This is a genomic window from Vibrio sp. 2134-1, assembly GCF_033339495.1.
In genome coordinates this window covers 1-57,671 of sequence record NZ_JAWOUS010000021.1, presented here as the reverse complement: position 1 = coordinate 57,671, position 57,671 = coordinate 1, and the positions used below count along the sequence as shown (strand labels likewise).

Here is a 57,671-nt window from a genome sequence, read left to right as displayed (position 1 = left end):
TACTTCCCACCGACTAGTTTCCAGATCCCGAATGTATCGGCTGGCACTGGTGCGTCTAACGTTATTCCTGGCGAGTTCCATGTTCAGTTCAACCTACGTTTTAGTACTGAGCTTAACAATGACGCAATTGTTCAGCGTGTTACCGAAACATTGGACAAGCATGAGCTGGACTACGACCTAAAATGGACATTCAACGGAGACCCATTCCTGACCGATACGGGCGCACTGCTAGACGCGGTTGTAGCTGCTGTGGCCGAAGTCAATGATACGAAGCCAGCGCTACTTACAACTGGCGGTACGTCTGATGGTCGTTTTATTGCTCGAATGGGAGGTCAAGTCGTAGAGTTAGGCCCTGTTAACGCTACGATTCATAAAGTGAACGAGTGTGTGAAAGTCGACGATCTTGAAAAGTTGACGGACATGTACGAAAACACGTTGAAACACCTATTGGCGAAGTAATCAGCGAGAACACAATGACACCAGAGCAACTCACCGGAATCACTGATTCCCATCTTCAATCCACACTAGTGGGGCAAAAGGCATTTATGCTTCACCCTAAAGTAGTCAATGACTTATTGAAGATGATTAATGCCGCAACCGAAGCAGGTTTCAAAATGGAAATCGCCAGTGGTTTTCGTGACTTTAATCGCCAAAAAGCCATCTGGAACGGGAAGTTTTCTGGTGAGTTGCCAATTCTCGATATCAACTCCCGCCCTTTGAATAAAGCAGAGTTAAATGACGAAGAGAAATTGATGGCCATTTTGCGCTGGTCGGCATTGCCCGGAGGAAGTCGTCATCATTGGGGTTGTGATTTTGATGTCTATGCGCGCAATTTATTGCCTGCTGACACCAAACTCAAGTTGGAACCTTGGGAGTATCTTGAAGGCCACCAGCAGGCGTTCTACCAATGGTTAAAAGCCAACCTTGGTCGGTTCGGTTTCTTCTTCCCTTATCAGCATGATTTAGGTGGCGTTTCGATTGAGCCTTGGCACATTAGTCACCGCGCTGTCGGGCAGCAATGCCTCGAGCAGTTGACGCTTGATGTACTCAGAAGCCAGTTGATTAAACAAAATCAGACCGACAACATTGCAGGGATTGACGTCATACTGAATAATTTGGATAACGTCGTTGCCAAATTTATTCACAATATCACGCCGCCGGAGGCTCTATGATAGAAATACTAACCAATCCTTGGGTCATTATTATTGTAGTGTTGAGCGTGGTCATTGGTAATATTGCCGCACTCAAATATACCGCAAAAATGAAGTTTGGTCAGATGGATAAAAGCCGTAAGAACGATTTAGATAAGCTGAACACATTGGATAAACAGCGCTACGCTGAAGAAGATAAAAACAAAAACGAGCCTCGTTAGTTACTCACCAGCTTCATCTCGACACATTTAATCTAAACATCAAAAAAGGGACCACTAGGTCCCTTTTCTATCATTAAGTAAACACGCCGCGTTAAGCTCGCTTTGTTTACTGCTTCACTGTTGCAGCCAATACAGGCGCTAGTGATTTCAAAAACTCTTCTTCTACTGGCTTGCCAGAGGAGTCGGTGATATTGATAGACGTACGGTTGCCTAAATCACCAAGTAAGAATGTGTACTTCCCAGCGGCTAACTCCACTGGTTTAACGCCGATATCGTTCCAGAATTCATCATCCGGAGACGCATATTTCGCAGTGATTGTACCCTGAGACTGGCTACGCTCTTCAATCTTAAAGCCCATCTTAGGTAGAATATTAGGCAAACGTTGCCAAAGCATGTTGTATTGCGCACGCGCGATAATCACAGGAAGTCCGCTGCGGTCTTTACCCATTGTGATTGGGATCTGTTTAACCAACTCTTGCGCTTTACGCTGTGCTTCTTCACGCACTTCTTGGTCGTAGCGAGCGGTGACCAAGTTCGTCATGAATACATTGTAGCGCTCACGGTTGGTCGCCGTTACTTCTTTCACTTGATTGCCTTCACGCCAGTCAATAAGGCTCACCTTAAAGCCGTGTCGACCATTTGCTTCAGCGCGTACGATTTCATATCGGCTGCCAATTTCTAGCTCTTCATCTGGCGAATCCCAAGTCACCCATCCTGTCTCGATGCGAGAGTCTGTTTGGCTTTCAACTGGAATCTCGTTAGCCGCGACCATGTTTTGCACCGTTTGCCAAACTTTATCTAGTTCATCTTTACGAAGTAGCCAAAGTGTCACTTCACCATCACTACTGCGGTCCAAACGTGCACCGGGAATAAGCTCTAGGACTTGTTGAGGTGGACGAATGTCGACATCTTTACCTACACCACCAGCGTAGTTACCCTGAGGGATCTCGTAGTTAGGGTAAAACTGAGGCTGTGCACCCTGTGGGACATTCCACTCACCCAAATTTGGGGAGTTCAAATACTCGAAGTCATCTTTTGCTTGACGACGTTGATTGGCACCACCTGAACAGGCAGTCAATACGAATACAGCTAATGAACTTAACACTAACTGGCTTGAAAGCTTCATCTATACTCCTAAAACACCGAGGGCGCTTTGGCCCCCAGTATGAACTTCAATCCTAGTAACTCAATCTTAATAAATATGGGCGTCTGTTAGCGCCTGCTCGACGATCGGCTGCGATTTTTCAGAAAGCGTAGTTAAAGGAAGACGCAAACCACCTTCTTCAATCAAACCAAGCTTTTGCGCTGCCCATTTTACTGGGATAGGGCTTGCTTCGATGAAAAGGTTTTTGTGTAGAGTCATCAAGCGTTGGTTAATCGCTTCTGCTTCTTCGTACTTACCTTCACTTGCCAAATGGAACATGTCTGCCATGTCTTTAGCTGCAATATTGTTCGTTACCGAGATAACACCATTGCCGCCAAGTTTCACAAAATCCAGCCCTGTCGCATCATCGCCACTTAGTAAGATAAAATCTTCGCCACAAAGTTCACGATGAATTGCAATTCGTTCCAAATCGCCCGTTGCATCTTTTAGAGCCACGATATTATCAAGCTTTGACAAGCGTGCCACTGTTTCTGGCTGCATATCAACAGCAGTACGGCCTGGTACGTTGTACAAAATTAGAGGCACATCACTCGCTTCGGCAATTGCCTTGTAATGTAAAAACAAACCCTCTTGAGTTGGTTTGTTGTAATACGGTGTCACACTCAGGAAGCCAGCAATACCAGAATCAGCCAGTAATTTGCTAAATGTTACTGCCTCATGGGTTGCATTTGCACCCGTGCCAGCAATCACAGGGATGCGACCGTCGGCAAACTCAACAGTTTTATTAACGACCTTTACATGCTCTTCAATGGTCAGTGTCGCTGACTCACCTGTTGTGCCTACTGCCACAATACCGTCTGTACCCGCTTCAACGTGGTACTCTACTAGCTTTTGCAGACCGTCAAAGTCTACTTCGCCATCTGCTTTGAATGGCGTAATCAGCGCTACGATACTTCCTGAAAACATGTTTATCTCCCTCATTTAACTCTTTCTGCATGGTACTGTAATGCGATTGAAAAACACAAGAGCGTAAACTCGCTTACAAAGTACAAATGAATGAATAATTACCAGTTGTTAGAGGTCTAGCAACTTAATTGCTCTATTTGGTTTGATTAACGGCAATATTGATAATCGTGTTGGGCTTTCGAGTGACTTTAGAATCTATCAGTGATTTGGAAAATACTGAAGAGCACAAGCAAGGAAAATATACTCTTTGGTCTTGTTAGCCAAGTCAGATCTAAGTGAATAAAACGGCCAGACAATAGGCAAGCACATCATGCAAACGTTTTGTTTATCCTACAGCCTGCATTTACTGTTTATTTCCCACCGCTCCCCTCAACATCCTCCTGCTTTTTATAGACTAAAAAAGAACTGGCTCGATATTTCTTCGCAATATCTGTGCTAACATCTCTCTATTGAAGAAAGGACAAGAAGCTCATTTATGAAGCAACATCTGGTACTTACAGCAGTTGGAACGGACCGTCCAGGCATTTGTAACCAAGTCGTACAGCTCGTTACTCAAGCTGGTTGTAACATAGTCGATAGCCGTATCGCTATCTTTGGCAGCGAATTTACGCTGATCATGCTCCTGACTGGGAACGCCAGCAGCGTGACTCGAGTTGAAACACAATTGCCCCTGCTTGGCCAAGAACATGACCTTATTACGATCATGAAACGCACAGCGGCGCACGAACTGCTCGATAACAGCTACACCATGGAAGTGTTTATTGAGTCTGAAGACCGCCCTGGGTTAACTGAAAAATTTACTAAGTTCTTCGCTGATCAGCAGATTGGTTTAGACTCTCTTAGCGCGCAAACCATCAGCAAGTCGAAAATTCAACTCGATTCTGACCAGTTTCACATTGCGATTACTGCATCTGTAAGCGCGGATTTTAATTTGATGCAGTTACAAGAAGACTTCGATGAACTTTGTAAGTCGCTCAACGTACAAGGTTCTCTGAATTTCATTAAAAACACACTATAAAGTAAAGGAAATCAAAATGAATACGCTGACAGCAGGCTCGCCAGCGCCAGCCTTCTCTTTGCTCGACCAAGACGGAAATACCGTTTCTCTTGAAGACTTTAAAGGCAAGAAAGTACTTTTCTACTTTTACCCTAAGGCGATGACGCCGGGTTGTACTACACAAGCAAAAGGCCTTCGTGACATCAAAGCTGAACTCGATGCACATAACGTGGTGGTACTCGGCGTAAGCATCGACCCTGTAAAGCGCCTAGGCAAGTTCATCGAGCGCGATGATTTAAACTTCACTCTGCTTTCTGATGAAGACCATGCCGTTGCTGACCAGTTCGGCGTTTGGGGCGAAAAGAAATTCATGGGCAAAGTATACGACGGTCTTCACCGCATTAGCTTTCTGATCAATGAAGAAGGCGTGATCGAACACGTGTTTAACAAGTTCAAAACCAAAGATCACCACGAAGCCGTATTAAACTACTTAAACGAAAACGCTTAAACGCTATTGTTTTTCTACAAACAAAAAGCCCAGCAAACTGCTGGGCTTTCTTTTAACCATCGTACCTTTGGTAACAACTACTCTTGTTCGACAGGTTCGTTTTCTTCCGTGCTTGGTAATGCATGCCATACGGCTTTGACTAATGTCGCTAAAGGAATGGCGAAGAACACCCCCCAAAAACCCCACAGCCCACCAAAGACTAATACAGCCACAATGATAGCAACTGGGTGTAAGTTTACTGCCTCGGAAAACAGAACAGGAACCAAGACATTACCATCAAGCGCCTGGATAATACCGTAAGCAAGCAACAACCAATAAAACGGAGGCGTTAAACCCCATTGGAACAAACCAACGATGGCAACAGGTACAGTAACAGCCGCCGCACCGATATAAGGAATCAAAACCGACAGACCAACGGCTACGGCAAGCAACGCCGAGTAACGAAGATCTAAAAGGGCAAAAGTCACGTAGCTCACACCGCCCACGATTAAAATCTCTAACACTTTACCGCGAATGTAATTTGATATCTGCTCGTTCATTTCATGCCAAACTTTATTCGCCAATTTACGGTTTTTCGGCAGAATACCGCTTGCGATTCGCAGCATTTCTTCTTTGTCTTTAAGCAAAAAGAAGATCAGAAGTGGCACTAAGATCAAATATACCGCTAGCGTTGCAATGCTAACTAATGAAGCAAGCGACCCTTTGACGACACTTTCACCCAGCCCCAATGCTTGGTTTTTGGCGTTCGTCACCACGGTTTCTACTATTTCTAAATTGGCTAGTTCAGGGTGGCGCTCTGGCAATGTGACAATAAACTTTTGTAGCCCGTTGTACATGTTCGGAATATCGTTAATTAGATTACCGACCTGAGTCCAAATCGTCGGAACCAAGCCAAACAACGCAATTAACATTAACCCGACAAAGACCAAGATCACGATAATAACCGACAAAGTGCGCGGCACGCCCATACGACACATTTTGACAACTGGCCATTCAAGTAGATAAGCCAAAACGATCGCGACAAGTAATGGCGCAATCAAGTGTCCAAAGAAGTAAATGGTGATAAAGCCAAACAGCAAGATCGCGACGAGACTTACTGCGTGAGGGTCAGAGAAACGTCGTTTATACCAACGACTAACCATTTCAAACATCTTATGCGGATTCCTTATTGAAGACAGTCAATGTGTAGTGCTCTGATGTAGATTGGCAATCAACCGAGTACCCTTGGGCACTAAGATAGTTCACAATGTCTCGTTTAGAGCTGTTGTCCACCACTTGAATGACAAGTTGATGATACTGCTTTGCTTCTCCTTGAAAGACCTCAGCAGCATGACGCTTTGCAAGTAACAGTGCCATAGGACAACGTTGCTCACGCAAATCAAGTAACATGGATTCCATTGTATTGCTCTGCACTTATGATAGGGTTGTATTGTAACGGCTTTTTGAGCTGGTGCTAGCACTTCTGACATGATTTAACCACATGCTGAAATAGCTCGGATGTAAAATAATTTACGAAACCAATTCATTTATTTCCGGTCTTACTGTTAGCTTATATCCTCACGGATAACCAAAACGTATGTGGCGCTGTTAATAGGCTCTCGACCTGTAACCACATGCTTATGTATTTTGGAGAACCTTTTAAACGTATGTTAAAACGCACTCGCTCGCTAGTTTGCTTATGTCTTGCTGCTGCCATCAGTTCGCCGACAACTTATGCCAATAGCATTGACTTGCCAGACATTGGCACAGCTGCTGGTGGCACGCTTTCAATAGACCAAGAGTTGATTTATGGCGACGCCTATATGCGTATGCTCAGAGCCAGTAAACCTATCGTTAATGACCCTGTCATCAATGAATATATTGACTCTCTTGGGCACAAATTAGTGGCCAATGCGAATGATGTAAAAACGCCGTTCCACTTCTTTATGATTCGCGACCGTAATATCAACGCGTTCGCGTTTTTTGGTGGCTATGTAGCGCTGCATTCTGGGTTGTTTCTTCATGCTCGTTCAGAAAGTGAGCTGGCCTCTGTTGTCGCTCACGAGATAGCGCACGTCACACAACGTCATCTTGCTCGGAGTATGGAAGAACAAGCACGCCGCTCTCCGGCCACATTAGCCGCACTTGCGGGGGCACTACTGCTTTCAATTGCCTCACCCGAAGCGGGGATGGCTGCAATTACAGCAGCAACCGCGGGCAACATGCAAAGTCAAATCAACTACACTCGTGCAAACGAAAAAGAAGCGGATCGCTTTGGTATTTCGACACTAGCAAAAGCCGGTTTTGATGTTCAAGCAATGCCAAGGTTTTTTGGCCGTCTTGCTGATGAGTATCGTTATGCGAGTAAACCGCCACCAATGCTCCTGACTCACCCTCTGCCTGAAGATCGAATTACCGATAGCCGTGCGCGAGCAAGAACCTATCCTCCAATGCGTGTTGTGCCTTCAATAGACTATCATCTAGCTCGCGCGCGCATTGTGGCTCGTTACGCTGGCATTGATGGACAAGCCGCCCTGAGCTGGTTTGAGAGAACCCAAAAGAAAGCCTCTGCGGACATTACACCTGCTTTTGATTATGGTCGAGCACTCGTGCATTTAGACAATAAACGCTTATCTCAAGCGGAACCAATTTTGAAAAAGTTACTGGAACAAGACCCAAGTAACCCGTTTTACTTGGACGCTATGACGGATTTATACATCGAGAAGAAGCAGCCAGAAAAAGCAACCGAGATGCTCCGCAAAGCGTTATCTCGTAACCCTCAAAATAAAGTATTGACCATTAACTACGCCAATGCGCTACTTGAGGACAATAAAAACGATCAAGCCACGCGAGTTCTTCAAAGATACACTCATGACTATCCTGAAGATACAAATGGCTGGCACCTAATATCGAAGAGCTACCACGCGCTGGGGCGTAGCGATGAAGAGTTGGCTGCTCGAGCAGAAATTTTGGCATTGCGAGCAAATTGGAATAAAGCGATTCAATATTATAGTGAAGCAAGTAAAATGGCCAAGTTGGGCAGCTTAGAGCAAGCACGATACGATGCCCGTATCGACCAACTCATGATCCAAAGAGATCGATTCATGGCATTACAATAACGAAATGGAGAAAACCATGTCAGTCGTGATTTATCACAACCCTCGTTGCTCAAAGAGCCGTCAAACACTTGAACTGCTTGAGCAAAATGGTGTTACACCGGAAGTCGTCAAATACCTAGACACACCACTTAACGTGGATGAACTAAAAGCGCTGTACGCCCAGCTTGGCTTTTCATCTGTACGTGAAATGATGCGCACTAAAGAAAGTGAATATAAAGAGCTTGGCTTAGGCGAAGACTCCGTCAGCGATGAGCAATTATTCGAAGCAATGGCGAAAAATCCAAAGTTGTTTGAGCGTCCGGTAGTCGTTGCTAACGGCAAAGCAAAAATTGGTCGCCCACCAGAGCAAGTGTTGGATATTTTATAAATGGATTGCCAGATCCTTATTTTGTATTTCAGCCGTCATGGCTCGACAAAACAACTGGCAAGACAAATAGCAAGAGGAGTCGAATCGACTCCTCAATGCCAAGCAGTTTTGCGTACAGTTGAAGAATTGTCACCTCACTCACACTCCCCTTCTGATCCAATTGTTACTCTAGAGGAACTGAAAACGTGCGACGGTCTAGCGTTTGGCAGTCCCGTCTGGTTTGGCAACATGGCTGCGCCTTTAAAGCACTTCTGGGATCAGACTACATCTTTATGGGTCAGTGGTGACTTAATCGATAAGCCTGCTTGTGTCTTTACCTCTTCGTCCTCGATGCATGGTGGTCAAGAAACAACGTTACAAAGCATGATGACCCCTTTATTGCATCACGGGATGATGGTTTTGGGCATTCCTTATTCCGAGCCAGAGTTACACACTACGCAGTCCGGAGGCACTCCGTATGGCGCCAGCAGTGTAGGCCATGAGGCAACCCTAAGCAGTGAAGAGATTCGCCTGGCACAACAATTAGGCAAAAGGCTGGCAACTGCAGCGTTAAAACTAAAAGTCTGTTAGTAAAATCAAGGATAGTTAATCGATGTCTGACTCTTTAGACCAAACACCACTCGGTACACAGGCTAAAACCTATCGTTACCTGGCTTTATTTGGCAACTTAGCCTTATTAGCCTGGGTCGCTATTTGGCAGCTTGCGTTATCCCCTCACCCTCACCTCAGCAGCACAACACTTGCTATTGCTTGGTGTATTCCGCTACTACTTCCGTTACCTGGTATTTTAGCTGGTAAGCCTTACACTCATGCTTGGGCTAACTTTGTTCTTATGCTGTATTTCTTGCATGCGCTGACCATCCTTTATGTGGATGGGGGTGAACGCTGGCTTGCGGCAGTGGAACTGATACTGACTTCACTCGGTTTCGCTGGCAATATTTTGTTTGCTAGAGCGAGAGGCAAAGAGCTAGGTCTTAAGTTGAAACGCCTCTCTCAAGTAGAAAAAGAAGAAAAAGCGAAATTCAATAAATAACGCCAATTGCAGTCAATCACTGATCATTGGTTCGAATACGAATTTAGAAAACAAAAAGAGTCGCTATTGCGACTCTTTTTTATGCTTACCACATTGGTGTTTGACCCTTGCGTTTCACGCCTGGAACGCTACCAAGGCGATTACGATGCCGAGCGCCACTCGTAGATCAAGTCATACTGTTCTCGGACAGGCTCCACAATCATCGGCTGAGTTGGTTGTGTTTCGTCACTTGCTTCTGCCACAACATTTACTGGTACTTCAGGCTGCGCTTCTTTTGGCGTCACGGCGTCTTTTGCTTCATTACTCTGAACCAATGGCTCTTCTTCTTGAGTTGAAGCTGGGGCATCAACTTCACCTAAAGGATCTTCAAAAACCATTAATTGAGAAATAGAAGAAGCTTCTTTCTCAAAAGCTTGTTGTGATGCCAAAAGGTGGATGTTGAGCGTTAACTCGTCCCCTTGAACACGCTTAATCTCTGTACCCGCAACCGAATTAAGTTGTTTTAACGCATTCTCTAAACGGAAGAAGTCCGTGGCAGAGGTTACATTAAGGACTTTCACTGCTAGCGCTTTTGAAGACTTTCCTGAAACCACAACTGCACTCTTACTTGCATAGTAGTCTGCGATGCCATCCACCATTTCTGCAATAGCATTAGCACCTGATGCAGACCCGCTACGCGGAGAACGTTGCGCTTCTACAATTCTCGTTGGCGACTGGTCGTAGAGTGTCCAACGAATTTGTTCACCTTGAGCTCGTACAACCAAAACGGCGTCAGCTGGGTAGCGCTGGCTGGCTTGACCAATTGGCTCAATAAAGCCGCCCCAAAGATCAGAGACATTAACACCGGTCACATCATCAAAATCCCCAACCGGGATAGTGATTGGTAGGCCTCTTAATTTCGCTGCGCTACGAAGTGCTGCAACATTTGAAGATTCAGAATGCTCCCACGCAATGTTACGATCGTAACCCTGTTCTTCAACCATCCAAACTAAAATATTGGCACGATTTGGCGACCAAGATGGCAATTGTGCTTGTGTTAAAAGAGAGCTGATTTGGTCGTTGTTAAACAACATTTTTAGGCTCGCTTTTCCATCAACCTGCCCATAGCTCAGTTGAGAAATGTAACGCGCACTTGAGCTAAGTGCCTTTTTAATCACTGGATTGCTTAAAGAGGATTGAGAACCGGTCGCTCGAACAATCACATCCTGCATACCTTGTTGACGAGCCAAAGACTCACCGTCGTTCTGCTCACTGTCGATAACCACTTCGGCACGATAGATATCCACCTGAGTTAATGCATATACTGGTAGGGACAACCAACCTATCAGTAAGAGAGCTAAATAGCGCATAGTTTTTATAATCCTCTGAACAAGAACCCGAATAATAAGCAACTATCAAATCTTGAGCAAGGTAAGTACTGAGTAAATTGTCTGTATTATGACCAGCTTTGTTAACTCGGGCCTCAACCAGCGCTTCAGTGCTATTTTTTATAATAAACTCATTGCTTATTAAGCTATCTCAACAAGTTAGGCTGTCCATTTTTCATCTTCACGCAAGACACGTAAAAGAGGACAATTTGCAAGCAAGCAACTCTCAAAAGTGCTATTTGTGAGAAAAATTCAATCGAAAGTTTGATCTATGCAACATTGCAAACGATTGCAGGATGATAGTATTCGCCGGATTTGTCTGCGTATCTTGAAAATAGGGAATTATTATGAAAAACGCGTTACAAGGCGCTCAAATGCTCTTTGTCGCTTTTGGTGCTTTGGTGCTTGTGCCGCTCCTAACTGGCCTTGATCCAAACGTAGCCCTCTTTGGTGCCGGTGTCGGTACTCTCCTCTTCCAATTAATGACTAAACGTTCTGTTCCCATCTTCCTTGCCTCTTCTTTTGCGTTTATTGCTCCTATTATGTTCGGTATCCAAACTTGGGGTATCGGTGCAACGATGGGCGGCTTGATGGCAGCGGGCTTAGTTTATGTGGCTCTAGGGGCGATGATCAAAGTGCGCGGTGTTGGATTTATCCATAAAATTCTCCCGCCTGTTGTCGTTGGCCCTGTGATCATGGTTATCGGCCTTGGCCTTGCCCCAACAGCAGTGAACATGGCAGTAGGTAAAACTGGTGATGGAGCAGCACAGCTAGTTAATGGTGATGCTGCGATCATTATCTCGGCGGTCTCACTGCTCACAACCATTGTACTTAGCGTTTTTGCAAAAGGCTTTTTGAAGCTTGTTCCTATTGTTGGTGGTATTCTTGCTGGTTACTCTGTTTCTCTATTCTACGGTGTGGTTGATTTCACTCCCGTAGAACAAGCGGCTTGGCTAGCCATGCCAAACTTCACCGCGCCAGAGTTCAATATCAACGCAATTTTGTTCATGATTCCTGTCGCTATCGCACCTGCGGTTGAGCACGTAGGTGACATGCTTGCTATCTCAAACGTTACAGGTAAAAACTACCTGAAAAAACCAGGCCTTCACCGCACAATCGCAGGTGACGGGGTGGCAACTATCGCGGCTTCGATGGTGGGTGCTCCACCAAACACCACTTACAGTGAAGTAACAGGAGCGGTAATGCTAACCAAAGCATTTAACCCTGTGATCATGACTTGGGCAGCAATCACCGCAATCGTACTTGCATTGGTAGGTAAGCTAGGTGCGGTTCTTCAAACGATTCCAGTTCCTGTCATGGGCGGCATCATGATTCTGCTGTTCGGCTCTATCGCCACAGTAGGCCTCAACACACTGATCAAGAATAACGTTGATTTACATAAGTCTCGTAACCTAGTGATTGTTGCCGTAACACTTGTGTTTGGCATTGGTGGTATGGCTTTCGGTATTGGTGAGTTCAGTCTACAAGGTGTGAGCCTATGCGGTATCGTGGCAATTATTCTTAACCTTGTGCTACCAAACGATTTAGGTGAAAACCACGTTGTGGATAACGCACAAATGGAAGAAGAAAGCGTGAAATAGTTCGTTTGCGCCGCTTTATTAGTTGGCGTGTCTTACTCTTCTCCTCTTGTAGATACAAAAAAGGCTTGGTTTTCACCAAGCCTTTTTCTGTTCAGTCATAGTAATACATCAAAGAATTACTTAGTACCGAAGATCTTATCACCTGCATCGCCTAGACCCGGAACGATGTAGCCTTTGTCATTAAGCTTCTCATCGATTGCCGCAGTGTATAGCTCAACATCTGGGTGTGCTTTTTCTAGCGCTTCAATACCTTCTGGTGCAGCAACAAGTACCAGCACTTTGATTTGGTTACAACCTTTCTCTTTTAGGAGATCGATCGTAGCAATCATAGAACCACCTGTTGCAAGCATTGGGTCAACAACAAGCGCAATACGCTCCTCGATGTTTGAAGCAAGCTTGTTGAAGTAAGGAACTGGCTCAAGCGTTTCTTCATCACGGTAAATACCCACAACACTGATACGTGCGCTTGGCATGTGCTCAAGAACTCCATCCATCATGCCTAGACCTGCACGTAGGATTGGCACTACGGTTACTTTTTTACCTTTAATCTGGTCTACTTCTACCGGACCGTTCCAACCATCAATGGTCACTTTTTCTGTTTCAAAGTCTGACGTTGCTTCGTAAGTAAGTAGGCTACCGACCTCAGTCGCTAACTCACGAAAACGTTTTGTGCTGATGTCACCTTCTCTCATTAGACCAATTTTATGTTTTACTAGAGGGTGCTTTACTTCAACAACTTTCATGTCCATCTCCGGCTATAGTTGGCAATATTTAAACAAACCTTCAGATTATACATGATTTTCACAGGGATATCAGGATAAATCACTAAAGAAAAAAACAGACGCAAACGTTTGCTATCTATGTTTAAGCACTGTTAGAATAGCGCCGTTTTCATATCCAACTTAATACCGAGGACTTCCCTGTGAGTGGTAACAACTCTTCTCTTAGCTATAAAGACGCTGGTGTAGATATTGATGCAGGCAACGCGCTTGTGGATCGTATTAAGGGTGCGGTAAAACGTACTCGTCGCCCTGAAGTTATGGGTGGTATCGGTGGTTTTGGCGCGCTATGCGAATTGCCAACTAAATACAAACAACCTGTACTGGTTTCTGGTACTGATGGCGTTGGCACCAAACTTCGCCTAGCACTGGATATGAACAAGCACGACACGATCGGCATCGACCTAGTGGCAATGTGTGTAAATGATCTTATCGTGCAAGGCGCAGAGCCACTGTTTTTCCTAGATTACTATGCAACAGGCAAACTAGACGTTGATACCGCAGCGGATGTTGTTTCAGGTATCGCTGAAGGGTGTGTTCAAGCAGGTTGTGCCCTAATTGGTGGCGAAACTGCGGAGATGCCGGGCATGTATGAAGGCGAAGACTACGACGTAGCTGGTTTCTGTGTTGGCGTAGTAGAAAAAGAAGACGTGATTGACGGCACGAGAGTCGCTGCTGGTGATGCACTTATCGCTGTTGGCTCAAGCGGCCCACACTCAAACGGTTACTCCCTTATCCGTAAGATCCTAGAAGTATCTGGTGCAGATAAGAGCGAAGAGCTAGCAGGCCGCACTATTGGTGAGCACCTACTAGAACCAACAAAAATTTACATCAAGTCAGCACTTAAGATGATTGAGAAACACGACATCCATGCGATTTCTCATATCACTGGTGGTGGTTTCTGGGAAAACATCCCACGCGTACTGCCTGAAGGCACGAAAGCAGTTATCGATGGTAACAGTTGGGAATGGCCAGTTATCTTCAAGTGGCTACAAGAGAAAGGCAACGTCGACACACACGAAATGTACCGCACATTCAACTGTGGTGTAGGTCTAATCGTCGCACTACCGAAAGACCAGGCAGATGCAGCAGTTGCTCTTCTTAAAGAAGAAGGCGAAAACGCGTGGGTGATTGGTCAAATCGCACAAGCAAACGCGAACGAAGAGCAAGTTGAAATCCAATAATTTGCAAATCGAGCTCAAAAGATAAGAAGAATGAGGACACTAGATGACTAGGTCCTCATTTTGCTATCTATAACACTAAAAACCATTCTATTAGTAGGTAGTTTAGAAGCTACATAACTCCAACCTACAATACCAAGGCGCTCTCGACATCATGAAAAACCATACCCTAAAAAACATTGTGGTCCTCATCTCGGGTAACGGAAGTAACCTGCAAGCTATCTTGGAAGCTTGCGAAGACAGCATGCCAAACGCACGAGTGGCAGCCGTGTTCTCTAACAAAGCAGATGCTTTTGGTTTAGAACGTGCAAAAAAGTTTGATGTGGACGGTCACTTTGTCGACCCTAAAGCATTCAGATCGCGTGAAAGCTTTGATGCAGAGCTAATGAGTCAAATAGATGAATACCAACCAGACGTGATTATTCTTGCTGGTTACATGCGCATTCTGAGCAGCGCATTTGTTTCTCATTACATGGGTAAGATGATCAATATCCACCCTTCTCTTCTACCAAAATATCCTGGGCTACACACACACCAGAGAGCAATTGATGCTAGCGACAAAGAACATGGTACGAGTGTGCACTTTGTAACGGAAGAGCTTGATGGTGGCCCTGTCATACTGCAAGCAAAAGTTCCTGTGTTCGAAGACGATGATGCTAGTGTACTTGCGGCACGTGTTCAGGCGCAGGAGCACCGAATCTACCCTATGGTGGCTAAGTGGCTGGTAGACGAGCGGTTGATCATGAAGGATGGTAAAGCCTATTTAGATGGCGCAGAGCTTGGCGTACATGGGTACGCCTCAGATGAGTAGCCCTGAATAATAAACTCCAAGCACAAAAGAGCAGCCTGAGGGCTGCTCTTGGTTGTTTTAATACTTATAAACTTGATTCAAAAAAGCCGTAGTGAGACTAGAAACCTAAAACCCAACATTCTAAAAAATCCCATAACCACTTGAGTAACATAACACTCGGAAAGTAGATTCTGAATCTGGTTCGTTCTTCACCGTTCAGACTGACGAGGTGTTTTATGAGAAATTTCTATCAGTTACGTCTTTACAGCAAGCCTTAGCGAGACTAGGACTCTACTACCAGCACTCTAGAAAGTAAGAATGCTCATCCGTATCCGCCCTCGGTTTAAAACGCATAAAAATAAAGCTCGCGATTGAGCGAGCTTTATTTTTATATTCAGAGTAAGAGACCATCACTCTAACGGTTCGGTTGGCGCTTGATTGCCTGGCTTAGCCGCCGCAAACGGCACATTTACCAGTTCAGAGGCATTATTTTTGACTAGTTCACCTAGGTGAAACAAGCCGTATTCGCCAGGTTTCATACGCTGCCAAGCTTCGTTGCCCGTCAAAGGTTGAGTTGCGATCACAGAAACGATGTCGTGTGGCGTTGTTTCTTCTTGGAAGTTAATTTCCACATCTTCATCAAGCAACGCGGCTTTTCCAAACGGTGCGCGTCTTGTGATCCAATACAAATGATTGGTGCAATACGTCATTACATACTCACCATCACTCAGAAGCATGTTAAATACACCCTTCTCTTTTAGCTCATCACAACATTTAGCAACATATAAGAATACCGACTCCATATCCTTTGGTGGCTCAGGATATCGATCTTCCATTTGCTTCAACAACCAGCAAAATGCCAGTTCACTATCTGTCTCACCGACAGGTCTATGTCGACCTGTATGCAAGTCTTGGTAGCCAGAGAGCTGACCGTTATGCGCAAACGTCCAATACTTACCCCACAGCTCACGTGTAAAGGGATGAGTATTTTCTAAATTAACACCACCACGATTCGCCTGTCGGATATGACTAACGACCGCACGACTTTTGATGGGATAATTTTGTACCAACTCTGCTATTTTAGACTCACAACTTGGCTTGGGATCTTTGAAGGTTCGAAAGCCCTTCCCTTCGTAGAAGGTGATCCCCCATCCGTCACGGTGTGGGCCGGTTCGACCTCCACGCTGCATGAGCCCAGTAAAACTGAAACAAATATCCGTTGGAACATTAGCGCTCATACCGAGCAATTCACACATGGCTTAAAAAACTCCCTAACAACACAGCTCGAAACGGTGGCCGTAAAACGGTTATTCCATCTCTTTTTCAATCAACTGGATGATGATATGAATAATCTTAATATGAACTTCCTGAATGCGGTCTGCATAACCAAAGTGTGGCACGCGGATTTCAATATCTGCAAGGCCTGCCATTTTGCCGCCATCTTTGCCTGTTAGCGCAATCGTCTTCATGCCTTTAGCTTGCGCTGCCTCAATCGCTTTCAGGATGTTACCTGAGTTACCTGACGTCGACAGACCAAACAGTACGTCACCTTTTCGACCAACCGCTTCTACATAACGTGAAAACACGAAGTCATAACCAAAGTCATTACTCACACAAGAAAGGTGGCTTGGATCTGAAATAGCAATACCAGCATAGCCAGGACGATTTTCTCGGTAACGGCCTGTTAGCTCTTCGGCAAAGTGCATTGAATCACAGTGAGAACCACCGTTACCACATGACAATACTTTACCATCTTGCTTGAATGAGTCAGCAATCATTTTCGCCGCTGCTTCGATTTGCGCAATGTTATGGTCATCGCTTAAAAATTTGTTGAGCACTTCAGCAGCTTCGTTTAATTCACTTCTAATCAGATCATGGTACATAAGACGTTCTCTTTATTATTTCGGCTTCAGTCAGCTCTAGACTCACTGAGCAAATTGTTCTGATACCAATTTGGTATCGGACATTTCATAAACCTGAACTCGGGTTTGATTACTCTGAGTTTACCCACAAACGAGAATTAGTGTCGATAGTGAACCAACAGATTTAGATTAGTGATGGTAATAAACTTGTCAACTTGCTCATGAAACCATCACTCAAATCTCAACTTTAGAATTTTAACTCTACTTAGATCACTTTTTATCCAATCTTATGTTTTACATTTCCTTAATATTTTGATTACACTTAAATCAACTGGTTAGACCTCTTACCTAACATACAGACGTACAAAACTTATAAAGTCTGAAAAGGAAAATATATATGGACATCTTGCTCTCAATCATCACGATGGCGATCGTGCTAGGCATTACGCTCTACCACCGCATGTCTCTCGTGAAATCTATTAGCTTACTCACCGCGGCCATGCTGGCTCTTACAGTAGCAGGTACTGTCGGCGTTATTGGTTGGGCTATTTACGTTCTCGCCGCAGCTGTGCTCGCGGTTCCTGGCGTACGTCAGTCTTTAATTAGCCGTAAAGCGTTAGTGCTTTTCAAGAAAGTGCTGCCAGCTATGTCTCAAACCGAAAAAGAAGCGTTAGACGCAGGTACCGTCTGGTGGGAAGCCGAACTATTTAAAGGCAAACCAGAGTGGCAAAAGCTACACGCGATTCAAGCACCTAAGTTAAGTGCGGAAGAACAAGCCTTTTTAGACGGCCCCGTGAATGAAGTGTGCGCCATGGTGAGTGATTTCCAAGTGACCCATGAACTCGCGGACTTACCGCCAGAAGTTTGGCAATACCTGAAAGATCATAAGTTCTTCGCCATGATCATTAAGAAAAAGTACGGTGGTCTGGAATTCTCAGCATACGCGCAATCTTTGGTGCTACAAAAATTAACGGGTGTTTCTGGCGTTCTATCGTCTACCGTTGGTGTTCCTAACTCTTTAGGCCCTGGTGAACTACTGCAACACTACGGTACTGAAGATCAAAAAAATCATTACTTACCGCGTTTAGCTGAAGGTAAGGAAATCCCTTGTTTCGCCTTAACGAGCCCAGAAGCGGGTTCTGACGCAGGCTCTATTCCAGATTACGGTGTGGTCTGCAAAGGCGAATGGGAAGGAAAAGAAGTACTGGGTATGCGCCTGACTTGGAACAAGCGCTACATCACCCTAGCGCCAGTCGCAACCGTACTAGGCTTAGCATTTAAACTTCGCGACCCTGAAGGTTTACTTGGTGACAAAGAAGATCTTGGCATCACTTGTGCGCTTATTCCAACTGATGTCAAAGGTGTTGAGATTGGTAACCGACACTTCCCACTCAATGTGCCATTCCAAAATGGTCCAACGCGCGGTAAAGACATCTTTGTTCCTATCGATTTCATTATCGGTGGCGAAAAAATGGCGGGCCAAGGTTGGCGTATGCTGGTTGAGTGTCTGTCGGTTGGACGTGGTATCACACTACCTTCAAACTCAACAGGTGGCATCAAAACTGCGGCAATGGCAACCGGTGCTTACTCACGTATTCGCCGTCAGTTCAAACAGCCGATCGGTCATATGGAAGGAGTTGAAGAACCATTAGCACGCTTGGGTGGTAATGCTTACGTGATGGATGCAGCAAGCAACTTAACCGTTGCGGGTATCGACTTAGGTGAAAAGCCTTCAGTAATCTCAGCTATCGTGAAGTATCACTGTACGCACCGCGGCCAGCAAAGCATCATCGATGCAATGGACATCGTAGGCGGTAAAGGTATCTGTATGGGACCTTCTAACTTCCTAGCTCGTGGTTACCAAGGTGCGCCAATCGCGGTAACGGTTGAGGGTGCTAACATTCTAACACGCTCAATGATCATCTTTGGCCAAGGCGCAATCCGTTGCCATCCGTACGTTCTTGAAGAAATGAACGCGGCGTATTCTGAAGCAAGTAATGCTGTCGAGAAATTTGATAAAGCGCTTGCTGGTCACGTGAGCTTTACAATGAGTAACCTAGTGCGCAGTATCTGGTTTGGTTTGAGCGACGGTCTGGGCTCTTCATCACCAACCAAAGATGCAACCAAGCGTTACTACCAACAATTGAACCGTTACAGTGCAAACCTTGCTCTGCTATCGGATATCTCAATGGCAGTGCTAGGTGGCTCTTTGAAGCGTAAAGAGCGTCTATCAGCGCGTCTTGGTGACATTCTAAGCCAGCTATATTTGAGCTCTGCGACGTTGAAACGCTTTGAGCAAGATGGCCGCCCAGTCGAAGATTTACCATTAGTACACTGGGGTCTACAAGACAGTTTGAAACAAGCTGAAGTGGCAGTAGATGAATTCTTAGCAAACTTCCCGAACAAAGTAATTGGCCGTGCGCTACGCGTATTAATCATGCCATTTGGTCGCGTACGCAAAGCACCAAGCGATAAACTAGACAGTAAAGTGGCACGCATTCTACAAACGCCAAGTGCAACGCGCTCACGCATTGGTCGCGGTCAATACCTTGAACCAACCGAGCACAACGCAGCAGGTAAGATTGAGCTTGCACTATCAGTCATTCTTCAAGCCGAGCCTGTGTTTGACAAAGTATGTAAAGCGCAGGGTAAGCGTCGCCCATTCTTACGTTTGGATATGATTGCTCAGGAAGGGCTAGAGCAAGGCTTTATCACGCAAGAAGAAGCCGATCTACTCAGAGAAGCGGAACAGCATCGTCTAGATACAATCAACGTTGACGATTTTGAGCCGGAACTGCTTGCCGCAAAGCCGCTATACCCTCAGATGGATAGTGTCGCGTAACTCTAGAATCTGAGACCACAAACGGGAGTATCAGCTCCCGTTTTTTATTGCTTCCAGAATCGGATTCATAACACCTCACACTACAAAGCCCCCCTGCGCAATAAAATCCTCGCACTCCAATCTTTTCCCCGATTTCCAGTGATAACTAACTCACAGACGTTCCAACTAAGCGGTGTATACTTTAAGTAACTCACTCACATATATGGTAAATCCGTTGGCTAAAATATTACTCGCACAGTGGTTCCCAGGGCTTGTTCAGCTTAAGCATTATCAAAAAGAATGGTTTGTTAACGACTTTAGAGCCGCCTTTTCTGTTGTCGCGGTTGCACTGCCAGTTGCCATAGCTTATGCACAGTTAACTGGTGTATCCGCAATTGTCGGTCTGTATTCGTGCGTACTGCCAATGTTGGTTTACGCCATGATGGGCACATCTCGACAACTCATTGTCGGACCCGATGCAGCAACCTGTGCAGTGATCGCTGCTGTTGTGACACCACTTGCCGCAGGTGACCCCACAAAACATTGGCAGTTGGTTATGACCATGACAGCGATGACGGGGATTTGGTGTGTACTGGCAAGTCGTTTCAAGCTAGGAGTATTTGCAGATTTCCTTTCTCGCCCGATTCTTTTGGGTCTACTCAACGGTGTTGCTCTCACAATTATCGTTGGTCAGTTTGCGAAAGTAGTCGGTTTGAAATACGAGCAACGTTATTTACTGGAACGTTTATGGGAAGCTCCACAACGATTAACCGATCTTCATTGGCCTACTGTAACTCTGAGTATCGTGACAGTTGTCGTTTATTTGCTCACCAAACGCTACCGACCAACTTGGCCTGCTGCCATGCTGGCGATCCTCGTAACTACTGCGTCAGTTTGGTTTTTCCATTTACAAGAGATGGGCGTATCGGTTGTCGGACTCACTCAAGGTGGCTTCCCTCAGTTTCAAACACCGGAATTTGAGCTAGGTGAAGTTCGTGAACTAGTAGTCCCGGCGCTCAACCTTGCGATTGTCAGTTTTGTTAGCATGATGCTCACCGCCCGCAGTTTCGCGGCTAAAAACGGTTATGATATTGATGCAAATAAAGAGTTTCAGGCGTTGGGTTTTGCCAACATTGCCTCAGCGTTTTCACAAGGTTTCGCAATAAGCGGCGCTGACTCACGCACAGCCGTCAATGATGCAAATGGCGGTAAATCTCAATTAGTTTCGATTGTCGCCGCAATCACCATTGCCATTATTGCGGTATTTATTTACGAGCCTTTACAGTTCATCCCTATCGCTTCACTTGGTGTTGTATTGATCATTGCGTCCCTATCGCTGCTCGATCTTAAAGCAATTTGGAAATTAAAATCTCGTGACAAAGATGCATTTTATCTGGCCATCATTACTTTTATTTCTGTGTTGATCGTGGGTGTAATACCGGGGATCACTTTGGCGGTACTGTTAGGGCTGTTTCAATTTTTACGGATTGTCATGCGACCGAGTGATCAGCTACTTGGCTTGGATGAAAAAGGTACCATTCGGACAATCGACGACTCAGGAAAAGCTTCGCCTATTCCTGGAATGGTGATTTACCGCTTTAACTCACCGCTAACTTACTTCAATGCTCCTTACTTTAAACGTAGAGTGTTAGAGCAGGCAGAGCATCACAAAGACGCAAGTTGCGTTGTCATCGACGCCGTGTCGAGCTTTACTCACTTGGATCTCAGTGTGATGGCAACACTGGCAGATATTCACAATACTTTGAAAAAGAGAGGCGTACGCTTAATCCTAGCAGGAAGGAAACGATGTCTTCGTCAATGGTGTGAGCTTACTGGTATCAGCACCAGTGAAGGAGGCATCTTACTGCGAGCTGATATGTACCTTGCCATTAAACTTAGTGGCTGTTACATCAGTGCTGTGGGTGAGGGACAAATTCCTACTGTTCAAAAAGAGCCTGATTTAGAGCAGCCACCCAAACCAATTCCAGAAGTGGCTTAAATAGAAATTTAATATAGAAAACAGGAAATTAAACTCCTGTTTTCTAGTGCTTATCTTCACAGCTGAATACGTGTTATGCCTTTGGCTTAAACTTTTTTGTCATCCCTTGGCTTTTAGGAGCCACCAGCCTATAACCAAGCTTTTCGTAAAAGACCGGTTCATCAGCAATCATAGAAACGTAAGAGCCTTCAAGTGCAACAGAAGAAAGATAACCGTCGATGTATTCCATGACTTTTCTACCTAAACCGTTACCTTGATAATCAGAATCAACGGCAACGTCGACAATTTCGAAGTTACACGCCCCGTCACCAACAACCCGACCCATTGCAATGAGCTTTCCTTCATCCCGAACAGATACGCCATATAACGAATTGGGTAGACCAATTTCAGCAGCTTTCAACGATTTGGGTGATAGCCCGGCTTTGACACGCATATCACAGTATTCTTTCGGGCTTGGCACATGCTCTTCATATCTTATTGTCATTATGTACTACTCCTTTGTATCACCTTGGAGCTTACATAACTAAACTGTATAAATAAACAGTTAGACGTTGGAAAGATGTTCCCATTAAGCACACAAAGTATCAGGTCTAGAAAAGAAGCCACCGACAACTCTGACGCCATAATAGATATAAGTTGCTCTGAAGCTAGACATTCCTTTTTCTAAACATGTTTCTCTCAACAACGTATCCGCATGCTTTCGAGCACTTTGTGGCAACACCTCTTCCCTCATGAGTTGGTAAAGAGCATCATGCACTAAAGAAGCTTTCATAATGTTTTTTGTGTCTAACGCTGGCCCACTCGCTCCATCCCATGCATAGCCCTTTTTAATCGTTAACACGCCTTGTTTGGACAAACTAAGAAAAGGGCTGTCATACGCGTTACTCACTGAAATGTGAGTCTCAATCTTTTCTTCAGAATGGAGAGTGTATTTATACTTCTGACGCTTTTTGTATTTCATAACCTAACCGCCTAGCTAACTTCAGTGGGAGGAACGGAGATGACTCTCAAATTAGAGTTTCTCAGAGAGTTTTTTCAAATAGGACTTAGCAAGCTCATGGTTATCTCTGCTCAACCACTTAATACAATCAAAGAGTTCCCAGATCAGTCCTTGATCACCACTGGTATAAACTGGGAAATCTTCATGCTTTGGCGCAGGTTCATCAGTAACCATGCCCCCAATCACATCAGCTTTATCAAATAAAGTCTTAAATGGCTTAGAAAGTTTGAAGGGCTCACAGAGATCTAAACAATGAATCTCTGCACTGGTTAGGTCATTAAAAATGTATTTTTTGAAACACGCATTTTCGTTGTGCTCTCCCTCAAGGCGATAAAAAATGTCTTTATTAGCTTCAAACTGGGTAAAGCAAGGCTCTGAGGCTTTATGGAAGTTGTTTTGAGTAAATACAACAACATCAGCGTCCGAAATACGGTCACCTTGTCCTGATGACAATGAACCAAGCAATACCGCGGCAACAACGTCTTTTTCAGAACAAAAGGCATCATAAGCTGACTCAACCAAGGCCTTTTGTCGTGGTAAATGTTCTAGTCCTAACTCTCCAATTGTCATAATTCACTCCGTCGATACGCACTAAAATAAAGTCGAAACGTAAACAGTATCATGCGAGCTTTATTATGATTAATCAACGTTAAATCATGGTGTTACTTTAAAATAAAATGATTAATGACCATGAGAAATATCAAATTCTGTCTCAAACTTAAACTGAAAAAAACGGAGCCGATTGGCTCCGTTTCTCGCTTTATGTGTTACTACTATTTCTTTGGCACTTCTAACTGCATCTCTGGCATGGCATCGCGCTTCGCTTTAATTTTGCGCCAGACTATCCATGCAATGATCACAATCAGCAGCATTATCACATTACCCACCGCGATAATAATCATGCTGCGCTTACGCTCAGCCTCCCGCTCAGCGATAATTTGCTTTTCCATTTCAATACGACGCTGCTCGGCTAATTCAGCTTCTTTTGCAATTCGAGCAGCTTCTAGATCAACTTCATCAACAACACTGAAGGTTTGCTCTGGGATAGGAAACGCCAACGAGCGCTGGGTTGCAAAATCAGTGGCAAAGATCTCGCCGCGCCAGGCGTACTTACCAAGTTCAGAATCGTTATTGAGGTTCAACGTAACTCTCATTCCATCTTTAGAGACCTGTCCTTGGCTGTAACTAATGAAACCATCGGGAGCGTCCTTTTTCACTGTGACTGCTATAGAGCCTGGTGCAATCATACCTTGCTCGCCACTCACCACTAATTGGTGTGGCTTATCGGAATTACGAGCCTGAATAAAAGTACGAGAGATTGGGTTCGGATAAACCAAGATGACTTGTTCTTGCGCTCGTAAGAATACGCCATTGCCAGACGTGATGCGCGCGCGGTACTTACCAGGCTCAACGTCTATTGGGAGCTGAACCGTAAACACACCATCCCCTGCTTTTTCATCCAAGCCTCGGCCGTCATCAGAAAACTCACCCACAACCATCGGCACTGGACGTGCTTCTTTGATCAGCTCATCTTCATTTTCGACAAACTTGGTAAATGTCACGCGCAGATTCACGCGATCAAGGAAGTCGCGCAGTACAAGAGGTTTGCCGTCGGAGGTCAGGCGAGCTGTAAACTTAAGCGCTTCCCCATTATATAATCGGTTTGGGAACAGATCCGTACTGAGCTTTAGGTGAGAAATTAAGCGGATGTTATTTTTAGGCGTAACTTTCCCCACAGCCTGCCATGGACCTGGCATAGGGTTATCAACGGAAATAATATCGAGTGAGGCTTCTTGATACCAACGTACATTGTCGTAAGAGCCCCAAGCATAGTATTTTTTACCGTCAGGACGGACTAAAACAACTGGCTGAGAACTTTGCTCACGATAAACCAAAAACGTGATCTGCTCGATGGTTGGATCAACTCGAAAGCGATTGTCTAACAAAGACATTGTAGATTCACTCGCAGCACTCGAGAGACTACTCCATATCGCTAAAAACGCGACCAACAAAGCCCTCAACATAGCTTCTCCTATTGATGCCAAATACAGTCGTTCACCAACTCTAATCTTTTTTGGTGAGCTTCTAGTTCATCGGCACTTGCGCGCAAAACCTTTAGCGCTTTTCTTCCTTCAATACGACGAATGGTTTCTACTCCACCCTCTTGTTTATTCGCGTTAAATTCTAGACTCGTTTGACCACCCGTCATAAAGAGGTAAACGTCGGCTAGAATCTCCGCATCGAGCAAAGCTCCGTGGAGTGTACGGTGCGAGTTATCAATACCGTAACGTTCACATAAGATATCAAGGTTGTTTCGCTTACCAGGGAAGATTTTCTTCGCCATTGCAAGGGTGTCGGTCACCTTGCAGTAGTCGTCCGTTTTGCCGATGTTAGGATCGAGCATGCCAAACTCGTAATCCATAAAGCCGGTATCGAAGGGCGCGTTGTGGGCAACAAGTTCTGCGCCTTTAATAAACTCAAGAAACTCTTGGTGCACGCTCGCGTATTCCGGTTTATCAACCAAGAATTCATCCGTAATACCGTGAACTTCAACCGCTTCTGGTTGGATTTCACGATCGGGTTTTAAATAAACGTGGAAGTGACGACCAGTCAGCTTACGGTTGATGATCTCCACGGCACCGATTTCAATAATGCGGTGTCCCATGTAGTGAGGACCACCCTCGCGGTTCATACCTGTGGTTTCGGTATCGAGAACGACAATGCGGTTATATTCAGAATTGCTGCTGGTATTCATAAGGTTATGTATGTCAGACTATGCTTTATTAAATGTTTCGGCTAATAGTACCAAAAAATATGACCAAACACGTTGAGATTTTCACTGACGGTTCTTGTTTAGGTAACCCAGGACCAGGTGGTTACGGCATAGTATTGCGTTACAAAGACGTAGAAAAGACACTTTCCAAAGGCTATACGTTAACTACCAACAACCGCATGGAAATGTTGGCGGCTGTCGTCGCGCTGCAGACGCTAAAACAACCTTGCAAAGTCACTTTAACGACTGACAGCCAATATGTGCGCCAAGGTATTACTCAGTGGATCCATAACTGGAAGAAGCGTGGTTGGAAAACAGCGGATAAAAAACCCGTGAAGAATGCCGATTTATGGCAAGCTCTAGACAAAGAAACCGCACGCCATCAAGTTGAATGGCATTGGGTAAAAGGCCACGCGGGCCATCGTGAGAACGAAATGTGTGATGAGCTAGCCCGGACTGCTGCAGAAAACCCAACTGAGGAAGATACAGGTTACCAACCCTCTTAGCGAGATTCTTTCCTCATAGTGTTACCCTCTCGATTCATCACCCCAAGTGGTGTGAGCTTTTTCTTCAAGCGCCAATGCGGTTTGATAGGCTTGAGAGGGTATGTCCGTTTCCGCGCGACTATGTAATACAAACTCCCAGCGGGTGATGCCCAATCACCAAGACTATTTTCCAACCATGTCCACATCGTACGGTAACGTTTCATCGGAAACAGCGCATAACGATCACAATGAATCACTTGATAATTAAGTAACCCTAACCAATCTTTGATGCGGTTCGACGTAAACATTCGTCCACTCCAAGGCAAATTATGTTTACGCCATGGAAGCAAACTCGCTAATCCAGTCAAGCTTAATGGGTTGAATCCAGTAATAATTACATAGCCATCATCCATCATCACTCTATCGACTTCACGCAACAAACGGTGTGGATCGCTTGCATAGTCGAGCTGATGAGCGAGTATCACAACATCAAAGCTTTTTTCCAAAAAGGGTAATTCGTAACCATCCGCAATCACATTATGCAACGGGTTCTGGATATCTACGTTGACTTGGTGTTGAATGTTACAATTACAGCTGGTTAGCTCACAGCTCAACCCGCCCAGTTTGAGCATATGGTAGCCGAAGAGTTTCGGGCACCATTCATCAAGTCGGGTCTGGATTGACTCAAGCACCCACGGACCGTTGTTCATTGCTGACCAAGTCGACGGGTGTGGTATAGTTTTGTTGCTGAGTGCTGGTTTCATTAACCACCTGACTAAAATGGGTGACGGAGAACGAATCGTGTTAGAGATCAAAAGCATACCCGCATTTAATGATAATTACATCTGGCTGATACAAAATAGCGATAAGCGCTGCGCAGTCGTTGATCCGGGCGATGCGAAGCCAGTATTAGAATTTCTGCAGGCTAACGAATTAACTTTAGAAGCGATTTTAATTACGCACCACCACAACGATCACATTGGTGGCGTTCCAGACTTAGTGCGTGCATTTCCTAACGTCGCCGTTGTGGGCCCAAAATCAGAACCAATTCCAACCCTAACGACACCAACGGAAGAAGGCGACAAGCTAGAGTTGTTTGGTGAGATTTTCTTAGTACTTGGGTTACCCGGTCATACTTTGGGCCATATCGGTTACGTTGGGGACGGAAAACTGTTTTGCGGTGATGTGCTCTTTTCTGCTGGCTGCGGTCGTGTTTTTGAAGGTACGCCTGAGCAAATGTTTGAATCACTGAGCAAACTAACGTCTCTACCAGAAGAAACTCAAGTCTTCTGCGCGCATGAATACACCGCGAGTAACGTGGCGTTTGCTCTAGCGGTTGAACCTGACAATGAGCAACTTCGCCAATATCGCGACGATGTAAACCGACTGCGAGCACTCAACATTCCGACACTTCCAACAACAATACGCAAAGAAAAGTGGATTAATCCGTTCTTGCGAACCTCGAACCCTGACGTGGTTCAATCTGTTGCTAGTCGCATTAAAAATAGCGATCCATGCTCGGTTTTTACTGCTTTACGCGAGTGGAAGAACGAATTTTAACCATTTTCTGCTTGTAAGTTTGCAAGACCCCAGTATTATCAGGGACTGATTTTTCGAGAAGCGCCACTGGCGCTTCTCTTACGTTTGGGGTTGATATAAATCTATTTGAATTTCTCCCCATTGCATAATTAGAAGCTCTTTGCCTCTATAAATTAGTTAGTGTTTAAAAGATGTCTATTATCTTGCGACTGCCACGCACATTACGTTGCGCGACAGGCAGGTGAAGATAAACAGGCCCTAAATAGGCTGAATCCATGCGTTTGAAGTATACTTGGGCGTTGGCGTTGTTATTATCTGGCTGTCAATTGACTCAGTCAGATTCAACGTCTTCTACACCAGAAACCAATAAATCTGAGCAGACTGCAAAGCAAAATGCAGTAAAAGCTCAACCGGGCAATAAATCGTCACTAGCAAAAAAATCCGCTAACGACGCGCCTAAAGTTCTCTCCCCCCAAGAACAAGAAGATGTGTGGCAACGTATCGCCATGCAGCTGGACATGGATATCCCAAACCACAAGAAAGTGGACTACTACCGTACGTGGTATTTAAAGCACCCAAATCACCTTTACACGGTATCTAAGCGTGCTACCCCTTTTCTATACATGATCACAAAACGTATCGAAGAGCGCGGACTCCCAATGGAGCTTGCTTTACTTCCTGTAGTGGAAAGTTCATTCGATGCCTTTGCCTACTCACACGGTAGTGCAGCTGGGTTGTGGCAATTTGTCCCAGGCACCGGAAAAATGATGGGATTAGAGCAAAACTACTGGTATGACGGTCGCAGAGATGTGGCAGCAGCAACGGATGCAGCGCTGGACTACCTAGTACAACTAAACGAGCGTTTTGATGGTAACTGGGAACATGCAATCGCCGCTTATAACAGCGGTGGTGGCCGTGTTTCTAGCGCAATTCGTAAGAATAAAAAGCTCGGTAAACCTATCGATTTCTTCTCATTAGACTTACCAAAAGAGACCAGTAGTTACGTTCCTAAGCTGTTGGCCTTGGCTGACGTTATCGCAAACCAAGACAAGTACGGACTTAATATTCCTGCAATTCCAAACAAGCCTGTTCTAACGCTTGTTGATCCAGAAGAGCAGTTAGATCTGGCTATTGCCGCAGATTATGCCGGCATTAGCGTAAAAGAGTTGCAGAGTTACAACCCTGCATACAACCAGTGGTCGACAGCACCTGAGGGGCCGCACCAACTTTTGATTCCCGTAGAGAAAAAAGAGACTTTTCTCACCAAGGTGGAGAAAAATCGCGGTAAAGGGATGAAGGTCGCTCGCTACAAGGTGAAATCTGGTGACTCTTTAAGCGTGCTAGCTAATAAATACGGCACAACCACGAAAGTCATTCGACGTGCCAACGGCCTATCGAATAACAACATTCGTATTGGTCAATACCTATTGATTCCGACATCAACAAAAGACGATGCAAAATATGCATTAACGGCACAAAACCGATTAAACAAGACTCAATCTCGTGCTCGTGGTCAACTCAAGCTCACCCATGTCGTTCAGTCTGGAGAAAGTTTGTGGTCAATCGCACGTAACAATAAAGTGTCGTATAAATCGTTAGCTAAATGGAATGGTATGGGCCCTAAAGATCCATTGCGTGTGGGTCAAAAGCTAGTGATTTGGAAGGACTCAGACAAAGGTTCTGTGATCCGTACCGTTTTCTACAACGTTCGCTCTGGCGACACCATTAGCGGCATTGCAAGCAAGTTCAAAGTAAAAACGAACGACATCGTGAAATGGAACTCGCTACACAAGAAAAAATACTTACAACCAGGTCAAAAGCTTAAGTTGTACGTTGACGTAACGAAGGTAAGTGTATGAACCCATCAAGCAATCCACTTGTGATGCTGTTGGACATTTTTCGTTCTCCAACATCTTGTTTTCTTGCGCTTTATCAACGCGGTGGATGGGGATGGCAACCGTTCATCTTCCTGATGCTTAGTCCGTTTTTATTCTGGGGTGCTTACTTTTCGAATGTCGATTTCACGTGGCTCAGTGACCAACTTGCTGCGCAATTTCAGCAAATCGACCCGAAGCAGATTGAGCTATTAGAACCAAACACGCTAATGGCAAGCGCGATCATCAATGATGTATTCAACCGCTTTGCCACCTTACTATTGCTCGCGCTTTGGTTCTTTCTTGCAACAAAGGCAAGCAAACAACAATACGGTTACTGGAAATGGTTTGCCGCATCGTGTGCTATCTTATTCCCAGCAGTATTGGGCGATGTAGCAAGCTACGCGAGCTTGCTACTCAAGCATGGTCAGGTAATGACTTACGCTGCCGATTTAAATAGCCTCAATGGTCTATTAAAGCTGCCTCTTACTAACGAATGGTCTCATTTCGCTAGCTCGTTACCTTTGCTTCTGCCTTGGTACATTGTGCTCGGCTACGGCGTTGTACTGACGTGGACGGAGTTTGAACGTGGCCAAGCTTTGGTGATAGCAAGCCTGCCATGGGTATTCTTCTACGTTATTTGGGCACTTTATATTGTGGTAACCTAAGCTAGTTATTTAACGTAAATGACAATAACAATGGGTTATGATCGGAAGCGTCGCTCTGCGGCGCTTTTGCGTACTTAAGCGTCAGACCTCGGTAAAACACATGGTCCAGTGGTAACCCTGTTATAAATTGGACTCGATGATCCGGCAAGAACGTCACCTCTTGTAAGTCCGCAGCCTTTAAGGCCTGCCTCATCGCATTAACGCGAAATTCACTCCAGCTATTGAAGTCTCCAGCAAATAGAATTGGCCCCACATGATGCTTTAAAAGCATTTCAAGCGCCGTTAACTGCGATACATACTCTTTTGTACCTACGGTGAAGTTAATCGCATGTACATTCACCACTGCGAGTTTCTCGCCATTACTCAAGTGATACTGGCTATATAATGCAGACTTAGGTAAGCGAAGCCACGGCTCTTTAGAGGTGTAAGCGCAGGCTTTTTCTGGTTGCCCTTGAGCAATACTAATTACACCGGCACCGCTACCCAGCGCCTTAAAAGCACTCACTTGATTACTAACCCAGCGACCATCCACCAACCACTGTTTAAATGATGGTGTCATGCTGGCTTCTTGCAATAACAGTAACTGCTTATCAGCAGAAAACTCATCGAGTGCACGTTGCCAATTAGCCCGGTTCTGTTTGTAGATATTCCAGACAAGCACATTGATTTTGCCGTCATGATCGAGAGCTTTTGAATCGCTAAATTCGATGCACCTGATATCTTGTGTCAGCTCGGTACCTGTTTGAGTAATAATTTGCGGCTGATCTGGTACGGTGAAAATAACCTGGAAGCCAACCAATACCGCCATTACGAGAAAAGCTAACGCCAGAAAAAAACGCTTAAACATACGACAAACCTGAATGTAGGCACCCGAAATCTAGAACAACAAATCTCGGGTTAAATGATTTCACTAATAAGCAAACAACAAAAAAGGAGCCACTTGGCTCCCTTTTAGCATAATAAATACGAAACAGGTGACAAGAAACCTTAGATCGCGTCTTCGTCTTCTTCACCAGTACGAATACGAACCACACGCTCAATATCAGTGACGAATATTTTACCATCACCAATCTTACCAGTTTGCGCGGTTTCAATGATTGTCTCTACACATTTATCAGCCACATCTTCCGTTACAACGATTTCGAGCTTCACTTTAGGTAGAAAGTCCACCATGTACTCTGCACCACGGTAAAGCTCGGTGTGACCTTTTTGGCGACCAAAGCCTTTCACTTCAGAGACGGTCATCCCTGTAATGCCAACTTCAGCTAGCGCTTCTCGAACATCATCCAGTTTAAATGGCTTGATAATCGCTTCAATTTTTTTCATGTTCATCCCTTAAGCTTCAATCGATTGCGCTTATTATCGTTTAGCGTTTCGCAACATTCAATGTTTGTCTCTGATCCACCAGCGAAAATCCAGATTGAGCAAATTAACATAGCGAATATCGTGAGTTGATAAAACCCCAGTGAGGACTGCTCAATGCCCAATCGTCCAAGCTTTTTCAGACTCACGTTTACTTCAAACTTGCGTAGTAAGCCGCTAGGTTAGCGATATCTTCATCAGACAACAATGAAGCTTGAGCTTGCATCACAGCAGCAAGCCCACCTGTTCGCTCTTTATTTTTATAAGCTTTAATTGAACTGATAATATATTGCTCATTTTGCCCTTTCAGATTTGGGTAACCCGAATGACAGCAATACCATCAGCGCCATGACACGCCGCGCATACTCCCGACTTTGCTTGACCTGCTGCAGCATCTCCCGCAGCTAGAGCTTGCCCACTGAACATGGTTAACGCCACCATTGCACCCATGATTGTTTTCTTCATTGCTTCACCTAATCAATTATTATTTAAGGATTTTTATATTTTATAATCGACATTGTGGCATGAATTTTCATTACCTGCGCCAAATAAGTTCACAATCTTGACCATTAAACGCCTGATCAACGAACAGATCTGCCACAGCAACGACTCGGTCTTGATACATCAAAATCGGAATTTGACGACGCAGCCAGCTTGGCACATTGTATTCTTGGAACAACTTCTTCAGTTTTCGACTGTGATTACGCGTGGTTGGATGCGCTGATAAGCCTTCCGGATTAAAGGTCACGCGAAGCAATTCTGGCTGACTCGGAAGCGCAATCGTTGCGTTGCTAGAACTCGTCGTTAAGGTCAGCTCCCCTAGCCGCTCTGGAAGCGATAAAACGGTATCGACTTGAATCGTACTTTGCCACTCAGTGACTTCAGCGATTTCCGTTACCCAATAGAGACGATTTCGAAAACGGCGCACTTCACCTTGTTTAAGTTGTAGTTTGGGGTTGGCATCTTGCTGAGCTAATGCGACTTCATTCCAGATAAGATTGAGTTGTACCTGAGTCGGCATACTAGTATTAAGCTTAGCCAGCCACATACGAATCAAGCGCGCACGCGCTAATCCACTGTGCTTAGCCAGTTCTTCAATACTCAAACTTAGATCCGTTTGTAAAGCGCGTTCAAACACCGCGCTCAATAGTTCATCCAATAGCGCTTCTTGTTGAGCACATAAACTTGCACTGCGCTGAACCGCTTGATGGATACTCGGCCAGCGACCAGACAATTCAGGAATAACACAATGACGAAGAAAGTTACGATCATAACGGGTATCTTGATTGCTTTCGTCTTCCACCCACTCCAAGCCTAATTTAGTAGCGGCTTCTTCGATGGTCTTCCGCTTGATAGTAAGCAATGGTCGAACTAGAGATCCGCAAGAAAACGGCATACTCTCCGCCATCGAAGATAACCCTTTAGGCCCGCTGCCGCGCTTAAGCGCAAGGAGAAAAGTCTCTATTTGATCGTCGGCATGTTGACCAGTCAACAGTATATCACCTTCTTGAATGTACTTAGTTAAGGCTTGGTAGCGAGCTTCACGAGCAAGAAGTTCAATACTTTCACCATTGCTGATGTCTAAGCTCACTCGCTCGATCGAGCACGATATCCCCACTTGTTGTGCCCAAAGTAAGCATTTATCGGCCCAATTATCGGCATTCGAGCTTAAACCATGGTGCACATACACAGCGTGACACTCTACAGAGTGCGCTTGTTGGTAGCGACTGAGTAATTCGAGTAAAAGACGTGAATCCACTCCTCCGCTAAACGCCAAGACAACCTTAGTGCCTAATTGATAGTAGCGGCCGAGAACTTGAGCAAAATGCGGGTAAAGCGATTCCATAAGCGATCCGATAGGTACAAAAAAAGGGCTGGACTCTCATCCAACCCTTTCTATTTTAACTGTTATCACTTGAGATATCAGCTAACGCTTAATAGCAATCACCGAAATTAACAGTAACCGTAGCTCATTAGACGCTGGTAACGACGCTCACGTAGCGTCTCTTCATCCAATTGTTCTAGATCTTCTAGCTGACGAAGTAGTGTCGCTTTCATATTCGCTGCCATTTGAACATGATCGCGATGAGCGCCGCCTAGTGGCTCTTCAATGATTTCGTCGATCAGTTCAAGCTCTTTAAGACGCGGAGCAGTTAGACCCATTGCCTCTGCCGCTTGTGGCGCTTTGTCTGAATCACGCCATAAGATTGAAGCACAACCCTCAGGAGAAATTACTGAGTACGTAGAGTACTGAAGCATGTTCACGTAGTCGCCTACACCGATTGCTAGTGCACCACCAGAACCGCCTTCACCAACAACGTTACAGATTACTGGCACTTTAAGACCAGACATCACTTTTAGGTTTTTCGCGATAGCTTCAGATTGACCACGCTCTTCTGCGCCCACACCTGGATACGCGCCAGCCGTGTCAATAAATGTGATGATCGGCATGTTGAAACGCTCTGCCATTTCCATCAAGCGTAGAGCCTTACGGTAGCCTTCTGGTTTCGGCATACCAAAGTTACGTTTCACCTTTTCTTTGGTCTCACGACCTTTTTGGTGACCAATGATCATCACAGGGCGGCCTTCAAGGCGAGCCATGCCACCCACAATCGCTTTGTCGTCTGCAAACGCGCGGTCACCCGCTAATTCATCAAACTCCTCAAAAGCGTGTTGGATGTAATCCAGCGTGTAAGGACGTAGTGGGTGACGAGCCAGTTGAGCTGTTTCCCATGCACCTAGGTCACTGAAGGTTTTTTTCTTCAGCTCTAAGCTTTTCTTCTCAAGCTGTTCGATTTCTTTATCCAGGTCAATCGCAGAATCACCACCGTGACGAGAGACATCACGTAGTGCTTCAATTTTCGCTTCTAGTTCTGCAATTGGCTTTTCAAATTCAAGAAAGTTTAGGCTCATCTATGAATCCTTGTTTACTCAGCGTCTAACATATTGCGCTGAATTTTTAGTTAAATTCGAGTTCTACCTGGCTTTTGCCAAGCAACTGTTTTAAATCGTCGAGTAATGTATCACTTGGCGTAACTCGCCACTCGGTGCCCAATGTTAACCGCGCTCTGGCGTCGGCACGCTGGTAGTATACATTGACGGGTACGGTTCCGGCTTTGTGCGGTTCTAAAATACGGCTGAACTGCTCAAAAAACTGATCGTTGATCTGATTTGCATCTATCGATACCGACAAACCACGAGCGTATTTCTCGCGCGCACTGCCGAGATCCATAACTTCACGCGCCGACATTTTAAGGCCACCGTTGAAGTCATCAAAGCTGACCTGTCCAGAAACGACCAAAATTCTGTCTTTTTCGAGAAGTTCAGCGTATCGATCCAGCGCATCTGAGAACAACATCACTTCCATGCGACCACTTCGGTCATCCAGTGTCATAATACCAATTCGTGTACCACGCTTGGTCGTCATTACACGAGCGGCAATAACCAGGCCGGCTACCGTGACAGATTGATCGCGGCGAGTGGGCGTTGCGTCTTTTAGTCGACAACTGGTGTATTTGTTTAGTTCCTTTACGTAGGCGTTAATTGGGTGCCCTGTCAAATATAGACCTAGGGTATCACGCTCGCCCTCTAACCACACTTTTTCTGGCCAAGGCGGAACCTGCGTATACTTATGCTCTACTTCTTCAGGTGCATCCGTTAGCACACCAAACATATCCGTTTGACCAAACGCTTCAGCTTGGTGATGTTGACTTGCTGCTTTTACCGCATCATTGAGTGACGCCATCATCGCCGCGCGGTGTGGGCCTAGTCGATCCAACGCGCCCGCGTAAATCAGCTTCTCTATCACTCGTTTATTGACGCGTTTTAGATCAACTCGTGCACAGAAATCAAACAGGTCTTTAAAGTGACCACCTTTATTTCTCGCCTCAAGAATCGCATCGATAGGGCCCTCACCAACCCCTTTTATCGCACCAATACCGTAAACAATTGCGCCATTTTCATCAACATTAAAGCGATATAGGCCAGAGTTGATGTCTGGTGGCAGCACGGTAAGCTTCATACGGAAACACTCATCGACCAAGCCAACGACTTTTTCCGTGTTATCCATATCGGCTGTCATTACCGCAGCCATAAATTCGGCAGGATAATGTGTTTTCAGCCAAAGAGTTTGATAAGAAACCAATGCATAAGCAGCAGAGTGCGATTTGTTAAAACCATAACCGGCGAACTTTTCTACCAAGTCGAAGATTTTCATCGCCAACTCGCCATCGATACCGTTCTTTATCGCACCTTCTTCAAAGATAGCACGTTGTTTTGCCATCTCTTCTGGCTTTTTCTTACCCATTGCACGACGAAGCATGTCCGCACCACCTAGCGTGTAACCTGCTAAGATCTGCGCAATCTGCATTACCTGCTCTTGGTACAGGATGATGCCGTAGGTTGGATCAAGCGTCTCTTTTAGCGACTCGTGTTGCCACTTTTCATCTGGATAAGAGATCGCTTCTCGACCATGTTTACGGTCGATAAAGTTATCTACCATGCCCGATTGCAAAGGACCCGGACGGAAGAGTGCTACCAATGCGATAATGTCTTCGAAACAGTCTGGCTGAAGTCGCTTGATCAGCTCTTTCATGCCTCGAGATTCAAGCTGGAATACTGCTGTCGTTTCAGAGTTTTGCAACAAACGGAAGGAGGCAGGGTCTTCTAACGGTATGGATTCAATTTGAACCGGTTCTTTACCTTCTCGCTCTAGACGTGGATTAATCAGCCCTAACGCCCAGTCAATAATGGTTAAGGTACGTAAACCCAAGAAGTCAAACTTAACTAGGCCAGCGGTCTCAACATCGTTTTTATCAAATTGAGTAACCGGGAAGTGACCTTCAGCGTCTGCATAAATTGGCGCAAAATCGGTAATTGTTGTAGGTGAAATTACAACACCACCAGCGTGTTTACCGGCGTTTCGCGTACAGCCTTCCAAAATATGACACATGTCGATGAGTTCTTTAACTTCCTCATCGGCCTCATACAATTCAGGTAGTGCAGGTTCAGCTTTAAACGCTTTATCTAGCGTCATACCTGGATCGGGCGGGATCAGCTTTGAAATACGATCAACAAAACCAAATGGGTGGCCCAATACGCGGCCAACGTCACGGATTACCGCTTTTGCCGCCATGGTACCAAACGTGATGATCTGAGACACCGCGTCACGACCGTACATTTCCGCAACGTGGTCAATAACCTGGTCACGTTTATCCATACAGAAATCGACGTCGAAATCGGGCATCGAAACACGTTCTGGGTTCAAGAAACGTTCGAACAGCAAGTCGTATTCTAGTGGATCCAGATCGGTGATTTTTAGTGCGTAAGCCACCAAAGAACCAGCACCGGAACCACGTCCAGGACCGACAGGAATTCCATTATCTTTTGACCACTGGATGAACTCCATTACGATCAAGAAGTAACCAGGAAATCCCATTTGGTTGATAACATCTAGCTCTATCTGAAGACGTTCATCATATTCAGGGCGGCGACGTTTTCTCTCTTCCTCATCTGGAAATAGGAACTCTAAACGCTCTTCCAACCCCTCTCGGGATTTCATGACTAGGAACTCAGTCTCTTTCATCCCTTCGGTTGGGAAAGCTGGTAGGAAGTACTCCCCTAAGCGCACAGTCACGTTACAACGCTTCGCTATCTCGACACTGTTTTCTAACGCTTCAGGAATATCAGCAAACAGCTCGCACATTTCTTCTTCTGTACGAAGATATTGCTGCGGACTGTAGTTTTTTGGCCTGCGCGGATCTTCTAATGTGTAACCATCGTGAATCGCTACGCGTATTTCATGAGCATCAAATAGGTCTGGACTCAGGAATACAACTTCATTGGTCGCCACTACTGGCAAGTCTTGCTGCTCTGCCAATTCAACCGCAAAGTGAAGATAAGTTTCTTCATCTGGACGACCGGTACGAAGTAGCTCAAGATAAAAGCGATCTGGAAAATGCTGTTTATAGAAATCAACACACCCTTGCACTATTTGACGGTTGCCTTTCAAAAGGCCGCGACCAATTTCCCCGCTTTTACCACCGGATAATACAATCAGGCCTTCAGACATTTCAGCCAACCAGGCTTTGTCAATCACTGGGTGGTGTTGAACATGTCCACGTAAGTACGCTTTTGATATCAATAACGTCAGGTTCTTATAACCCACATTATCCGCCGCAAGCAAAGTCACTTGTGTCAGCTCTTCACCAAACTCGTCCGACTGCATTTTAAAGTCAGCACCAATGATCGGTTTAACACCACTGCCATGCGCCGTACCGTAAAACTTCACCAAACCACATAGGTTGGTAAAGTCGGTCAACGCCATTGCGGGCATACCGAGCTCAGCAACTTTCTTTACAATTGGCGGAACTTTGTTGAGGCCATCCACCATCGAGAAGTCACTATGAACACGCAGGTGGATGAATTTGGGATCTGACATTAACAGGTACCGTGTAACTCTATTTTGTTGGGGATTCTAACCTAAAGAGGTTGGGTTTATAACACCAATTAGATCGTTTGATTATTCTATGCCTAACGCTTTTTTTACTGGCTTGAAACTCTTGCGGTGTTCACTGATCACTCCGTGTTGCTCAATCGCTTCAAAGTGCGCTTTAGTTGGGTAACCTTTGTGCTTCGCGAAGCCAAATTGTGGATGAAGTTTATCCAACTCTTCCATCTCTTGGTCACGCACGACTTTGGCAATAATTGAAGCCGCACTGATTTCGGCAACACGTAGATCGCCTTTTATTACAGCTTGAGCATCCATTGGCAGCTCCGGACAACGGTTACCATCAATCAACACCAAATCAGGTTGAACCTGTAACCCCGCCACTGCACGCTGCATCGCAACCATAGTCGCCTGCAAAATATTCAGTTGATCGATTTCTTCAGGAGAACAACGCCCGACCGCCCACGCCAATGCTTTTTCTTTGATTTCAGGAAGCAGCGCCATGCGTTTCTTTTCGGTCAATTTTTTCGAATCGTTCAACCCTTCAATAGGATTGTTAGGATCAAGGATAACCGCAGCGGTGACGACGTCTCCTACCAAAGGGCCACGTCCGACCTCGTCGACTCCGGCCACAAGCTGATAACCTTGCGGATATTCAAACGGAGGGAGTTCAACTTTGGTTTTGGTCGCTTTTGGTTTAACAGCCATGATAAATCTCTATTTCTCAATCAGTTTTAGAACCGCGTTTGCGGCTTGTTGGTCCGCATCTTTACGAATCCAATGATGCATTTCCGTAAACTTATCTAACATCGGTTTATTGTCGCTTTCCAATAAGCGAGAAACCTCAGTAAACAAATTGTCTGGTGTGCACTCATCTTGTAGATATTCTTTGACGAGCTCATCATCCGCCAAGATATTCGGCAATGACACATACTTCGTTTTCAATAGACGTTTAGCTAAAAAAGCAGTAAATGCATTCACACGATAACCCACCACCATTGGACGCTTGAGAAGCATACACTCCAACGCTACGGTACCGGAGGCCAACATCACGGCATCGGATGCGGTGATGACGTTGCGTGCGGTGTCATCAACTAACTTGAAGTCCAACTCTGGCGCTAGCTCTTTCCATGCTTGTTCAAACTGCGCACGGCGTTTTTGATTAACAAGCGCGACAACAAACCCCAGTTCTGGAAATTTTTTATGGAGTAACTTGCAGGTTTCAATAAATGGCTCTGAGAGCATTTTTAACTCGCTACCACGACTGCCTGGCAGGACAGCAAGCCACTTTTTATCTTGTTCTAAACCAAGCAACTCACGTGCAGGCGCTTGTTCTGATTCTAGTGGGATGGCATCAGCCAAGGTATGACCAATGAACTCGCAAGGTACATTAAATTTGTCGTAGAACGCTTTCTCAAACGGAAGAAATGCTAGTACCAAGTTCGTTGCCGCTTCTATTTTAAAGATGCGCTTCTGACGCCAAGCCCAAACAGACGGACTCACGTAATGAACGGTTTTAATGCCCGCTTGCTTGAGGTCAAGCTCCAAGCGTAAGTTGAAGTCAGGAGCATCGATCCCTATGAAAACATCAGGCGGATTCTGAGTAAAATACTGAACGAGCTCAGCTTTCACTTTAAGAAGTCTCGGTAAGCGGCCTAAAACCTCGACTAATCCCATCACCGCAAGCTCTTCCATATCAAACAGAGACTCGCAACCTTGGGCTATCATTTTCGGACCGCCAATGCCTACGAACTCTGCGTCTGGATATTGTTGCTTTACTGCTTTGATAAAGCCTTCACCTAGCGTATCGCCAGACAATTCTCCGGCAATGATGCCAATACGTAATGGTCTTTCCATATCTACTTCGCTATTTTTCCTGTGCGCTATGGATAACGGTTTGCCTTATCCATAAAACACAAAAAGATCGTAACCTCAAATTCGGTCACGATCTTTTTATTTATTGGTTCATTCGCCAATTAACGAATAATGCCACGTTCCGTCGTTTCCAGAATATCTGAGAAACGCTTCACTGCTGGCCACTCTTGAGCCATTTCAGCTAGAATAGGCTTCACTTCTTCTAGCGTCTTACCTGAACGGTAGATTTCTTTATACGCTTTTTGCAGCGCACGAATCTCTGGTTTCTCAAAGCCATTACGCTTCAAGCCAACAAGGTTCAAGCCGAAAGGTGTTGCGTGGTTACCTTGCGCGAGTACGTAAGCTGGGACATCTTGCACCACTGCTGAGCAGCCGCCAATGTACGCGTAAGCGCCCACTGTACAAAACGGGTGAATCGCAGACAGCGCCATCACACCAGCATAATCATCAACAGTAACGTGACCACCAAGAATCGAGTTATTACCGATATGAGTGTGGTTACCAATAACAACATCATGCGCAACGTGTGCATTCACACACAATAAGTTGTCATCACCAATGATCGTGGTTGCTTTGTCTTGCACTGTGCCGCGGTGAACTTGGACCGCTTCACGAATGACGTTACGATCACCGATAACCACAGTTGTGTCTTCACCACCGTATTTTTTGTCTTGGTTTTCTTCACCAATGACAGCATGTGGGAAAATACGGTTATCTTTGCCAATAGTTGTGTGACCTTTGATCACAACGTGAGACATCACTTCTGTGCCTTCACCAATTTCAACCGTAGAGGTGATGTACGTAAAAGGACCTACTGTTACGTTAGCACCAATTTTGGCGCCCTCTTCTACCACCGCTGCCGGGTGGATTTTAGCGGTTTCATGAATCATATTAAAACTCTCGACGAGCACACTTCAGTTCTGCAGAACATACCACTTCGCCGTCAACTTTTGCTACACCGCTAAATGCAGCAATGCCGCGACGTTCTTTCAGAAATTCTACCTCAATAACCAATTGGTCGCCCGGAACCACTGGTTTACGGAATTTCGCGCCGTCTACGCTTGCAAAGTAGTACAGTTCATTTTCTGTTGGTGCACCAAATGATTTAAATGCAAGTAAGCCTGTTGCCTGAGCCATTGCTTCTAAAATCAAAACACCTGGGAATACTGGTAGTTGAGGAAAGTGACCTGTGAACTGAGGTTCGTTAACCGACACGTTTTTAATCGCGTGAAGGTACTTCTCTTCTTGGAAGTCTATCACTCGGTCGATCAATAAGAATGGGTAGCGATGAGGTAGTAGCTCTTGAATTTCAGAGATGTTCATCGTTTTCTTTTCAGTAGTCAAAGTCGTCTTCCTATATCAATTTTTTGCCGCCAAGATGGCAAACGTGGCAACAGGTCGTAAAGCCGAATCGCTTTGCAATATACTAGCAAAATACGCACCATCTTGGAGTTAAATCTACTTAGAGCGCGTCATTATAGAAGAAAAAGACCCGCATTTCGCGAGTCTTCGTACAGAATATGGAACTAGAGCCTGTTAGCTTTCACGTTAAATACAGAGCGAAAGATAACTTGTTCTAAATTTCTTCTTTCTGTTCCAGCTGTTTTTCAACCGCTTTCAGGCGCTTATTCATCTCATCAATACGGTGAACTCGAGTTGCAGTTTTACGCCACTCTCTGTTCGTTTGTAGTGGAATACCTGATGAGTAAAGGCCTTTTTCTTCGATACTGCGCATTACCATGCCCATACCTGTAATCGCCACACCATCTGCGATAGTGATATGGCCATTCAGAACAGACGCACCGCCAATCTGGCAGTACTTACCAATTTTTGTACTGCCCGCGACAATAGTACCACCAGGCATCACGGTACCATATCCGATCTGCACGTTGTGCGCGATTTGAAGTTGGTTATCCAGAATGACATTGTCTTCAATGATAGTATCTTCGAGTGCACCGCGGTCAATCGTAGTACAAGCACCAATCTCAACGCGGTTACCGATACGCACTGAACCAAGCTGAGGAATTTTAATCCACTCGCCTTTGTCATTCGCGTAACCGAAGCCATCAGAGCCAATGACGGTACCCGATTGAACGAGACAGTCATCACCTAATGACACTTCATGGTAGATAGTGACATTAGCCCAAAGCTTGGTGTTATTCCCTAGCTTGGCGTTCTTACCGATAAAACAACCAGCACCAACACTTACGTTGTCGCCGAGTTCCACGCCCGTTTCAATCACAGCGTTAGCGCCGATTGTAACGTTCTCACCCATCTTAACGTCAGCGGCAATCACAGCACTTGGTGCAATATCGTCTGCCGGTTTTGGTGTGGTATCCATCGCTTGAACCACACGAGCAAATGCGACATAAGGGTCTGAAACCACTAGCGCATTTCCAACGCATTGATCTTTATGCTCAGCCTTTACCATAACAACGGTAGCTTGGCACTCAGAAAGGTGTTTTGCGTATTTTGGGTTAGACAAGAAGGTTACGTCACCTTCTTGTGCTTTATCCATTGGGGCAACACGGCTTACAACGAGAGACTCGTCACCAAACAGCTCACCCCCGGTAATTGTCGCCAATTCGGCTAATGTCAATGTCTTCATAACTTCTTATTTTAGAGCTTTAATTACGTCTTCAGAGATATTGTATTCTGGCTTGCCGTACTGCAAAGCAGAGATATCAATCACAAGATCGTAACCATTTTTGTCTGCGACTTTCTTAACTGCATCTTGAATCGTTTTGAAAAGCTTCGCTTTTTCTTCAGCTTCACGACGCGCACTTGCTTTTTCAAGTGCTTGTGCTTTCACTTTGTACTCGCTGTCTAGCTTCGCGATATCGATACGTAGCTTTTCAACTTCGTCTTGACCCAAAAGCTCGCCGTCACGTTGTAGCTTCTCAATCTTTGTTTTAGCTTGTGCTTGGATTGACTTCAGTTCATCAGCTTTGCTTTTGAAGTCTTTCTGCATTTTTTGTAGTACAACTTCACGTTGAGGAAGAGCTTGAAAAACTTGAGCTGTATTTACGTAAGCAATTTTCTGTGCAGCTTCTGCCGCATTTGCAAACATTGAAGAGCTCAGTACAAGAAGGCCAATCCCAGCCGCTTTGATCATTTTATTCAAAATATTATCCTCTTTAGAAAGTTCTACCGATAGTGAATGTGAAGAACTCTTCATCATCGCCATCAAATTTCTTAATTGGTTTCGCTAGTGAGAAGACTAGTGGCCCCATTGGAGACATCCACTGCAACGCCGCACCGTAAGAAGAGCGGTAGTTGGTTGGATCTGAGTAATCGTAGTAGTAGTTAGCACCCGAAATGTTGCTATTTTCTCGATAATCAAACTCGGTATCCCAAACACTTGCCATATCAAAGAAGATACTGGTACGAATTTGGTTTTGTACTTCCTCTGATGCGAACGGCGTTGGAACGATCAACTCAATACTTGCTAATGCGACTGCGTTACCACCCACTGAATCATCTGTCGCAATATCTGTACCATTGTTAGAGCCGGATGTATCGCGGTAAACCGCTTTAGGGCCAACAGAGTTTGAGCCAAAGCCACGAAGCGATGTAAAGCCACCGGCGTAGTAGTTTTCGTAGAATGGGAACAAGTTATCGTTACCATCCGTTTGACCGTAACCATTACCGTAACCTAAGCGGCCACGGAACAAGAGGGTAAACTCGTGCTTTTTAGTCAATGGCACATACTGGCGAACATCGTACTGCATTTTGAAGTATTGAACGTCAGAGCCAGGTACGGTCATTTTATAGAATGCACGCTGATGGTTACCTGCCGTAGGGAAATAGCCACGGTTTAAGTTATTACGTGTCCAAGAGATATTGAAGTCGAAGTCGTTCGTATTCAATGCCCCACTTGAATCTATATTATCTTTTTGCGCTTCTAAGAACTGCTCTACCTGCAAGTAAGGCGATAAGTTACCGATCTTGTTGTGCGTATAACCGACACCGAATTCAAAACGGTTCAACTCATCGAATGGGAAGCCCCACGTTAAGCTCGCGCCATAGCTTTCGTTGGTATAGTCAACGATATTGGCTTCTTTCGCTTCAAATTCGTTATAGAAAACCTTACCACCTAAGCTTACACCGTCTAAGTTCCAGTACGGATCACGGTAATCAAGACTGATGTTTTTCTGGTAGTCATTCATCATCGCGTTGATACCAACACGGTTACCGCTACCAATAAAGTTATCTTGTTGCAGGCCAACCTGGAAGCTCACACCCGATTCTGTACCGTAGCCAACACCGAAGTTAACGCTACCAGAGTTCGCTTCTTTGACAGAGTAAACTAGGTCAACTTGATCATCACTACCAGGAACTCGAACCGTCTGTACTTCAACATTTTCAAAGTAGCCCAAACGATTTAGACGAGTTTTACCCGTTTCAATCGATTTCGAGTTCAACCAACTGCCTTCCATCTGACGCATTTCACGACGAAGGACTTCATCTTTGGTTGAGTTATTACCCGTGAAGCGAATATCACGAACATAAATTCGGTTACCCGGGTCTACGTTAACGACCAAAGAAACTTCTTGATTCTCGTCGTCAAACTCTGGAATGGTATTCACTTGAGGATAAGCATAACCGGACTCACCAAGCACACGCTTAATCCCTTCTTCCATTGAAGTCACCAACGAGCCGTTGTATGTCTCATTGTCTTCAAATGGCACAAGTCTTTCGAACGTCGCTTCCTCACCAATCAAATCACCACGGAACTTCACGTCCTTAACGGTGTAAACCTCGCCCTCTTCTAGACCAAGAGTAATGTATACCCCTTTCTTGTCAGGAGAGATTGCAACTTGTGTCGAATCAACGTTAAATTTTAAGTAACCACGATCCAGGTAGAATGATTTGAGTGCTTCAATATCACCTGCAAGAACTTGCTTTTGATACTTTTCATCAGAAAGGAAATTCCACCACGGCACATCAACATTTAAGTTAAAGCGCGAAAGCAGCTCTTCATCACTGAACACTTCATTACCGATAAAGTTGATTTGCTGAATTTTTGCCGACACACCTTCAGTAAAGACAAACTTAAGATCAGAACGATTACGTGGTAGTGGAGTCACCACCGCTTTTACTGTTGCGTTGTATTTACCTACGCTGTAGTAAAAGTCTTCTAAGCCTTTTTCAATGTTGCTTAGCGTGGTGCGGTCAAGCGCTTCACCTTCACGAACGCCAGACGCGTTCAGGTTTTCTTGTAGCTGCTCGTCCTTGATTGCTTTGTTACCTGAAAAAGAGATGCTTGCAATGGTAGGACGTTCTTTGACTTGAACCATCAGAACACCACCGTCACGCAACACTTTCACATCTTCAAAGTTACCAGATGCATACAGGGCGCGGATAATTTCTGCAACATCGCCTTGGCCAATGGTATCACCGACACGTACAGGCATTTTCAACAATGCAGCACCCAGTGCTACACGCTGCAATCCATCGATTTCAATATCTTGAACTACGAAGTTCTCTGCTCCATTTGCAGATACACTGGTCGCCAGTAAACTTGCAAATAGAATTCGCTTAATCGCCATACTTGTTCTAATTATTCCTTGCTACTGCTTTTGTCTCTGAACTATCACAGACGAGTAAAATCATTAAATAGCGCTAACGCCATGAGCGAGAAGATGATCGCACCACCAATTCTAAAGCCCATTTCCTGCACTTTCTCAGGAACAGGACGTCGAATGACTGCTTCAATTGCAAAAAACAACAAATGACCGCCATCCAACATTGGTAAAGGAACGAGATTAATAATACCTAGGTTAACACTAATTAGAGCCAGAAAACCTAAAAAGTAGACCAAACCATAATCTGCTGTCGCGCCTGCGCCTTTGGCTATTGATATTGGTCCACTCAGATTATTCAGACCAACGTCTCCAACAATCAGCTTCTTAAGCATGCTGATTGTCAAACCAATGACTTGGCCAGTTTTGTCTACTGCTTTACCTATTGACTCGAATACACCAAACTGAAGATCGAAGCGATAACTTTCTGGCCATTCTGCGACTTTAGGTGCAATACCTGCAAAACCAACGACTTCTTTGTTAGCTAGCTCACGGCTACCGGGCGTCAGCGTCAATGTTTGCTCATAACCCTGACGTAACACCGTCAATTCAAGCGGTGTATCAGGATTAGAACGAACCGCTTCAACCACTTGCTTCCATTCGGTTACGCGTTGTTGACCAATTGCGACAACCTCATCACCTGGAAGCACACCGGCTTTTTCCGCCGCTCCACCTTGCGAGACCTGCTCGATAACTCGATACACCTCCGGTGTATACGGAGCAAAACCTAACGACTGCATCGCTGACTGAGTTTCTGGGTCGAACTTCCACTCACGTAAATCGAGCGTTTTCGTTACTTCTGAACCAACTTCATTCGCTGACGTTAGTGTTACCGTCATCAAATCATCGCCAATATGAGAAATCAATCCCATATTTACTGATTCCCAATCCGGAGTTTTGATACTAGATATCGATTTAAGTTCCATTCCAGATTCAATTCCAGCTTCCGCAACAATCGAATTGGGCGTAACTTCACCAATTACAGGCTTAACAGCAGGGATACCAATTAGAAATACCAGCCAATAGGCAAAAATTGCGAAAAGAAAATTAAAGATGGGGCCAGCCGCAACAATAGAGGTTCGCTTCCATAACGGCTTCTTATCAAACGCTAGGTGCTTCTCATGTTCTGGCACCTCATCGACACGGCTATCAACCATTTTCACATAGCCGCCGAGAGGGATCATTGAGATGCTGTACTCCGTTCCGTCTTTGCCTACTTTACTCCAAATAGACTTGCCGAAACCGATTGAAAACTTTTCAACTTTAACGCCGCAACGGCGAGCAACCCAAAAATGCCCAAATTCGTGCACGGCAACAAGAATGCCCAGTGCGACGATAAAAGAAATGAGATTCCACAATATACCAGTCATCAGCTACGCTCGCGTATGGTTTCTAGGGCAATAGTTCGTGCCATTCTATCTAGCTCGAGCAAGCTTTCCAAGCTATTCGCATTCTCAGCTTTGCAGCTTGCGTTGATTTTATTCAACACAGACTCATTGATGCGAGCAATATCGGTAAAACCTAGTCTGTTATTTAAAAATGCATCAACAGCGACTTCATTAGCTGCATTCAATGCTGTTGTTGCGTGTTGACCTTCATAACAGGCATCAATTGCGAGTTTTAAACATGGGTAACGAGCAAAATCAGGCTGCAAAAACGTCAGCTCACCAACTTTCGTGAAGTCTAGCGGCTTAACCCCAGCTTCCACTCTTGACGGGTATGACATGGTGAGCGCAATTGGCGTCGCCATATCCGCTTCTCCCATTTGTGCCAAGACCGAACCATCACGATACTGAACCATAGAATGAATTACCGATTGAGGATGAATAACCACCTTCAGTTGTTCGCGAGCAGCATTAAATAGCCACTTAGCTTCGATATACTCAAGGCCTTTATTCATCATCGTGGCAGAATCAACAGAAATTTTTGGCCCCATCGACCAGTTTGGATGAGCAATCGCCTGCGCGGGTGTCACCTGCTCCAGTTCTGCGATGTCAGTGTAACGGAAAGGACCACCAGATCCAGTCAACAAAATATGAGAAATGCCATGTTCTTGTAAATTGCAACGACCTAGATTGGTTTGTACTTGCTGTGGTAAACATTGGAAAATGGCGTTGTGTTCACTGTCGACGGGAAGTAGCTCTGCGCCAAATTCTTCTACAGCATCAATAAAAAGCTGGCCTGACATTACAAGTGCTTCTTTATTTGCCAACAAGACTCGCTTACCTGCTTTCACGGCAGCCATAGTAGGCAATAAGCCGGCTGCTCCTACAATAGCAGCCATTACACTGTCGACCTCGTCCAGCGAAGCAATATGGCATAGCGCATCAACACCACCTAGCACTTCGGTACCTGGCGAAACCGAGTGTAGCTCAGCTTGAAGTTGAGACGCCGCAGCTTTATCTGCCATGACCGCATACTTAGGTTGCCACTGACGACATAGACCGATCATCTTTTCAACGTTAGTGCTTGCCGCTAAGGCAACGACAGAAAACAGATCTGGGTTTTGTTCGACCACTTTAAGCGTGCTTGCACCAATTGATCCAGTAGCACCAAGAATCGTTAACTTTTGCATGTTGTAAGACCGTTAGAAAGCTCAGGAGCGACGACGCCGCTCCTGATAAATTAGAATACGTAGTAAAGAAGAGCAAAAACTGGGAATGCTGCGGTTAGGCTGTCGATACGATCTAGCACACCACCGTGCCCTGGGATAATGTTACTGCTGTCTTTAATGCCTGAGACACGTTTGAACATACTTTCAACCAGATCACCAAGCACTGAAATAACGACAGTCACCAGCGTAATCAGCACCATATGGACAGGGCTAGTGAACTGGATATCGAACCAATCAGCAAATGCCCACGCTACGATTAATGCCGTGATAATGCCACCAATTAGCCCTTCAATGGTTTTATTGGGGCTTACATGAGGAGCCATCTTACGTTTGCCTAAGCTTTTGCCTGCAAAGTAGGCGCCGCTATCTGCAGCCCATACCAAGAAACAAACGTACAACACAAGCTTTGCGCCGTGGTATGGATCTACAGTGATGTCATACGCTCTGAGAATAATCACACTCCAAAGGAATGGGATTAATGTCAGAAAACCAAATACATGACGTAAAACAAAATTACTTTGCCAAGATTTCGTCGTTTTGGGGTAAGTAATCGCCATTAAGCTAGCAATAATCCACCAAACAAAACCAATACCCAAGACGACATAATGAGGTGTCGTTAAGTGATTGAGGCTATATGCATCAGGCGAGATGTATAGAAAACTAAGTCCGGTAATAATGATTGCCGGCACAAGGGCAGCAATGCGAGAGTTGCTTCCTGTAAACTGAGTCCACTCCCAAAAACCTAATAGCGTTATTGCAGTTAAAGCGGCAATAAAGCCCATTAGCGGTAATTTAAAAATGCCTAAAATAACCAGGGGAGCTAAAATTAGTGCTGTTATTATTCTCTGTTTCAAACTAACTAGTCCTTATTGAGCTGCCATCAATGCCTTTATTTGTTCACCTGTACAGCCAAAACGACGTTCTCGGTTGATAAACCAAGTCACAGCTTCTACCAAACTGTCTTCATCGAATTCTGGCCAGTACTCTGGTGTAAAGTACATTTCTGCATAAGCCATTTGCCACAACATAAAGTTGCTGATGCGGCACTCTCCACTGGTGCGAATTAAAAGATCCACTTCCGGTAGGTCTGCCATGGTCAAATGCTCAGTGATTAGCTGCTCATTGATATCCTCTACACGAATTTCACCGTTACGTGCTTTTAGCGCTAACGTTTTAGCAGCTTCTGTGATGTCCCATTTACCGCCATAGTTGGCTGCAATGTTGATCACCATACCCGTGTTATCTGCCGTTAGGTTTTCTGCTTCTACAATTTTCTTTTGTAGACGCTCACTAAATCGACTGGTATCACCGATCACGCGCAACCGTAAGTTATTTTTGTGTAGTTTTTTTACTTCACTAGACAGGACCGTGATAAACAGTTCCATCAAAAGACCCACTTCTTCCTCCGGACGACGCCAGTTTTCACTACTAAAAGCAAACAGCGTCATGGCTCTAATGCCTAGTTTTGAAGCAGCAGCCACGGTCTTACGAACGGCACTAACGCCTTTTTTATGACCAAATACGCGAGGTTTTCCTTTGGACTTAGCCCAACGGCCATTACCGTCCATAATGATGGCAATATGCTTAGGAAGGGAATCAGAGAAGGCTTGAGAATTTTGCATAGGGAGTTAATTGAGTTCCATCAGTTGGATAGACTAACATAAAAAAACGCTGAGCTGTGAGCACAGCGTTTTCCAACAGTGATGTGTGTGGGAGTATTAAACTTCCATCAACTCTTTTTCTTTTGCAGCAAGAACTTCATCGATCTTCTTAACTGCAACGTCAGTTAGCTTTTGAATTTCGTCTTGTGCTTTACGGTCTTCATCTTCAGAGATTTCTTTATCTTTTAGAAGCGCTTTAAGATCGTTGTTTGCGTCACGACGGATGTTACGAACAGCAACACGACCACCTTCAGCTTCACCACGGACGATCTTAACTAGGTCTTTACGACGTTCTTCCGTTAGCGGTGGAAGTGGAACGCGGATGATAGTGCCAGCTGACATAGGGTTTAGACCAAGGTCAGACGTCATGATCGCTTTTTCTACTTTCGGCGTCAGCTCTTTATCAAAAACCGTGATTGCAAGTGTACGTGCATCTTCAGCAATAACGTTTGCTACTTGGTTTAGAGGTGTTGCTGCACCGTAGTATTCTACAGAAATACCAGATAGTAGGCTTGGGTGTGCACGACCTGTACGAATTTTAGAAAGGTTGTTCTTAAGCGCTTCAACGCTTTTATCCATGCGCTCTTGCGCGTCTTTTTTGATTTCGTTAATCACAGTTTCACCTTAAAAATGTCATCTTTCCTGAAGAAAGCCTAAAACGGTTGAGCAAAGCAAGCACCACCCTAACACTTTGGAGTGGCACCTTAAGCCAAGCTTATTCGTTGATGAGCGTGCCTTCTGCTTCGCCCATAACCACGCGACGTAGTGCGCCTGGCTTGTTCATATTAAATACGCGGATTGGCATTTTGTGGTCACGAGCTAGCGTAAACGCCGCCAAGTCCATAACTTTCAGCTCTTTATCCAGAACTTCTGCATAAGATAGCTTATCATACAGCTCTGCGTCTGGGTTTGCTACAGGGTCAGCAGTAAATACACCATCAACTTTCGTCGCTTTTAGTACAACATCCGCTTCAATTTCGATACCACGTAAACAAGCAGCAGAATCCGTTGTAAAGAACGGGTTACCAGTACCAGCAGAGAAGATGACAACTCGGCCTTGGCGAAGCTCACGGATCGCATCAGCCCAATTATAGTCGTCACATACGCCTTTTAGAGGGATTGCAGACATAACGCGCGCATTTACGTATGCACGGTGAAGAGCATCACGCATCGCTAGGCCATTCATTACTGTAGCAAGCATACCCATGTGGTCACCAACTACGCGGTTCATACCAGCTTCAGCTAGGCCTGCACCACGGAACAAGTTACCGCCACCGATAACTACACCAACCTGAACACCCAGTTCAACCAGTTCTTTAACTTCTTGTGCCATACGATCAAGGACCGCAGGATCAATACCAAAACCGTCTTCACCTTGAAGAGCTTCACCACTCAGTTTTAATAGAATACGTTGATACGCTGGTTTAGGGTTCGTAGTCATGGAGTTTACCTTCCAAAGAGAGTTGTTGATTAACAGTCATGAATAGACACAACTTCAGTTATGGCTATTCATCACGGCTAATCGTTCACTGCTCATAAAAAGACCGCAGCCTTGGCTACGGTCTAATCTTTATACAGTCTCTAAGGATTAACCTTTTTGAGCTGCTGCAACTTCTTCAGCGAAGCTCATTTCTTCTTTCTTCTCGATACCTTCACCTACTTCTAGGCGAACGAACGTAGAAACTGAAGCGCCTTTTTCTTTCAGCATTTCGCCTACAGTTTTCTTAGGCTCCATGATGAAAGCTTGACCTGTTAGAGAGATCTCGCCAGTGAATTTCTTCATGCGGCCAACAACCATCTTCTCAGCGATTTCAGCAGGCTTGCCTTCGTTCATTGCGATTTCAACTTGAACCGCTTTCTCTTTTTCTACTACGTCAGCTGGTACGTCTTCTGGGTTAACGAACTCTGGCTTAGAAGCAGCAACGTGCATTGCAACGTGCTTAAGAGTTTCTGCGTCGCCTTCACCAGCAACAACAACACCGATTTTCTCACCGTGACGGTAAGAAGCGATTGCAGTGCCTTGAACGTATTCTACGCGACGGATAGTGATGTTTTCACCGATTTTAGCTACTAGAGCTACACGTGCGTCTTCGAATTGTGCTTGTAGTTCTTCAACAGAAGCTTTTGAAGCTAGAGCTGCAGCTGCAACTTCTTCTGCGAATGCAGTGAAGTTACCGTCTTTAGCAACGAAGTCAGTTTGGCAGTTAACTTCAAGAAGAACAGCAACGCCGTTTTCTTCTTTGATGATGATTGCGCCTTCAGCTGCAACGTTACCAGCTTTCTTAGCTGCTTTCGCTGCGCCAGATTTACGCATGTTTTCAATTGCTAGTTCGATGTCAGCGTTTGCTTCTACAAGCGCTTTCTTACATTCCATCATGCCAGCGCCAGTACGCTCGCGAAGTTCTTTAACTAGAGCAGCAGTTACAGTTGCCATTCTGTCTTCCTCGTTTGATTCGAAATAAGGTAAAAAACAGGGGCCTAACATTGTCGGCCCCCATTGCTAACTATAACTTAGTTTATGCTACACAAAGGTTTCACATAGACCAAGTGTGACACAGAGCCGCTATTATTCAGCTTCTACGAAACCGTCTTTTTCAGCAACTGCAGCTACGTCTTTGTTACGACCTTCAGATACTGCTGAAGCAGCAGCGTTCAGGTATAGCTGTACAGCGCGGATCGCGTCGTCGTTACCTGGGATTACGTAGTCAACGCCGTCTGGGTTAGAGTTAGTATCTACCACAGCGTATACTGGAATACCTAGGTTGTTAGCTTCTTTAATTGCAATGTGTTCGTGATCAGCGTCGATTACGAATAGAGCGTCTGGTAGGCCGCCCATGTCTTTGATACCACCAAGAGATTTCTCTAGCTTCTCCATTTCGCGAGTACGCATTAGAGCTTCTTTCTTAGTTAGTTTGTCAAAAGTACCGTCTTGAGATTGAGTCTCTAGTTCTTTTAGACGCTTGATAGACTGACGAACTGTTTTGTAGTTTGTAAGCATACCGCCTAACCAGCGGTTGTTTACGTAAAACTGGTTGCTTGCGATTGCAGCTTCTTTAACAGCTTCAGATGCAGCGCGCTTAGTACCTACGAATAGAACCTTACCTTTCTTCTCGCCAACTTTAGCTAGTTCAGCTAGAGCGTCGTTGAACATTGGTACAGTTTTTTCTAGGTTGATGATATGAACTTTGTTACGAGCGCCAAAGATGAATGGCTTCATTTTTGGGTTCCAGTAACGAGTCTGGTGACCGAAGTGAACACCAGCTTTTAGCATATCGCGCATTGATACAGTTGCCATTTTAAAATCCTCTATGGGGTTAGGCCTCCACATTCCCCATAACTCCGACCAAGCTTCTGCTCAGCACCCCGGAATATGTGACGGAATGTGTGTGATTTAAAGATAAAAGGTTATTCGGATGAAGCTTGCTTCGCCGCTTAACTTTGCTAAACGAAGAGAACAGTCCTCTATTCCGGCGCGCTTTATACCATATTTTAGCTCACTGTGGCTAGTAAAAATTATTTCTTCACCGAGCCACTTTCTCCTATTTATAAGCAAAACTTTAAACATATGATCGAATTAAGAATGATGCATATTCCTATCTAACTTGGGTTAACGCCCCGATGTCTGATAGAATGCGGTCATTCGCACGTTTACGTGCTTAGGAATAAGTAGAGAAAGCCAATGTCAATCAAGATTAAAACTGCTGAAGAAATAGAACGCATGCGCATTGCGGGCAAGCTAGCCGCAGAGATTCTAGAAATGATCGAACCACACATCAAAGTTGGTGTGACGACAGAAGAGTTAAACAAAATCTGTCATGAGTACGCTCTAGAAAAAGGTGCATACTCTGCTCCGCTTGATTACCATGGTTTCCCTAAGTCGATCTGTACTTCAATCAACCATATCGTATGCCACGGTATTCCAGCGGAAAAAGACGAAATCGGTAGCAACGGCCAAATGAAGCCGGCGGTACTAAAAGATGGCGACATCTTAAACGTTGATATTACCGTAATCGTTCCAAATGATGAGAATGCCGATCTGAGCGTGCGTCCTCAGGGGTACCATGGTGACACTTCTAAGATGTTCCTAGTCGGTGATGTTTCGCCTGCAAACAAACGTCTGTGCATGGTAGCTCAAGAAGCACTGTATGTTGGTATGCGTACCGTTAAGCCAGGTTCAACGGTTGGTGACATCGGTACAGCTATCGAGAAGTACATCAAAGAGAACAACAAGAACAATCCTCGCAACAAGTTTTCTATTGTGAAAGACTTCTGTGGTCACGGTATCGGCGATGAGTTCCATGAAGAACCACAAGTGGTTCATTACAAGAACAAAGACCGCCGCGTATTAAAAGAAGGCATGTGCTTTACTATTGAGCCGATGATTAACGCTGGTAAATTTGGTTGCTCTGTTGATGCACAAGATGACTGGACTGTTTACACGGGCGACGGCAAGAACTCTGCGCAATGGGAACATACCATTGTAGTAACAAAAGAAGGTTGTGAAGTACTGACGCTTCGTAGCGACGATACGATTCCTCGCCTAATGAAAAACGCGTAAAGCTGACGACCACTCGTTGTTTACTATATCCCTGCTTCGGCGGGGATATTTTTTATCTGCCGCAAATTTGTTAGATTGTTATTAGATTAGCTTGCACGGATGGCAAATATGACACTTCAGTCCCCTCTTACCTTTTCCGATGAACAAATCAATATCGGTGAACTCAAACAAGAATTAGAGAAGTTTAGCTCTAATCAAAACCAAGAGTTTCTCAATCATCATCCGGTAACAAGCTTGGTTTTAGCCAGAGCTGAATATATGGATCTGCTTCTCAATCGTTTGTGGCAACATTTTGGCTTCAAGGATATTTACAACATTTCTCTGGTTGCCGTTGGTGGCTACGGACGCGGCGAGCTGCATCCGCTCTCCGATATCGATATTTTGATTCTGTCGAACAATAAACTGCCAACCGCGTTAGAAGCAAAAATCAGCGAATTCATTACGCTGTTGTGGGATTTAAAACTCGAGGTCGGACACGCTGTTCGCACCGTTACTGAATGTGCTGAAATTGGTAAAGCCGATCTAACGGTCGCGACAAACCTGCAAGAAGCGCGACTGCTGTGTGGAAGCGAGGACACCTTTCAGGCACTGAAGAAAGTCGTGTTATCAGACTCCTTCTGGCCAAGTGAGACGTTTTACCGCGCTAAAATTCAAGAGCAGCGCGAACGCCATGCACGTTACCACGACACGACCTACAACTTAGAACCGGACATTAAATCAACCCCTGGCGGGCTGCGCGATATTCATACATTAAGCTGGGTCGCTCGACGTCACTTTGGTGCGACTTCATTGTTAGAAATGAGCCGATACGGATTTTTAACTGACGCAGAATACCGAGAATTGGTTGAATGTCAGGACTTCCTTTGGCGAGTACGTTTCGCTCTGCACATGGAGCTTCGCCGCTATGACAACCGCTTGACCTTTGCCCATCAAGCACAAGTTGCGGAAAATCTAGGCTACGTCGGAGAAGGCAATCGAGGCGTAGAAATGATGATGAAAGAGTTCTACCGCACGCTTCGTCGTGTGGCAGAGCTCAATAAAATGCTACTCAAACTCTTTGACCAAGCGATCATTAATGGTGGGGCAACAGAAAGTGCCGAGATTCTCGATACGGACTTTCAACGTCGCGGTTCTTTAATTGAAGCGCGGAAACCCGCATTGTTCCAAGCTCGCCCAGAAACTATTCTGGATATGTTCTTACATATTGCTAACGACTCAACTATTGAAGGGGTGAGCCCACCAACGCTGCGTCAACTGCGCACCGCTCGCCGTCGGCTCAACAAGTTTTTGCACACCATTCCTGCTGCGCGTGAAAAGTTCATGGCGTTATGTCGTCACCCTAATGCTCTGCACAAAGCATTCAGTCTCATGCACCGATTAGGGGTTATGGCGGCCTATTTACCGCAATGGAGTCAGATTGTTGGTCAAATGCAGTTTGACTTATTCCATGCCTACACAGTTGATGAACACAGTATTCGCTTACTTAAACACATCAACACTTTTAGTGACCCAGAAAATCATGCGAAGCACCCAATTTGCTGTGACGTCTACCCTCGGATGCAAAAGAAAGAGCTGCTGATTATTGCCGCTATTTTCCACGATATCGGGAAAGGTCGTGGCGGCGATCACTCGATTATCGGTGAAGGAGAAGCGTACGACTTCTGCATTGAGCATGGTTTATCGAAGCCCGAAGCGAAACTTGTCGCTTGGTTGGTAAGACATCATCTATTAATGTCTGTCACCGCACAGCGCCGAGACATTTATGATCCCGATGTCATTACCGAGTTTGCCAAAAAAGTCAGAGACGAAGAATCTCTCGATTATCTTGTATGCCTGACAGTTGCAGATATTTGTGCAACCAACCCAGAACTTTGGAATGCTTGGAAACGAACTTTACTTGCGGAGCTGTATTACTCCACACAACGTGCTTTACGTAGAGGCCTAGAGAACCCTGTCGATGTACGTGAGAGAATTCGCCACAATCAACAAATGGCCTCCGCTATGCTGCGCAAAGAGGGGTTTGCCGCGCGCGAAATTGAAGTATTGTGGCAACGCTTCAAAGCTGACTACTTCCTTCGTCATACCCATACGCAAATCGCGTGGCACTGCGAACACTTACTTCGCATGGAAGATCCGACTAAGCCTTTGGTGTTGATCAGTAAAAAAGCCACTCGTGGCGGCACTGAGGTGTTTGTATATACGAAAGACCAGCCTGCTTTATTTGCGACAGTCGTGGCGGAGTTAGATAGGCGTAATTTTAATGTACACGACGCGCAAATCATGACCAGCAAAGATGGGCACGTGATTGATACCTTTATGGTACTCGATCAACATGGCGAAGCGATCGATGAGTCTCGTCACGCCGCGGTGATTAAACACCTCACTCATGTACTGGAGGCAGGCCGACCAACCAAGATTAAAACGCGCCGTACTCCGAACAAACTTCAGCACTTTAACGTGAAAACCAAAGTCGACTTCTTACCAACCAAAGGTAAAAAACACACTTTAATGGAGTTTGTCGCGCTAGACACACCAGGGCTGTTGGCCAAAGTAGGCCGTACGTTTGCTGATTTAAATATCAACCTTCATGGTGCAAAAATCACCACCATTGGTGAGCGAGCAGAAGACTTGTTTATTTTAACCAGTGATGCAGGGGGAAGATTAAGTGAAGAACAACAGGATGAGCTAAGAGAGAGATTGATCGAAAAGTTATCTGATGAGGTCGCAGCTTAGATCAAACCTGCCAATCTTTTCGGTTCAGGGCGAGAGCGATCTTGCCCACAAGTTAAGCATTTTGGCTAAATATCAGCTATCTAGCTCATACATAGGCTGCTACAGTTATATCAATATCAATTCGATGTAATAGAGGTAGCCTATGTATCCCCACCTCACTGGTTTGGGTATTCACGACCCTAAGCAGATTGAACGTTATTCCCTACGCCAAGAAGCACACAAAGACGTACTCAAGATCTATTTCCACAAGCAAAAAGGCGAACTGTTCGCTAAAAGCGTTAAATTCAAATACCCACGCCAAATCAAAAATGTTCTTGTGGACAGTGGCAGTCACAAATATAAAGAAGTAACGGAAATCAACCGTAACCTCACATTAGTCATTGATGAACTGAATAAAATCACTAAGCCAACGAAACAACCTGAGGTTGATGTAAAAGAGAAAATTCTTTCAGACCTTCGTCATTTAGAAAAAGTCGTTTCGAGCAAGATCGCAGAGATCGAAGCGGATCTTGAAAAACTAAAGTAAAACGTTAAGTCTTAAATATTAAAAAGGGTTAGCATTGATGCTAACCCTTTTTATTTTCAGCCCTAAACCACCTACTTCAGTAGGTGGTTATCATCCGTTTCGGCTTTGCCTGTAAAACTACTCA

Annotated in this window: 55 protein-coding genes and 1 pseudogene (1 of these 56 running past the window's edge); 21 read left to right on the top strand and 35 right to left on the bottom strand. The window is 45.1% G+C overall.

The features are described from left to right. The 3 genes in view from dapE to R7R78_RS19940 are tightly spaced (at most 14 nt apart) and all read left to right on the top strand, a layout consistent with a single transcriptional unit that may run on beyond the window. Nucleotides 1-459, top strand: the 3' end of a protein-coding gene (gene dapE, locus R7R78_RS19950) for a succinyl-diaminopimelate desuccinylase (protein WP_005380429.1). The gene continues 678 nt to the left of window position 1, outside the view; the window shows 459 of its 1,137 coding nt (coding positions 679-1,137); its start codon lies beyond the left edge, outside the window; its stop codon occupies nt 457-459. Between the two features lie 14 nt (nt 460-473). Next, nucleotides 474-1,172: a M15 family metallopeptidase gene (locus tag R7R78_RS19945; RefSeq protein WP_025768261.1), complete on the top strand. Its 699-nt coding sequence runs from the start codon at nt 474-476 to the stop codon at nt 1,170-1,172. After that, nucleotides 1,169-1,372: a DUF2897 family protein gene (locus R7R78_RS19940; protein ID WP_005380425.1), complete on the top strand. Its 204-nt coding sequence runs from the start codon at nt 1,169-1,171 to the stop codon at nt 1,370-1,372. Before R7R78_RS19945 ends, R7R78_RS19940 begins: the two co-directional genes overlap by 4 nt. Before the next feature lie 106 nt (nt 1,373-1,478). Here R7R78_RS19940 and bamC read toward each other — a convergent pair whose 3' ends face one another. Next, on the bottom strand, nt 1,479-2,498 hold the full coding sequence (gene bamC / locus R7R78_RS19935; protein WP_005380424.1) for an outer membrane protein assembly factor BamC: 1,020 nt from the start codon (nt 2,496-2,498) through the stop codon (nt 1,479-1,481). Nucleotides 2,499-2,564: 66 nt separating this feature from the next. Beyond that, a complete protein-coding gene (gene dapA / locus R7R78_RS19930) occupies nt 2,565-3,443 on the bottom strand; it encodes a 4-hydroxy-tetrahydrodipicolinate synthase (protein ID WP_005380422.1) in 879 nt (292 codons plus the stop codon). Between the two features lie 475 nt (nt 3,444-3,918). Here dapA and R7R78_RS19925 point away from each other — a divergent pair, with 475 nt between their 5' ends. Together R7R78_RS19925 and bcp are read left to right on the top strand one after the other, a co-directional pair. Then, nucleotides 3,919-4,461 (top strand): glycine cleavage system protein R, encoded by a 543-nt coding sequence (locus tag R7R78_RS19925; RefSeq protein WP_005380420.1) that lies wholly within the window; start codon nt 3,919-3,921, stop codon nt 4,459-4,461. A gap of 16 nt (nt 4,462-4,477) precedes the next feature. Further along, nucleotides 4,478-4,948, top strand: coding sequence for a thioredoxin-dependent thiol peroxidase (bcp, locus tag R7R78_RS19920; protein ID WP_137282302.1), 471 nt, complete (start codon nt 4,478-4,480; stop codon nt 4,946-4,948). A gap of 77 nt (nt 4,949-5,025) precedes the next feature. Here bcp and R7R78_RS19915 read toward each other — a convergent pair whose 3' ends face one another. Both R7R78_RS19915 and R7R78_RS19910 read right to left on the bottom strand, forming a co-directional pair. After that, complete coding sequence (locus R7R78_RS19915) at nt 5,026-6,099, bottom strand: AI-2E family transporter (RefSeq protein WP_005389843.1); 1,074 nt, start codon at nt 6,097-6,099, stop codon at nt 5,026-5,028. Between the two features lies 1 nt (nt 6,100). Next, the gene (locus R7R78_RS19910; protein WP_005380414.1) at nt 6,101-6,337 is read right to left on the bottom strand and encodes a sulfurtransferase TusA family protein; all 237 of its coding nucleotides are present in this window, start codon (nt 6,335-6,337) and stop codon (nt 6,101-6,103) included. A gap of 257 nt (nt 6,338-6,594) precedes the next feature. On the opposite strand from R7R78_RS19910, the gene R7R78_RS19905 reads away from it, so the two are divergent. From R7R78_RS19905 to R7R78_RS19890, 4 genes are read left to right on the top strand one after another with little or no spacing between them, the layout of a single operon-like run. Then, on the top strand, nt 6,595-8,046 hold the full coding sequence (locus R7R78_RS19905; protein ID WP_005394337.1) for a tetratricopeptide repeat protein: 1,452 nt from the start codon (nt 6,595-6,597) through the stop codon (nt 8,044-8,046). A 16-nt stretch (nt 8,047-8,062) separates the two neighbouring features. Beyond that, complete coding sequence (gene arsC, locus R7R78_RS19900) at nt 8,063-8,413, top strand: arsenate reductase (glutaredoxin) (RefSeq protein WP_005380410.1); 351 nt, start codon at nt 8,063-8,065, stop codon at nt 8,411-8,413. Then, nucleotides 8,414-8,983 (top strand): NAD(P)H:quinone oxidoreductase, encoded by a 570-nt coding sequence (gene wrbA / locus R7R78_RS19895; RefSeq protein WP_025768258.1) that lies wholly within the window; start codon nt 8,414-8,416, stop codon nt 8,981-8,983. 22 nt (nt 8,984-9,005) lie between these two features. Then, on the top strand, nt 9,006-9,446 hold the full coding sequence (locus R7R78_RS19890) for a DUF2069 domain-containing protein (RefSeq protein ID WP_005380407.1): 441 nt from the start codon (nt 9,006-9,008) through the stop codon (nt 9,444-9,446). Between the two features lie 140 nt (nt 9,447-9,586). Here R7R78_RS19890 and R7R78_RS19885 read toward each other — a convergent pair whose 3' ends face one another. Next, nucleotides 9,587-10,795 (bottom strand): DUF2066 domain-containing protein, encoded by a 1,209-nt coding sequence (locus R7R78_RS19885; protein WP_225474166.1) that lies wholly within the window; start codon nt 10,793-10,795, stop codon nt 9,587-9,589. 365 nt (nt 10,796-11,160) lie between these two features. On the opposite strand from R7R78_RS19885, the gene R7R78_RS19880 reads away from it, so the two are divergent. Continuing rightward, nucleotides 11,161-12,414 carry a uracil-xanthine permease family protein gene (locus R7R78_RS19880; protein WP_225474165.1) on the top strand — a complete coding sequence of 418 codons (1,254 nt, stop codon included), beginning with the start codon at nt 11,161-11,163 and terminating at the stop codon, nt 12,412-12,414. Nucleotides 12,415-12,530: 116 nt separating this feature from the next. On the opposite strand, the gene upp is transcribed toward R7R78_RS19880, so the two are convergent. Continuing rightward, nucleotides 12,531-13,157 (bottom strand): uracil phosphoribosyltransferase, encoded by a 627-nt coding sequence (gene upp, locus R7R78_RS19875; protein WP_005380401.1) that lies wholly within the window; start codon nt 13,155-13,157, stop codon nt 12,531-12,533. A gap of 179 nt (nt 13,158-13,336) precedes the next feature. Here upp and purM point away from each other — a divergent pair, with 179 nt between their 5' ends. Next, the gene (gene purM, locus R7R78_RS19870; protein WP_225474164.1) at nt 13,337-14,377 is read left to right on the top strand and encodes a phosphoribosylformylglycinamidine cyclo-ligase; all 1,041 of its coding nucleotides are present in this window, start codon (nt 13,337-13,339) and stop codon (nt 14,375-14,377) included. A 151-nt stretch (nt 14,378-14,528) separates the two neighbouring features. Continuing rightward, entirely contained in the window at nt 14,529-15,185 is a 657-nt protein-coding gene (gene purN / locus R7R78_RS19865; RefSeq protein WP_053349812.1) for a phosphoribosylglycinamide formyltransferase, read from the top strand. A 389-nt stretch (nt 15,186-15,574) separates the two neighbouring features. Here the strand turns inward: purN and R7R78_RS19860 are convergent, their stop codons facing one another. Next, nucleotides 15,575-16,420, bottom strand: a complete 846-nt coding sequence (locus R7R78_RS19860; protein ID WP_225474163.1) for a class II glutamine amidotransferase — start codon at nt 16,418-16,420, stop codon at nt 15,575-15,577. Nucleotides 16,421-16,471: 51 nt separating this feature from the next. After that, a complete protein-coding gene (gene lpcA / locus R7R78_RS19855; RefSeq protein WP_033905501.1) occupies nt 16,472-17,047 on the bottom strand; it encodes a D-sedoheptulose 7-phosphate isomerase in 576 nt (191 codons plus the stop codon). Between the two features lie 376 nt (nt 17,048-17,423). Here lpcA and fadE point away from each other — a divergent pair, with 376 nt between their 5' ends. After that, nucleotides 17,424-19,868 (top strand): acyl-CoA dehydrogenase FadE, encoded by a 2,445-nt coding sequence (gene fadE / locus R7R78_RS19850; protein ID WP_005385392.1) that lies wholly within the window; start codon nt 17,424-17,426, stop codon nt 19,866-19,868. Between the two features lie 202 nt (nt 19,869-20,070). Then, nucleotides 20,071-21,846: a SulP family inorganic anion transporter gene (locus R7R78_RS19845; protein WP_225474162.1), complete on the top strand. Its 1,776-nt coding sequence runs from the start codon at nt 20,071-20,073 to the stop codon at nt 21,844-21,846. 73 nt (nt 21,847-21,919) lie between these two features. On the opposite strand, the gene R7R78_RS19840 is transcribed toward R7R78_RS19845, so the two are convergent. From R7R78_RS19840 to dnaQ, 5 genes are all read right to left on the bottom strand, one after another. After that, nucleotides 21,920-22,330 carry a GNAT family N-acetyltransferase gene (locus tag R7R78_RS19840; protein WP_017633770.1) on the bottom strand — a complete coding sequence of 137 codons (411 nt, stop codon included), beginning with the start codon at nt 22,328-22,330 and terminating at the stop codon, nt 21,920-21,922. 84 nt (nt 22,331-22,414) lie between these two features. Further along, nucleotides 22,415-22,807 carry a DUF1353 domain-containing protein gene (locus tag R7R78_RS19835; RefSeq protein WP_017633769.1) on the bottom strand — a complete coding sequence of 131 codons (393 nt, stop codon included), beginning with the start codon at nt 22,805-22,807 and terminating at the stop codon, nt 22,415-22,417. Nucleotides 22,808-22,858: 51 nt separating this feature from the next. Continuing rightward, entirely contained in the window at nt 22,859-23,416 is a 558-nt protein-coding gene (locus R7R78_RS19830; protein WP_053304069.1) for a nucleotidyltransferase domain-containing protein, read from the bottom strand. A 203-nt stretch (nt 23,417-23,619) separates the two neighbouring features. After that, complete coding sequence (locus tag R7R78_RS19825; RefSeq protein WP_176311132.1) at nt 23,620-24,870, bottom strand: TIGR03503 family protein; 1,251 nt, start codon at nt 24,868-24,870, stop codon at nt 23,620-23,622. Nucleotides 24,871-24,878: 8 nt separating this feature from the next. Next, nucleotides 24,879-25,601, bottom strand: coding sequence for a DNA polymerase III subunit epsilon (dnaQ, locus tag R7R78_RS19820; RefSeq protein WP_005380385.1), 723 nt, complete (start codon nt 25,599-25,601; stop codon nt 24,879-24,881). Nucleotides 25,602-25,660: 59 nt separating this feature from the next. On the opposite strand from dnaQ, the gene rnhA reads away from it, so the two are divergent. After that, nucleotides 25,661-26,125, top strand: a complete 465-nt coding sequence (rnhA, locus tag R7R78_RS19815) for a ribonuclease HI (protein ID WP_005380384.1) — start codon at nt 25,661-25,663, stop codon at nt 26,123-26,125. Here the strand turns inward: rnhA and R7R78_RS19810 are convergent. Beyond that, the gene (locus tag R7R78_RS19810) at nt 26,122-26,868 is read right to left on the bottom strand and encodes a class I SAM-dependent methyltransferase (RefSeq protein WP_017636046.1); all 747 of its coding nucleotides are present in this window, start codon (nt 26,866-26,868) and stop codon (nt 26,122-26,124) included. The two genes, rnhA and R7R78_RS19810, sit on opposite strands and share 4 nt — an antisense overlap. Nucleotides 26,869-26,905: 37 nt before the next feature. Between R7R78_RS19810 and gloB the strand changes: the two genes are divergently transcribed. The 3 genes from gloB (at nt 26,906) to R7R78_RS19795 (ending at nt 30,185) form a co-directional block, all read left to right on the top strand. Further along, nucleotides 26,906-27,664: a hydroxyacylglutathione hydrolase gene (gloB, locus tag R7R78_RS19805; protein WP_225474161.1), complete on the top strand. Its 759-nt coding sequence runs from the start codon at nt 26,906-26,908 to the stop codon at nt 27,662-27,664. Between the two features lie 254 nt (nt 27,665-27,918). Further along, the gene (locus tag R7R78_RS19800) at nt 27,919-29,502 is read left to right on the top strand and encodes a LysM peptidoglycan-binding domain-containing protein (RefSeq protein ID WP_017820746.1); all 1,584 of its coding nucleotides are present in this window, start codon (nt 27,919-27,921) and stop codon (nt 29,500-29,502) included. Beyond that, nucleotides 29,499-30,185: a YIP1 family protein gene (locus R7R78_RS19795; protein ID WP_005380375.1), complete on the top strand. Its 687-nt coding sequence runs from the start codon at nt 29,499-29,501 to the stop codon at nt 30,183-30,185. Before R7R78_RS19800 ends, R7R78_RS19795 begins: the two co-directional genes overlap by 4 nt. A 1-nt stretch (nt 30,186) precedes the next feature. Here R7R78_RS19795 and R7R78_RS19790 read toward each other — a convergent pair whose 3' ends face one another. The 21 genes and pseudogenes from R7R78_RS19790 to rpsB all read right to left on the bottom strand — a co-directional run bounded on the left by R7R78_RS19790 (nt 30,187) and on the right by rpsB (nt 53,025). Then, nucleotides 30,187-31,032, bottom strand: a complete 846-nt coding sequence (locus R7R78_RS19790) for an endonuclease/exonuclease/phosphatase family protein (protein ID WP_225474160.1) — start codon at nt 31,030-31,032, stop codon at nt 30,187-30,189. Nucleotides 31,033-31,172: 140 nt separating this feature from the next. Continuing rightward, complete coding sequence (glnB, locus tag R7R78_RS19785; RefSeq protein WP_005380372.1) at nt 31,173-31,511, bottom strand: nitrogen regulatory protein P-II; 339 nt, start codon at nt 31,509-31,511, stop codon at nt 31,173-31,175. Between the two features lie 187 nt (nt 31,512-31,698). After that, a pseudogene (locus tag R7R78_RS19780) lies at nt 31,699-32,012 on the bottom strand (c-type cytochrome). A 70-nt stretch (nt 32,013-32,082) separates the two neighbouring features. Further along, entirely contained in the window at nt 32,083-33,393 is a 1,311-nt protein-coding gene (gene tilS / locus R7R78_RS19775) for a tRNA lysidine(34) synthetase TilS (RefSeq protein ID WP_225474159.1), read from the bottom strand. A gap of 107 nt (nt 33,394-33,500) precedes the next feature. Beyond that, nucleotides 33,501-34,460 carry an acetyl-CoA carboxylase carboxyl transferase subunit alpha gene (accA, locus tag R7R78_RS19770; protein ID WP_005380365.1) on the bottom strand — a complete coding sequence of 320 codons (960 nt, stop codon included), beginning with the start codon at nt 34,458-34,460 and terminating at the stop codon, nt 33,501-33,503. A gap of 46 nt (nt 34,461-34,506) precedes the next feature. Then, nucleotides 34,507-37,986, bottom strand: coding sequence for a DNA polymerase III subunit alpha (gene dnaE, locus R7R78_RS19765; protein ID WP_005385364.1), 3,480 nt, complete (start codon nt 37,984-37,986; stop codon nt 34,507-34,509). An 81-nt stretch (nt 37,987-38,067) separates the two neighbouring features. Continuing rightward, a complete protein-coding gene (rnhB, locus tag R7R78_RS19760; RefSeq protein ID WP_064368715.1) occupies nt 38,068-38,703 on the bottom strand; it encodes a ribonuclease HII in 636 nt (211 codons plus the stop codon). Between the two features lie 9 nt (nt 38,704-38,712). Then, a complete protein-coding gene (gene lpxB, locus R7R78_RS19755; RefSeq protein WP_225474158.1) occupies nt 38,713-39,852 on the bottom strand; it encodes a lipid-A-disaccharide synthase in 1,140 nt (379 codons plus the stop codon). A 119-nt stretch (nt 39,853-39,971) separates the two neighbouring features. Further along, nucleotides 39,972-40,760, bottom strand: a complete 789-nt coding sequence (gene lpxA, locus R7R78_RS19750; RefSeq protein WP_005380357.1) for an acyl-ACP--UDP-N-acetylglucosamine O-acyltransferase — start codon at nt 40,758-40,760, stop codon at nt 39,972-39,974. Nucleotide 40,761: 1 nt separating this feature from the next. Further along, a complete protein-coding gene (fabZ, locus tag R7R78_RS19745) occupies nt 40,762-41,214 on the bottom strand; it encodes a 3-hydroxyacyl-ACP dehydratase FabZ (RefSeq protein WP_005380349.1) in 453 nt (150 codons plus the stop codon). Nucleotides 41,215-41,446: 232 nt separating this feature from the next. After that, nucleotides 41,447-42,478: a UDP-3-O-(3-hydroxymyristoyl)glucosamine N-acyltransferase gene (gene lpxD, locus R7R78_RS19740; protein ID WP_005380347.1), complete on the bottom strand. Its 1,032-nt coding sequence runs from the start codon at nt 42,476-42,478 to the stop codon at nt 41,447-41,449. A gap of 6 nt (nt 42,479-42,484) precedes the next feature. Further along, a complete protein-coding gene (locus tag R7R78_RS19735) occupies nt 42,485-42,994 on the bottom strand; it encodes an OmpH family outer membrane protein (RefSeq protein WP_005391804.1) in 510 nt (169 codons plus the stop codon). A gap of 13 nt (nt 42,995-43,007) precedes the next feature. Beyond that, on the bottom strand, nt 43,008-45,422 hold the full coding sequence (bamA, locus tag R7R78_RS19730; RefSeq protein WP_005380335.1) for an outer membrane protein assembly factor BamA: 2,415 nt from the start codon (nt 45,420-45,422) through the stop codon (nt 43,008-43,010). A 44-nt stretch (nt 45,423-45,466) separates the two neighbouring features. Then, entirely contained in the window at nt 45,467-46,825 is a 1,359-nt protein-coding gene (gene rseP, locus R7R78_RS19725; protein WP_225474157.1) for a sigma E protease regulator RseP, read from the bottom strand. Further along, a complete protein-coding gene (ispC, locus tag R7R78_RS19720; protein ID WP_005385353.1) occupies nt 46,825-48,030 on the bottom strand; it encodes a 1-deoxy-D-xylulose-5-phosphate reductoisomerase in 1,206 nt (401 codons plus the stop codon). The genes rseP and ispC overlap by 1 nt, the downstream gene beginning before the upstream one ends. A 50-nt stretch (nt 48,031-48,080) precedes the next feature. Beyond that, on the bottom strand, nt 48,081-48,923 hold the full coding sequence (locus R7R78_RS19715) for a phosphatidate cytidylyltransferase (RefSeq protein ID WP_005385351.1): 843 nt from the start codon (nt 48,921-48,923) through the stop codon (nt 48,081-48,083). A gap of 12 nt (nt 48,924-48,935) precedes the next feature. After that, nucleotides 48,936-49,691: an isoprenyl transferase gene (locus R7R78_RS19710; protein ID WP_005380331.1), complete on the bottom strand. Its 756-nt coding sequence runs from the start codon at nt 49,689-49,691 to the stop codon at nt 48,936-48,938. 96 nt (nt 49,692-49,787) lie between these two features. Beyond that, entirely contained in the window at nt 49,788-50,345 is a 558-nt protein-coding gene (frr, locus tag R7R78_RS19705) for a ribosome recycling factor (protein ID WP_005380330.1), read from the bottom strand. Between the two features lie 100 nt (nt 50,346-50,445). Beyond that, on the bottom strand, nt 50,446-51,171 hold the full coding sequence (pyrH, locus tag R7R78_RS19700; protein ID WP_005380329.1) for a UMP kinase: 726 nt from the start codon (nt 51,169-51,171) through the stop codon (nt 50,446-50,448). A 147-nt stretch (nt 51,172-51,318) separates the two neighbouring features. After that, a complete protein-coding gene (tsf, locus tag R7R78_RS19695; RefSeq protein WP_005380328.1) occupies nt 51,319-52,164 on the bottom strand; it encodes a translation elongation factor Ts in 846 nt (281 codons plus the stop codon). A gap of 132 nt (nt 52,165-52,296) precedes the next feature. Then, complete coding sequence (gene rpsB, locus R7R78_RS19690; RefSeq protein ID WP_005380327.1) at nt 52,297-53,025, bottom strand: 30S ribosomal protein S2; 729 nt, start codon at nt 53,023-53,025, stop codon at nt 52,297-52,299. Nucleotides 53,026-53,409: 384 nt separating this feature from the next. On the opposite strand from rpsB, the gene map reads away from it, so the two are divergent. The 3 genes from map to R7R78_RS19675 all read left to right on the top strand — a co-directional run bounded on the left by map (nt 53,410) and on the right by R7R78_RS19675 (nt 57,547). Beyond that, nucleotides 53,410-54,288: a type I methionyl aminopeptidase gene (gene map / locus R7R78_RS19685; protein WP_005380326.1), complete on the top strand. Its 879-nt coding sequence runs from the start codon at nt 53,410-53,412 to the stop codon at nt 54,286-54,288. Between the two features lie 108 nt (nt 54,289-54,396). After that, nucleotides 54,397-57,021 (top strand): bifunctional uridylyltransferase/uridylyl-removing protein GlnD, encoded by a 2,625-nt coding sequence (gene glnD, locus R7R78_RS19680; protein WP_017636037.1) that lies wholly within the window; start codon nt 54,397-54,399, stop codon nt 57,019-57,021. 142 nt (nt 57,022-57,163) lie between these two features. Continuing rightward, nucleotides 57,164-57,547, top strand: coding sequence for a DUF3461 family protein (locus R7R78_RS19675; RefSeq protein ID WP_005380322.1), 384 nt, complete (start codon nt 57,164-57,166; stop codon nt 57,545-57,547). Nucleotides 57,548-57,671: the final 124 nt, after the last annotated feature.

Coding starts and splice junctions, on each gene's coding strand:
- fadE (WP_005385392.1), top strand. CDS start 17,424: ATGGACATCTTGCTCTCAATCATCACGATGGCGATCGTGCTAGGCATT.
- lpxD (WP_005380347.1), bottom strand. CDS start 42,478: ATGAAGACATTGACATTAGCCGAATTGGCGACAATTACCGGGGGTGAG.
- R7R78_RS19675 (WP_005380322.1), top strand. CDS start 57,164: ATGTATCCCCACCTCACTGGTTTGGGTATTCACGACCCTAAGCAGATT.
- lpcA (WP_033905501.1), bottom strand. CDS start 17,047: ATGTACCATGATCTGATTAGAAGTGAATTAAACGAAGCTGCTGAAGTG.
- dapA (WP_005380422.1), bottom strand. CDS start 3,443: ATGTTTTCAGGAAGTATCGTAGCGCTGATTACGCCATTCAAAGCAGAT.
- R7R78_RS19925 (WP_005380420.1), top strand. CDS start 3,919: ATGAAGCAACATCTGGTACTTACAGCAGTTGGAACGGACCGTCCAGGC.
- ispC (WP_005385353.1), bottom strand. CDS start 48,030: ATGCAAAAGTTAACGATTCTTGGTGCTACTGGATCAATTGGTGCAAGC.
- R7R78_RS19825 (WP_176311132.1), bottom strand. CDS start 24,870: ATGTTGAGGGCTTTGTTGGTCGCGTTTTTAGCGATATGGAGTAGTCTC.
- R7R78_RS19800 (WP_017820746.1), top strand. CDS start 27,919: ATGCGTTTGAAGTATACTTGGGCGTTGGCGTTGTTATTATCTGGCTGT.
- R7R78_RS19830 (WP_053304069.1), bottom strand. CDS start 23,416: ATGACAATTGGAGAGTTAGGACTAGAACATTTACCACGACAAAAGGCC.
- wrbA (WP_025768258.1), top strand. CDS start 8,414: ATGGATTGCCAGATCCTTATTTTGTATTTCAGCCGTCATGGCTCGACA.
- bamA (WP_005380335.1), bottom strand. CDS start 45,422: ATGGCGATTAAGCGAATTCTATTTGCAAGTTTACTGGCGACCAGTGTA.
- arsC (WP_005380410.1), top strand. CDS start 8,063: ATGTCAGTCGTGATTTATCACAACCCTCGTTGCTCAAAGAGCCGTCAA.
- R7R78_RS19845 (WP_225474162.1), top strand. CDS start 20,071: ATGGTAAATCCGTTGGCTAAAATATTACTCGCACAGTGGTTCCCAGGG.
- lpxB (WP_225474158.1), bottom strand. CDS start 39,852: ATGGAAAGACCATTACGTATTGGCATCATTGCCGGAGAATTGTCTGGC.
- tsf (WP_005380328.1), bottom strand. CDS start 52,164: ATGGCAACTGTAACTGCTGCTCTAGTTAAAGAACTTCGCGAGCGTACT.
- R7R78_RS19835 (WP_017633769.1), bottom strand. CDS start 22,807: ATGAAATACAAAAAGCGTCAGAAGTATAAATACACTCTCCATTCTGAA.
- glnD (WP_017636037.1), top strand. CDS start 54,397: ATGACACTTCAGTCCCCTCTTACCTTTTCCGATGAACAAATCAATATC.
- R7R78_RS19860 (WP_225474163.1), bottom strand. CDS start 16,420: ATGTGTGAATTGCTCGGTATGAGCGCTAATGTTCCAACGGATATTTGT.
- R7R78_RS19790 (WP_225474160.1), bottom strand. CDS start 31,032: ATGTTTAAGCGTTTTTTTCTGGCGTTAGCTTTTCTCGTAATGGCGGTA.
- map (WP_005380326.1), top strand. CDS start 53,410: ATGTCAATCAAGATTAAAACTGCTGAAGAAATAGAACGCATGCGCATT.
- purN (WP_053349812.1), top strand. CDS start 14,529: ATGAAAAACCATACCCTAAAAAACATTGTGGTCCTCATCTCGGGTAAC.
- rpsB (WP_005380327.1), bottom strand. CDS start 53,025: ATGGCAACTGTATCAATGCGCGATATGCTAAAAGCTGGTGTTCACTTC.
- dnaQ (WP_005380385.1), bottom strand. CDS start 25,601: ATGAATACCAGCAGCAATTCTGAATATAACCGCATTGTCGTTCTCGAT.
- R7R78_RS19810 (WP_017636046.1), bottom strand. CDS start 26,868: ATGAAACCAGCACTCAGCAACAAAACTATACCACACCCGTCGACTTGG.
- R7R78_RS19905 (WP_005394337.1), top strand. CDS start 6,595: ATGTTAAAACGCACTCGCTCGCTAGTTTGCTTATGTCTTGCTGCTGCC.
- accA (WP_005380365.1), bottom strand. CDS start 34,460: ATGAGCCTAAACTTTCTTGAATTTGAAAAGCCAATTGCAGAACTAGAA.
- R7R78_RS19880 (WP_225474165.1), top strand. CDS start 11,161: ATGAAAAACGCGTTACAAGGCGCTCAAATGCTCTTTGTCGCTTTTGGT.
- R7R78_RS19885 (WP_225474166.1), bottom strand. CDS start 10,795: ATGCGCTATTTAGCTCTCTTACTGATAGGTTGGTTGTCCCTACCAGTA.
- R7R78_RS19910 (WP_005380414.1), bottom strand. CDS start 6,337: ATGTTACTTGATTTGCGTGAGCAACGTTGTCCTATGGCACTGTTACTT.
- rnhA (WP_005380384.1), top strand. CDS start 25,661: ATGACCAAACACGTTGAGATTTTCACTGACGGTTCTTGTTTAGGTAAC.
- rnhB (WP_064368715.1), bottom strand. CDS start 38,703: ATGGCTGTTAAACCAAAAGCGACCAAAACCAAAGTTGAACTCCCTCCG.
- R7R78_RS19710 (WP_005380331.1), bottom strand. CDS start 49,691: ATGCAAAATTCTCAAGCCTTCTCTGATTCCCTTCCTAAGCATATTGCC.
- glnB (WP_005380372.1), bottom strand. CDS start 31,511: ATGAAAAAAATTGAAGCGATTATCAAGCCATTTAAACTGGATGATGTT.
- upp (WP_005380401.1), bottom strand. CDS start 13,157: ATGAAAGTTGTTGAAGTAAAGCACCCTCTAGTAAAACATAAAATTGGT.
- pyrH (WP_005380329.1), bottom strand. CDS start 51,171: ATGACTACGAACCCTAAACCAGCGTATCAACGTATTCTATTAAAACTG.
- R7R78_RS19915 (WP_005389843.1), bottom strand. CDS start 6,099: ATGTTTGAAATGGTTAGTCGTTGGTATAAACGACGTTTCTCTGACCCT.
- R7R78_RS19840 (WP_017633770.1), bottom strand. CDS start 22,330: ATGACAATAAGATATGAAGAGCATGTGCCAAGCCCGAAAGAATACTGT.
- R7R78_RS19940 (WP_005380425.1), top strand. CDS start 1,169: ATGATAGAAATACTAACCAATCCTTGGGTCATTATTATTGTAGTGTTG.
- dnaE (WP_005385364.1), bottom strand. CDS start 37,986: ATGTCAGATCCCAAATTCATCCACCTGCGTGTTCATAGTGACTTCTCG.
- R7R78_RS19795 (WP_005380375.1), top strand. CDS start 29,499: ATGAACCCATCAAGCAATCCACTTGTGATGCTGTTGGACATTTTTCGT.
- rseP (WP_225474157.1), bottom strand. CDS start 46,825: ATGACTGGTATATTGTGGAATCTCATTTCTTTTATCGTCGCACTGGGC.
- tilS (WP_225474159.1), bottom strand. CDS start 33,393: ATGGAATCGCTTTACCCGCATTTTGCTCAAGTTCTCGGCCGCTACTAT.
- bamC (WP_005380424.1), bottom strand. CDS start 2,498: ATGAAGCTTTCAAGCCAGTTAGTGTTAAGTTCATTAGCTGTATTCGTA.
- R7R78_RS19945 (WP_025768261.1), top strand. CDS start 474: ATGACACCAGAGCAACTCACCGGAATCACTGATTCCCATCTTCAATCC.
- R7R78_RS19890 (WP_005380407.1), top strand. CDS start 9,006: ATGTCTGACTCTTTAGACCAAACACCACTCGGTACACAGGCTAAAACC.
- bcp (WP_137282302.1), top strand. CDS start 4,478: ATGAATACGCTGACAGCAGGCTCGCCAGCGCCAGCCTTCTCTTTGCTC.
- lpxA (WP_005380357.1), bottom strand. CDS start 40,760: ATGATTCATGAAACCGCTAAAATCCACCCGGCAGCGGTGGTAGAAGAG.